Annotated in this window: 43 protein-coding genes, 1 tRNA gene and 2 pseudogenes (1 of these 46 only partly in view); 41 read left to right on the top strand and 5 right to left on the bottom strand. The window is 44.0% G+C overall.

All coding sequences use genetic code 11. From position 1 onward, the window contains the following. The 18 genes from ilvD to GPK81_RS17355 all read left to right on the top strand — a co-directional run. Positions 1–57, top strand: partial view of a dihydroxy-acid dehydratase gene (gene ilvD, locus GPK81_RS17270; protein WP_021976422.1) — the final stretch only. The gene continues 1617 nt to the left of window position 1, outside the view; 57 of the gene's 1674 nt are visible here — the last part of the coding sequence; its start codon lies beyond the left edge, outside the window; it ends in the stop codon at positions 55–57. 15 nt (positions 58–72) lie between these two features. Continuing rightward, on the top strand, positions 73–1755 hold the full coding sequence (ilvB, locus tag GPK81_RS17275) for a biosynthetic-type acetolactate synthase large subunit (protein ID WP_021976421.1): 1683 nt from the start codon (positions 73–75) through the stop codon (positions 1753–1755). Beyond that, on the top strand, positions 1748–2830 hold the full coding sequence (gene serC / locus GPK81_RS17280) for a 3-phosphoserine/phosphohydroxythreonine transaminase (RefSeq protein ID WP_015527147.1): 1083 nt from the start codon (positions 1748–1750) through the stop codon (positions 2828–2830). Before ilvB ends, serC begins: the two co-directional genes overlap by 8 nt. After that, on the top strand, positions 2830–3993 hold the full coding sequence (locus GPK81_RS17285) for a phosphoglycerate dehydrogenase (protein ID WP_215707402.1): 1164 nt from the start codon (positions 2830–2832) through the stop codon (positions 3991–3993). Before serC ends, GPK81_RS17285 begins: the two co-directional genes overlap by 1 nt. Positions 3994–4858: 865 nt before the next feature. Continuing rightward, positions 4859–6298, top strand: a complete 1440-nt coding sequence (proS, locus tag GPK81_RS17290; protein ID WP_021976419.1) for a proline--tRNA ligase — start codon at positions 4859–4861, stop codon at positions 6296–6298. 250 nt (positions 6299–6548) lie between these two features. Continuing rightward, a complete protein-coding gene (locus tag GPK81_RS17295; RefSeq protein ID WP_174087939.1) occupies positions 6549–7889 on the top strand; it encodes a CCA tRNA nucleotidyltransferase in 1341 nt (446 codons plus the stop codon). 59 nt (positions 7890–7948) lie between these two features. Continuing rightward, positions 7949–8923 carry a hypothetical protein gene (locus GPK81_RS17300; RefSeq protein ID WP_021976417.1) on the top strand — a complete coding sequence of 325 codons (975 nt, stop codon included), beginning with the start codon at positions 7949–7951 and terminating at the stop codon, positions 8921–8923. A 98-nt stretch (positions 8924–9021) separates the two neighbouring features. Beyond that, positions 9022–10755, top strand: a complete 1734-nt coding sequence (locus GPK81_RS17305) for a phospho-sugar mutase (RefSeq protein WP_021976416.1) — start codon at positions 9022–9024, stop codon at positions 10753–10755. A 66-nt stretch (positions 10756–10821) separates the two neighbouring features. Next, entirely contained in the window at positions 10822–11151 is a 330-nt protein-coding gene (locus GPK81_RS17310; protein WP_278278404.1) for an HU family DNA-binding protein, read from the top strand. A gap of 90 nt (positions 11152–11241) precedes the next feature. Further along, entirely contained in the window at positions 11242–11481 is a 240-nt protein-coding gene (locus GPK81_RS17315; protein WP_118062154.1) for an RNA-binding S4 domain-containing protein, read from the top strand. 81 nt (positions 11482–11562) lie between these two features. Next, positions 11563–11844, top strand: a complete 282-nt coding sequence (gene yabP, locus GPK81_RS17320; protein ID WP_021976414.1) for a sporulation protein YabP — start codon at positions 11563–11565, stop codon at positions 11842–11844. Between the two features lie 114 nt (positions 11845–11958). Then, a complete protein-coding gene (locus tag GPK81_RS17325) occupies positions 11959–12273 on the top strand; it encodes an FtsB family cell division protein (protein WP_021976413.1) in 315 nt (104 codons plus the stop codon). A 124-nt stretch (positions 12274–12397) separates the two neighbouring features. Further along, the gene (locus GPK81_RS17330) at positions 12398–13891 is read left to right on the top strand and encodes a SpoIIE family protein phosphatase (RefSeq protein WP_021976412.1); all 1494 of its coding nucleotides are present in this window, start codon (positions 12398–12400) and stop codon (positions 13889–13891) included. Positions 13892–13960: 69 nt separating this feature from the next. Next, the gene (tilS, locus tag GPK81_RS17335; RefSeq protein WP_215707403.1) at positions 13961–15406 is read left to right on the top strand and encodes a tRNA lysidine(34) synthetase TilS; all 1446 of its coding nucleotides are present in this window, start codon (positions 13961–13963) and stop codon (positions 15404–15406) included. Further along, positions 15403–15930 (top strand): hypoxanthine phosphoribosyltransferase, encoded by a 528-nt coding sequence (gene hpt, locus GPK81_RS17340; protein ID WP_021976410.1) that lies wholly within the window; start codon positions 15403–15405, stop codon positions 15928–15930. The genes tilS and hpt overlap by 4 nt, the downstream gene beginning before the upstream one ends. Before the next feature lie 16 nt (positions 15931–15946). Further along, positions 15947–17794, top strand: coding sequence for an ATP-dependent zinc metalloprotease FtsH (ftsH, locus tag GPK81_RS17345; RefSeq protein ID WP_215707404.1), 1848 nt, complete (start codon positions 15947–15949; stop codon positions 17792–17794). Between the two features lie 287 nt (positions 17795–18081). Continuing rightward, complete coding sequence (locus GPK81_RS17350) at positions 18082–20199, top strand: glycoside hydrolase family 13 protein (protein ID WP_215707405.1); 2118 nt, start codon at positions 18082–18084, stop codon at positions 20197–20199. Between the two features lie 64 nt (positions 20200–20263). Further along, the gene (locus GPK81_RS17355; RefSeq protein ID WP_021976407.1) at positions 20264–20623 is read left to right on the top strand and encodes an Hpt domain-containing protein; all 360 of its coding nucleotides are present in this window, start codon (positions 20264–20266) and stop codon (positions 20621–20623) included. Positions 20624–20713: 90 nt separating this feature from the next. On the opposite strand, the gene GPK81_RS17360 is transcribed toward GPK81_RS17355, so the two are convergent. Together GPK81_RS17360 and GPK81_RS17365 are read right to left on the bottom strand one after the other, a co-directional pair. Further along, positions 20714–21025: an ArsR/SmtB family transcription factor gene (locus GPK81_RS17360; protein ID WP_021976406.1), complete on the bottom strand. Its 312-nt coding sequence runs from the start codon at positions 21023–21025 to the stop codon at positions 20714–20716. Positions 21026–21087: 62 nt separating this feature from the next. After that, complete coding sequence (locus GPK81_RS17365) at positions 21088–23667, bottom strand: heavy metal translocating P-type ATPase (protein WP_442860751.1); 2580 nt, start codon at positions 23665–23667, stop codon at positions 21088–21090. A gap of 788 nt (positions 23668–24455) precedes the next feature. Here GPK81_RS17365 and GPK81_RS17370 point away from each other — a divergent pair. The 5 genes and pseudogenes from GPK81_RS17370 (at position 24456) to GPK81_RS17390 (ending at position 30789) form a co-directional block, all read left to right on the top strand. Beyond that, positions 24456–25211, top strand: coding sequence for a LamB/YcsF family protein (locus GPK81_RS17370; RefSeq protein WP_021976404.1), 756 nt, complete (start codon positions 24456–24458; stop codon positions 25209–25211). Between the two features lie 153 nt (positions 25212–25364). Further along, positions 25365–26699, top strand: coding sequence for a dicarboxylate/amino acid:cation symporter (locus tag GPK81_RS17375; RefSeq protein ID WP_021976403.1), 1335 nt, complete (start codon positions 25365–25367; stop codon positions 26697–26699). Between the two features lie 174 nt (positions 26700–26873). Continuing rightward, a complete protein-coding gene (locus tag GPK81_RS17380; RefSeq protein ID WP_021976402.1) occupies positions 26874–28055 on the top strand; it encodes a pyridoxal phosphate-dependent aminotransferase in 1182 nt (393 codons plus the stop codon). A gap of 945 nt (positions 28056–29000) precedes the next feature. Then, a pseudogene (locus GPK81_RS17385) lies at positions 29001–29969 on the top strand (Rrf2 family transcriptional regulator); the annotation flags it as partial. Further along, positions 29947–30789, top strand: coding sequence for a helix-turn-helix domain-containing protein (locus GPK81_RS17390; protein ID WP_215707406.1), 843 nt, complete (start codon positions 29947–29949; stop codon positions 30787–30789). The pseudogene GPK81_RS17385 and the gene GPK81_RS17390, both read left to right, overlap by 23 nt. Positions 30790–30861: 72 nt before the next feature. Here GPK81_RS17390 and GPK81_RS17395 read toward each other — a convergent pair whose 3' ends face one another. After that, positions 30862–31725: an AraC family transcriptional regulator gene (locus GPK81_RS17395; protein WP_119247972.1), complete on the bottom strand. Its 864-nt coding sequence runs from the start codon at positions 31723–31725 to the stop codon at positions 30862–30864. 199 nt (positions 31726–31924) lie between these two features. On the opposite strand from GPK81_RS17395, the gene GPK81_RS17400 reads away from it, so the two are divergent. The 6 genes and pseudogenes from GPK81_RS17400 to GPK81_RS18745 all read left to right on the top strand — a co-directional run bounded on the left by GPK81_RS17400 (position 31925) and on the right by GPK81_RS18745 (position 38707). Continuing rightward, complete coding sequence (locus GPK81_RS17400) at positions 31925–34963, top strand: glycoside hydrolase family 2 TIM barrel-domain containing protein (protein ID WP_215707407.1); 3039 nt, start codon at positions 31925–31927, stop codon at positions 34961–34963. Between the two features lie 166 nt (positions 34964–35129). Further along, on the top strand, positions 35130–36527 hold the full coding sequence (locus GPK81_RS17405) for an MFS transporter (protein WP_215707408.1): 1398 nt from the start codon (positions 35130–35132) through the stop codon (positions 36525–36527). 351 nt (positions 36528–36878) lie between these two features. Then, a complete protein-coding gene (locus tag GPK81_RS17410; protein WP_119247974.1) occupies positions 36879–37679 on the top strand; it encodes a helix-turn-helix transcriptional regulator in 801 nt (266 codons plus the stop codon). 161 nt (positions 37680–37840) lie between these two features. Continuing rightward, positions 37841–38115, top strand: a pseudogene (locus GPK81_RS17415) (TIGR01457 family HAD-type hydrolase); the annotation flags it as partial. 255 nt (positions 38116–38370) lie between these two features. After that, a complete protein-coding gene (locus tag GPK81_RS18740; RefSeq protein WP_442860752.1) occupies positions 38371–38571 on the top strand; it encodes a transposase in 201 nt (66 codons plus the stop codon). A gap of 16 nt (positions 38572–38587) precedes the next feature. Further along, positions 38588–38707 (top strand): hypothetical protein, encoded by a 120-nt coding sequence (locus tag GPK81_RS18745; RefSeq protein WP_353963840.1) that lies wholly within the window; start codon positions 38588–38590, stop codon positions 38705–38707. A 274-nt stretch (positions 38708–38981) separates the two neighbouring features. On the opposite strand, the gene GPK81_RS17430 is transcribed toward GPK81_RS18745, so the two are convergent. Further along, positions 38982–39905, bottom strand: coding sequence for a LysR family transcriptional regulator (locus tag GPK81_RS17430; RefSeq protein ID WP_118062160.1), 924 nt, complete (start codon positions 39903–39905; stop codon positions 38982–38984). A gap of 166 nt (positions 39906–40071) precedes the next feature. Between GPK81_RS17430 and GPK81_RS17435 the strand changes: the two genes are divergently transcribed. The 4 genes from GPK81_RS17435 (at position 40072) to GPK81_RS17450 (ending at position 43603) form a co-directional block, all read left to right on the top strand. Then, positions 40072–40755 carry an RraA family protein gene (locus GPK81_RS17435; RefSeq protein WP_021976156.1) on the top strand — a complete coding sequence of 228 codons (684 nt, stop codon included), beginning with the start codon at positions 40072–40074 and terminating at the stop codon, positions 40753–40755. 82 nt (positions 40756–40837) lie between these two features. Further along, positions 40838–41566: a 5-oxoprolinase subunit PxpB gene (pxpB, locus tag GPK81_RS17440; protein ID WP_021976157.1), complete on the top strand. Its 729-nt coding sequence runs from the start codon at positions 40838–40840 to the stop codon at positions 41564–41566. Between the two features lie 16 nt (positions 41567–41582). Then, positions 41583–42533, top strand: coding sequence for a biotin-dependent carboxyltransferase family protein (locus tag GPK81_RS17445; protein WP_215707410.1), 951 nt, complete (start codon positions 41583–41585; stop codon positions 42531–42533). Positions 42534–42637: 104 nt separating this feature from the next. Then, positions 42638–43603, top strand: a complete 966-nt coding sequence (locus GPK81_RS17450; protein WP_215707411.1) for a D-2-hydroxyacid dehydrogenase — start codon at positions 42638–42640, stop codon at positions 43601–43603. A 426-nt stretch (positions 43604–44029) separates the two neighbouring features. On the opposite strand, the gene GPK81_RS17455 is transcribed toward GPK81_RS17450, so the two are convergent. After that, positions 44030–44111: transfer RNA gene (locus GPK81_RS17455), tRNA-Tyr, on the bottom strand. Positions 44112–44306: 195 nt separating this feature from the next. Between GPK81_RS17455 and fba the strand changes: the two genes are divergently transcribed. The 8 genes from fba (at position 44307) to GPK81_RS17495 (ending at position 53999) form a co-directional block, all read left to right on the top strand. Continuing rightward, a complete protein-coding gene (gene fba / locus GPK81_RS17460) occupies positions 44307–45170 on the top strand; it encodes a class II fructose-1,6-bisphosphate aldolase (RefSeq protein ID WP_118071041.1) in 864 nt (287 codons plus the stop codon). Positions 45171–45446: 276 nt separating this feature from the next. Then, positions 45447–46775: an ABC transporter substrate-binding protein gene (locus GPK81_RS17465; RefSeq protein ID WP_215707412.1), complete on the top strand. Its 1329-nt coding sequence runs from the start codon at positions 45447–45449 to the stop codon at positions 46773–46775. A 118-nt stretch (positions 46776–46893) separates the two neighbouring features. Continuing rightward, positions 46894–47742 carry a carbohydrate ABC transporter permease gene (locus GPK81_RS17470; RefSeq protein ID WP_243004399.1) on the top strand — a complete coding sequence of 283 codons (849 nt, stop codon included), beginning with the start codon at positions 46894–46896 and terminating at the stop codon, positions 47740–47742. Continuing rightward, positions 47742–48578 (top strand): carbohydrate ABC transporter permease, encoded by an 837-nt coding sequence (locus GPK81_RS17475; RefSeq protein ID WP_021650827.1) that lies wholly within the window; start codon positions 47742–47744, stop codon positions 48576–48578. The genes GPK81_RS17470 and GPK81_RS17475 overlap by 1 nt, the downstream gene beginning before the upstream one ends. 89 nt (positions 48579–48667) lie before the next feature. Beyond that, the gene (locus tag GPK81_RS17480; protein ID WP_021976160.1) at positions 48668–50206 is read left to right on the top strand and encodes a response regulator transcription factor; all 1539 of its coding nucleotides are present in this window, start codon (positions 48668–48670) and stop codon (positions 50204–50206) included. Beyond that, positions 50175–51884: a sensor histidine kinase gene (locus tag GPK81_RS17485; protein ID WP_243004398.1), complete on the top strand. Its 1710-nt coding sequence runs from the start codon at positions 50175–50177 to the stop codon at positions 51882–51884. Before GPK81_RS17480 ends, GPK81_RS17485 begins: the two co-directional genes overlap by 32 nt. Continuing rightward, entirely contained in the window at positions 51874–53577 is a 1704-nt protein-coding gene (locus GPK81_RS17490) for an extracellular solute-binding protein (protein ID WP_215707413.1), read from the top strand. The genes GPK81_RS17485 and GPK81_RS17490 overlap by 11 nt, the downstream gene beginning before the upstream one ends. Positions 53578–53723: 146 nt before the next feature. Next, positions 53724–53999 (top strand): metal-sensing transcriptional repressor, encoded by a 276-nt coding sequence (locus GPK81_RS17495; RefSeq protein WP_021976163.1) that lies wholly within the window; start codon positions 53724–53726, stop codon positions 53997–53999. Positions 54000–54671: the final 672 nt, after the last annotated feature.

Here is a 54671-nt window from a genome sequence, read left to right on the forward strand (position 1 = left end):
TCCATGGTAACATCCGGAAACCGTGGTGCGATCCTGGAAGTACCGAAAGCAAAATAAGGAGGAACGAAAGACATGCAGCTTACAGGTGCAGAGATCATCGTAGAATGTCTGAAGGAACAGGGCGTTGATACCGTATTTGGATATCCGGGCGGCGCGATCCTGAATGTTTACGATGCCTTATATGAATACAAAGATGAGATCACACATGTACTGACCTCCCACGAGCAGGGTGCATCCCATGCTGCTGACGGTTATGCGAGAGCTACCGGAAAAGTGGGCGTCTGCCTGGCAACATCCGGTCCTGGAGCCACCAACCTGGTAACAGGAATCGCGACTGCATACATGGATTCCGTACCGATGGTAGCCATTACTGCAAACGTAGGAAGACCACTCCTGGGAAGAGATTCTTTCCAGGAGGTTGATATCGCAGGTATCGTAATGCCTGTGACAAAATACAGCTTTATTGTAAAGAATATCGAAGATCTTGCAGATACGTTAAGAAGAGCATTTTATATTGCAAAAAGCGGAAGACCTGGCCCGGTTCTTGTGGATGTTCCGAAGGATATCACAGGAATGAAATATGAATACGAGCCATGCCATCCGGCTACCGTTAACCGTGAGATCAAAAACATCCGCAAAGAAGATATGGACCAGGCGCTGGAAATGATCAGAGAGGCAAAGAAACCTTTTATTTTTGTAGGCGGCGGCTGTGTGATCTCCGGTGCTGACCAGGAAGTCCGCGAACTGGCTCACAGGATCCAGGCTCCGGTCTGCGATACACTGATGGGTAAAGGTACTTTCCCAGGTGAGGATCCGCTTTATACCGGTATGGTAGGTATGCACGGAACCAAGACTTCCGATCTTGGTGTTACGGAATGTGATCTTCTCATTGTTCTTGGAGCACGTTTCAGTGACCGTGTAACAGGAAATACCAAGACTTTTGCACATAATGCAAAAATCCTTCAGATCGATGTAGATGCTGCGGAGATCAACAAAAATATCAAAGTGGATGCAAGCGTGATCGGAGATGTGAAAGAAGTGCTGAAACGTCTTCTGGAGGAAGTTCCGGAAAAAGAACATCCGGAGTGGATCGCACATATCCAGGAACTGAAAGCAAAATATCCGCTGAATTATGATCATACACAGCTGACAGGTCCGTATATTATAGAGAAACTTTATGAACTGACCAATGGTGATGCCATCATCTCCACAGATGTTGGACAGCATCAGATGTGGGCGGCACAGTATTATAAATACAAAGAGCCGAGAACTCTTCTTACTTCCGGCGGCCTTGGAACGATGGGCTATGGCCTTGGCGCTGCAATTGGCGCAAAGATGGGCAGACCGGAAAAAACAGTTGTTAATATAGCAGGTGACGGATGCTTCCGTATGAATATGAATGAGTTGGCAACAGCTGCACGCTGTGGCAGACAGCTGATCCAGATTGTTATGAACAATCATGTACTGGGAATGGTGCGTCAGTGGCAGACTCTCTTCTATGGAAAGAGATACTCTTCCACAGTACTGGATGACGCCGTTGATTTTGTGAAATTATCAGAGGCGCTGGGTGCAAAAGCCATTCGTGTGACAAAGATGGAAGATGTGGAGCCTGCACTTAAGATGGCGCTGGCAGCAGAGGGACCTGTCGTTCTGGATTGCTGGATCGATCAGGATCTGAGTGTGTTCCCGATGGTACCGGCTGGTGCGAACCTTGATGATGTATTTGACGAGGAGGATATGAAGAAACATGAGTAGAGTGTATAATTTTTCTGCCGGACCGGCAGTGCTTCCAGAGGAAGTACTCAAAGAAGTAGCGGATGAGATGATGGATTATAACGGCACAGGAATGTCTGTTATGGAAATGAGCCACAGAAGTGCAGCTTTTCAGGAGATCATTGATACTGCAGAGAAAGATCTCCGCGAGCTTATGAACATCCCAGATAACTACAAGGTACTTTTCCTTCAGGGAGGAGCATCCCAGCAGTTTGCCATGATCCCGATGAACCTTATGAAAAATAAGGTCGCAGATTATATCGTAACAGGTCAGTGGGCAAAGAAAGCTTATCAGGAAGCTCAGAAATACGGAAAAGCAAATAAGATCGCATCTTCTGAGGACAAAACTTTCAGCTATATCCCGGACTGCAGTGATCTGCCGATCAGCCCGGATGCAGACTATGTATACATCTGTGAGAACAACACCATTTACGGCACAAAATTCAAAAAACTTCCAAACACAAAAGGCAAGACTCTGGTAGCAGATGTATCCTCCTGCTTCCTGTCTGAGCCTGTAGATGTAAGCAAATATGGTATTATCTATGGCGGTGTTCAGAAGAACATCGGACCTGCAGGTATGGTTATCGTAATCATCCGTGAGGATCTGATCACAGAGGATGTTCTTCCGGGAACACCAACCATGCTTACCTATAAGACACATGCAGACGCAGGTTCTCTTTACAACACACCGAACGCTTACTGCATCTATGTATGCGGAAAAGTATTCAAATGGCTGAAGAAGATGGGCGGTCTGGAAGTGATGAAGCAGCGCAATGAGGAAAAGGCAAAGATCCTCTATGATTATCTGGATTCCAGCAAGCTGTTCAAGGGAACTGTAGTTCCAGAAGACAGATCTCTTATGAATGTTCCGTTTGTAACAGGTGACAAGGAAATGGATGCCAAGTTTGTGAAAGAGGCAACAGAGGCAGGACTTGTAAACCTGAAAGGACACCGTACTGTTGGCGGAATGCGTGCAAGTATCTACAATGCCATGCCGAAGGCTGGTGTAGAGGCTCTGGTTGCATTCATGAAGAAATTTGAGGAGGAGAATGCATAATGTTCCAGTATCATTGCCTGAACCCCATCGCAGAAAAAGGACTTAAACTTTTCGGCGATAATTACAAAAAATCAGAGACTGTAGATCAGTGTGACGCGATCCTTGTGAGAAGTGCGAAAATGCATGACATGGAGCTTCCCAAAAGTGTTTGTGCAGTTGCACGTGCAGGAGCAGGTGTCAACAATATTCCTGTTAAAGAATATGCAGAGAAGGGTGTTGTTGTATTTAACACACCTGGAGCAAATGCAAACGGCGTAAAAGAGCTTGTACTTGCAGGTATGCTTCTTGCATCCAGAGATATCGTTGGCGGTATCGAGTGGGTTGCACAGGAGAAAGATAAAGAGCACATCGGCAAGCTTGCCGAGAAGCAGAAAAAACAGTTCGCAGGATGCGAGATCAGCGGCAAAAAGCTTGGTATCATCGGACTTGGTGCCATCGGTGCCATGGTGGCAAACGCAGCATGCGGACTTGGAATGGAAGTTTATGGTTATGATCCGTATCTTTCCATTGATGCGGCATGGAATCTTTCCAGAACCATCAAGCACAGCAAGAGCCTGGATGAGATCTACAGCCAGTGCGATTACATCACCATTCATGTGCCCCTTCTTGACAGCACAAAGAAGATGATCAACAAAGAAGCTTTCGAGAAAATGAAAGATGGCGTGGTTCTTCTGAATTTTGCAAGAGATCTTCTTGTTGATGAGGAGGCACTGATCGAGGCTGTTGAGAGTGGTAAGGTTAAAAAATATGTAACAGACTTTGCCAACGAGACAGTTGCAGGACGCGAGGGCATTCTGGTAACCCCACATCTTGGTGCTTCTACAGAGGAATCTGAGGAGAACTGTGCGGAGATGGCTGTAAAAGAGATCCGTGATTACCTTGAGAATGGTAATATCAAGAACTCTGTTAATTATCCAAACTGTGATATGGGTACCTGTGTGGCTGTGGGGAGAATTTCTCTTGCACACAGTAATACACCGAATATGATCAGTCAGGTAACCAAGATCCTTGGATCTGAGGGGCTGAATATTGCGGATATGACCAATAAGAGTAAAGGGGTGTTTGCTTATACTCTTATCGATCTTGAGAGTGCGGCTTCTGCCAAGGCACTTGACGAGCTCAAGGAGATTGAGGGAATGTATAGGGTGCGTGTTGTTAAATAGAGTAACAAGATCTTAGAAAAACTCTTTGAAAAAATGCTGTGTTTCGTTCCTGGCGAACGGGGCGCAGTATTTTTTTGTAAAAGTGAAAACCGCAAAGGGGCCGCAAAGCCGCGCCCCCTCTGCACACCCCTTGGGCTTTTTTGAGTAGTGCTTCGGTTGAGAAATGTGTGAGGTTGTTAACTTGTGCCTGTATGCTTCTGTATTGGCTGTGTCAGGTTGAGCCGATGTGTGGATGGAGGGACGGGAAGGCGGGCCGTTGGCCCTGTTCCCTGGAAATGGATTTTGTTCTGAGGGAATGATTCTTTTGGATGGATTATGGGCCTTGTTCCCTGGAAAATGATTTTGTTCTTGTGTCAAGAAAATGATTTTTGAGGACGGATTATGGGCTCTGTTCCCTGGAAATTAATTCCTGGGAATGGATTCTTTCCTGGTTTTCTGGGTTGAAAATGTGAGTTTTGGGGTTGACATTGCAGGGGTTTTCGCCTAAAATGTATCGAAGATACGGCGATGATGAGAATAGTACACAGGGAATTATCTCAGAGAGGGGCCTGTTTTGGTGGAAGGGTCCTGTGCGTGAACTGTGGAACCGGCCTCGGAGCTCTGCGTGATTGAAGCGTGGCGTGTGTTTCCGGCGTTAACGGGTGTTGAGAGAGCAGCGGGTGCGCTGTTAACTGGGGTGGTACCGCCGAAGTCATTCGGTCCCTTGTGAGGGATTCGGAGGGCTTATTTTTTTGTTCGTAAAACGGGACTGTAAATGCAGTGTACGATTTATGGGACAGAAGAGTGAGCCGGAGGGATTCCGGATTGCCGTGGCTGCCTGGCGGCTGGCAATATGTAACAGATCACAAGAAAAAGGAGATTTATCATGGCAAAAGAAAAGAAATTAGTACAGGCCATTACGTCTATGGATGAGGATTTTGCTCAGTGGTATACAGACGTTGTTAAGAAGGCTGAGCTTTGTGGCTATACAAGTGTTAAGGGCTGTATGGCGATCAAACCTGCAGGTTATGCGATCTGGGAGAATATCCAGCATGAGCTTGACCGCAGATTTAAAGAGACCGGTGTAGAGAATGTTTATATGCCGATCTTTATCCCGGAGTCTCTTCTTGATAAAGAGAAAGATCATGTAGAAGGTTTTGCCCCGGAGGTTGCATGGGTGACTCATGGCGGTCTTGATCCGCTTCAGGAGAGACTTTGCGTGCGTCCGACTTCCGAGACTCTGTTCTGTGATTTCTACCAGAAAGAGATCCAGTCCCACAGAGACCTTCCGAAAGTATACAATCAGTGGTGCTCTGTTGTCCGCTGGGAGAAAACAACCCGTCCATTCCTTCGTTCCAGAGAGTTCCTGTGGCAGGAGGGCCATACAGCTCACGCAACAGCTGAAGAGGCTGAGGCACGTACCATTCAGATGCTGAATGTTTATGCAGATTTCTGCGAAGAGGTTCTGGCAATTCCGGTTGTAAAAGGTCAGAAGACAGACAAAGAGAAATTTGCAGGTGCTGAGGCTACTTACACCATCGAGTCCCTGATGCATGACGGTAAAGCACTTCAGTCCGGTACAAGCCATAATTTCGGAGACGGATTTGCGAAAGCATTCGGAATCCAGTACACAGATAAAGATAATACACTGAAATATGTTCATCAGACATCCTGGGGAATGACAACCCGTATGATCGGTGCCATCATCATGGTTCACGGTGATAACAGCGGCCTTGTTCTTCCTCCGAGAATCGCTCCGGTACAGACTGTGATCATTCCGATCCAGCAGCGTAAAGAGGGTGTTATGGAGAAAGCTGATGAGCTTCTCGCAGCACTGAAGGCAGCCGGTATCCGTGCAAAAGTTGATGCTACAGATAAGAGCCCGGGATTCAAATTTGCTGAGCAGGAGATGCGTGGTATTCCGCTTCGTGTTGAGTGTGGTCCGAAGGATATCGAGAATGGACAGGCAGTTCTCTGCAGAAGAGATACCCGTGAGAAATATACTGTATCCTTCGATGAGCTTGCAGATAAGGTAAAAGAGCTTCTGGATACTATTCAGCATGATATGCTGGAGCGCGCACGTGCACACAGAGAGGCTCATACCTATGTAGCCAGAAATTATGAGGAATTTGGTGAGATCGTAAATAACAAACCTGGATTCATCAAAGCTATGTGGTGCGGTGACCGTGCATGTGAAGACAAGATCAAAGAAGATTTCCAGGCAACTTCCAGATGCATGCCATTTGAGCAGGAGCAGCTGAGCGACGTTTGTGTATGCTGTGGAAAACCTGCCAAGAAGATGGTTTACTGGGGACGTGCATACTAAAATGCATAAGCCCTGTGTGGGGCAGAGGCAGTTTTGCAAAAATCATAGTTACCGGTCACCAGGTGAACAGTAACAGATTATACAGGAAACAAGGCAGCGGGGCGAAATAAGCTCCGCTGTTTTTGTGAATTTATGCTATAATATCGTTACTGAAACCATATCAGAATATCATCCGGCTGCTGAGCGCAGATAATACAGTGAAATGTGAATGCTTGATCTGGACAGCAGCAATCAGTAAGAGGAGTTATTTATGAAGATAAACATACCACAAAAAGCAGCGCAGATCCTGAAGACTTTAAATGCTGCCGGTTATGAGGCCTACGTTGTGGGCGGATGCGTCCGGGATTCCATCCTGGGCCGGGAGCCGGGAGACTGGGATATCACCACGTCAGCACTTCCGGAGCAGGTGAAGGAACTTTTTCGAAGAACCGTAGATACGGGAATCCAGCATGGAACAGTAACGGTAATGATGGATAAAGAGGGTTTTGAGGTGACCACCTATCGTGTGGACGGAGAGTATCATGATGGACGTCATCCGGATGCTGTGACCTTTACCAGAAGCCTTGAGGAAGATCTGAAGCGAAGAGACTTTACCATCAATGCCATGGCCTATCATCCGGAACATGGACTGGTGGATCTGTTTGGCGGAATGGAAGATATCGGGAAGAGAATCATCCGGTGCGTCGGCAATCCGGTGGAACGTTTTACAGAGGATGCCCTTCGTATGCTCCGCGCGGTGCGTTTTTCCGCACAGCTTGGATTTACCGTGGAAGAAAATACAAAGGCGGCACTGGCACGAATGTCAGGAAATCTGGAACATGTCAGTGCAGAGCGTATCCAGACCGAGCTTGTGAAGCTTCTGGTATCTGATCATCCGGATTATCTCCGTACTGCATGGGAAACCGGGCTTACAAGAGAATTTCTTCCGGAATTTGATGCCTGCATGGAGACAGAGCAGAATACCCCACACCACTGCTATACTGTGGGCGAGCATATTCTGAAAAGTCTTACAGAGATTGAGAATGACAGGCTTCTCCGCATCACAATGCTTCTTCACGACATTGCGAAACCAGTCGTGAAAAAGACGGACGGGAACGGCAGAGACCACTTCAAGACTCACGGCCCGGCAGGTGAGAAACTGGCAGGAAAGATCCTGCGCCGCCTGAAATTTGACAATGCAACGATCCGAAATACCTGTCGTCTGATCCGGTATCATGATCTTCGACCTGCACCGGCAGCTGAGGATGTAAGACGGTCTGTGAATCTCATAGGAGAAGATCTTTTTCCACTGTATCTGAAAGTGCAGAAGGCAGACCTTTTAGCTCAGAGTACTTACAAAAGAGAAGATAAGCTGGCACGCTTAAGCGGCGTGACGGAAACTTATCAGGGAATCCTTAAAAGAGGAGAATGTACATCTCTGAAAATGCTGGCAGTTTCCGGAAAAGATCTTATAAATGCCGGACACCCGGCCGGACCGGAACTGGGAGATCTTCTTGAAAGACTTCTTGACTGTGTGCTGAAAGATCCGTCCCTTAATACAAAAGAAAAACTTCTTGAAATAGCGGAAAAAGATGGCATAAAAACCGAATAGAATAACAAAAATCCCCCCTGCATAAGATAGAACGTAAAATAAGGCAGGGGGGAACTTGTTTGTATGATTATGGTCTGAGTGTGCTGGAGCAGTATGGGCTTAATGCGTTATCTTCCGGCAGAGTGAGAGGCGCACTTCTTTGCAGGACAGAAAGAGGTCCTGTCATACTTCGGGAATTTCACGGATCGGAAAAAAAGCTTTCCATGCAGCAGAAACTTCTGCAAAAACTTAAGGAGCAGGGATGCCATGTAGATGTCTATCTGGAAAACCGGGAAGGTGCTCTGGTGAGTAAAGACAAAGATTCCATTCCCTATACGGCACAGGTATGGTTTGAAGGGCGGGAGTGTGACACAAAATCCGAAACCGACATTTTGAAAAGTGTGCGGATGCTGGCGGAGATCCACGGGAGAATGCAGCTTCCTCTGGAAAAAGACTACACGGCAAGGAATCTTAAAGAAGAATATATCCGGCACAATCAGGAAATGCGGAAGATCCGACGTTTTATCCGGAAAAAAGGAGTGTCAAGCCCTTTTGAAAAAGATTATCTTAAAAGTGTGGAATGGTTTCTGGAAAAAGGAGAAAAGGCGGTTTCCATGCTGGATGAAACGGATTATCAGACACTGCGGCAGCAATCTCTTGAAAAAGGTACTGTCTGTCATGGAGAGTATAATCAGCATAATGTGCTGATCCTTGGAAAAAATGCGGCAGTGACCAATTTCAGCCACTGGAACTTTGATGTGCAGATGGCAGATCTGTATCGATTTATGAGGAAAATTCTGGAAAAATACTGCTGGGATCCATATATTGCAGAAAAAATGCTTTCCACATATGATTCCATCCGCCCTATTTCCATGTCAGAATGGCAGAACCTGAAAGTACGATTTGTATATCCGGAAAAATACTGGAAACTTGCCAACCATTATTACACCCACAATAAAGCAGTCATATCCGGGAAAAATGTGGAAAAGCTGCATACGATGATCCGGCAGAAAAAGCAGTGGGAAGAATTTCCGAAAAGATGCCTGCGGCAGTAATGCGTCTGAATAAGGCAAAAACAAAACTTCCCTTTTTCAGAAAATTGTTATATAATGTTAATTATCTTATATAAAGAAACAGGGAGGTATTTTGGAACATGGATTATAAAGAAATCTATAATCAGTGGCTTGAAAACCCATACTTCGACGAGGCAACAAAAGAAGAACTGAAAGCGATCAAAGACGACGAGAATGAGATCAAAGAGCGTTTTTATATGGATCTTGAATTTGGTACGGCTGGCCTGCGTGGTATCATTGGCGCAGGTACCAACCGCATGAATATTTATGTAGTAAGAAGAGCAACACAGGGTCTTGCCAACTATATTGCAAAAGTAGACAAGAAATCCCAGGGCGTTGCTATCGCATATGATTCCCGTCATATGTCACCGGAGTTTGCCCAGGAAGCAGCGCTTTGCCTGGCAGCTAACGGAATTAAGGCGTATATCTTTGAGACACTTCGTCCGACACCGGAGCTTTCTTTTGCAGTACGTCATCTGGGATGTGTGGCAGGTATCAACGTAACGGCCAGTCACAACCCGCCGGAATACAACGGATACAAGGTTTACTGGGAAGATGGCGCACAGATCACACCACCTCATGATACAGGGATCATGGGCGAGGTAAAGGCAATCTCCGACTGGAATACCGTAAAGACCATGGACAAGGAAGAAGCAGTGAAGGCAGGTCTTTTCGAAGTGATTGGACAGGCTGTTGATGATGCTTATATGGCAGAGCTTAAGAAACAGATCATCCATATGGATGCTATCCAGGCAGAGGGCAAGAACCTCAAGATCGTTTACACACCGCTTCACGGAACCGGTAATATCCCGGCCAGAAGAATCCTTAAAGAGCTTGGATTTGAGAACGTATACGTAGTACCGGAACAGGAACTTCCGGATGGAGATTTCCCGACAGTCAGCTATCCGAACCCGGAGGCAGCAGAGGCATTTGAACTTGGCCTGAAGCTTGCCAGAGAAGTAGATGCAGACATCGTACTTGCGACAGACCCGGATGCAGACCGTCTTGGCGTTCGTGTAAAAGACAGGAACGGCGAGTATCATGACCTTACCGGAAACATGTCCGGATGCCTTCTCGCAAACTATGAGCTGAGCCAGAGAAAGGCTGTAAACGGAAGCCTTCCGGAGGATGGAGCTCTTGTAAAGACTATTGTTACAACAAACCTGGCAGATGCGATCGCCAAGGGATACGGTGTAAACCTCATCGAAGTACTTACCGGATTTAAATACATCGGACAGCAGATCCTTGGATTTGAAAACAGTGGCAAGGGTACATATCTTTTCGGATTTGAGGAGAGCTACGGCTGCCTGATCGGAACCTATGCAAGAGATAAAGATGCTATCGTTGCAACTATGGCACTTTGTGAGGCAGCAGCTTACTACAAGACACAGGGCAAGACTCTCTGGGATGCAATGATCGACATGTATGAGGAGTTTGGATATTATAAAGATGCGATCCAGGCAGTTACCATGAAAGGCATTGAGGGACTCCAGAAGATCCAGGAGATTATGACAACACTCCGTCAGAATCCGCCGGCAGAGTTTGCAGGACATAAAGTAACTGCTGTCCGTGACTACAAGCTGGATGAGATCACAGATCTTGCTACAGGAGAGAAGAAACCGACAGGCCTTCCGAATTCCAATGTTCTTTACTATGAGCTTACAGACGATGCATGGGTATGCGTAAGACCGTCCGGTACAGAGCCGAAAGTGAAATTCTACTATGGAGTAAAAGGAACCTCTCTTGCAGATGCAGACGAGAAATCCGACGCAATGGGCAAGGCAGTTCTTGAAATGGTTGATTCCATGAAATAAATGGGGCATCCTTCCGCCTGTAATATGCGAAAAACCTTGACATTATAAGCCAAAAGGTTTATATATATAAGGCAAAGCCAAAAAAATAAGAGAACATCAATTATAGGAGGAAACACCATGAATAAAACAGAGTTAGTAGCAGCAATGGCGAAAGACACCAATCTTTCCAAGAAAGATGTAGAAGCTGTTCTGAAATCTTTTATCGATGTTGTAACTGATGAACTGAAAAAAGGCGAGAAGATTCAGCTTGTTGGATTTGGAACTTTCGAAGTAAGCACAAGAGCTGCAAGAGAGGGAAGAAATCCTCAGACTGGTGAGACCATGACAATCGAGGCTTCCAAGTCTCCGAAGTTCAAAGCAGGAAAAGCTTTAAAGGACGTTGTTAACGGTAAATAATCTGTTGATTCAGTGATAACGGCAGGAGGAACCAGAAACCGGTTTCTCCTGCTTTTTTACTATGAAAGTTTTGTTAAAGGAGGGAAAAATATGCGTCTTGACAAATATCTGAAAGTATCCAGACTGATCAAACGCCGTACAGTAGCCAATGAGGCATGTGATGCGGGAAGAGTTCTGGTAAATGACAAGCCGGCGAAGGCATCCGTGCAGGTAAAGACCGGCGATACCGTGGAAATCCAGTTTGGAAGCCGTAACGTAAAGGTGGAAGTCCTGGAAGTGAAAGACACCGTAAAAAAAGATGAAGTGGAGAGTATGTTCCGCTATATCTGATACTACAGCATCCGGGAAGAGGTCTATTTCCCAAGCTTTTTTCATAAATTAAAAGAGAAATCGCTTCAGGAGAATCTGGCTTTGGAGGAAAAAAAATCCGCAGCGATCCACAAACTGATGTTGGAACGGCAGAAAGGCGGCACGATCACAGGAATCCGAGATGTGATCTCTTTCGACGAAAAAGAGATCCTGCTGCATACAGAAGATGGAAAACTATCCATAAAAGGCGAAACTCTTCATGTGAAACATCTGGATCTGGAACATGGAGAACTGAGCCTGGAAGGCAGAATTGACAGCCTTGCGTATCTGGGCAGAAAGAAAGAGAAACAGGAAGAATCCCTTATAAAAAGACTGTTTCATTAAAGACAAAAAAAGACAGTAAACTGGTTGATATTTTTTTGCAGAAGTTGTAAAATCTGGATGTATAAGCTCATAACAGGAAAAGAAAACCAAAAAAGGTAAAAAGGAGCAGACAGATTGAAGAAGCCAGGAAAGGGAAAAGAAAAAAAGAAAATCGGATACAATTACCTTGGCATGGCAGGCATTGCTGTGATCGCACTGGTTCTGCTTGGAAGCCTTATGGTGCAGAGCAAGACTTTGCAGCAACGTCTGGATTACTACGATTCCAAGGCTGTGGCACTGGAGAAATCCATTGACAGTGAGAAAGAACGCACCAAGGAGATCGAAGCCGAAAAAGAATATATGAAAACCGATGAATACGTGGAAGAAGCAGCACGTGAGAAGCTTGGACTTGTGAAGGATAACGAGATCGTGTTCCAGGAAGAAAACTAGCACAGCGAATGCAGAAGCATTTTGGCGAAAAGTTTTCTATAAGTTTCGTGTTACTTTGACAGATATTTCAGAATACCTCCTTTATAATAATCAGTCAGTGAAGGTTATAAGGGGAGGGGAAAATATGCAGGAATGGATCATTGCCATGCTCGTAGTCAGCATTCTGCTGATACTCCGGGACATGGCAAAAACTGTCTTTTCGGGAAGAACACAGGCAAAAGAAGAGATGATGCCGCTCAGTGAAAGCCATCCCCAGAAGGAGAAGGTGGAACGATATGCAGCATCCTTTCGGAAACTTGCGGATACATTCTATGGAATGCCTTACAGAAAGGAATTTTTGAGTGGAGGACAGCTGAACCGGATCATTTCGGATACTAGCGCCTGTGTGTGCTCCAGATGTTATCAGAGAGAGATCTGCTGGGGCGAGCGTGCAGGAGAAACCATGCGGAACAGCGAGCATATGCTAAGAGTCATGGAGGAGGGGGATGAAGAGGCTGTTCGTCAGGTTCGCAGTGAATGGATGAGTGCCTGTGGGCGTTCTGCCCAGTATTTTCAGGTTTTGAACGAAGGATTCCGGGAAGAACGGCAGAATCTTGTGTGGGACAACCGGATGATCGAAAGCCGGCTTGCTGTGGCTCAGCAGCTGACAGAGATTTCCAGGATCATGGATCATATGGCAGAAGAGCTTTATGATATTATGCCGGCAGATCCCAGGTTTCAGGAAGAACTTCGAAAAGCCTTCCGCAGGAAACACGTACTCATAAAAAATGTCTGGGTGATGGATAAGATTGAGGGAAGACGGCAGATATTTCTGAGTTTACGTGCCAGAAGCGGGCAGTGTGTTTCCATGACAGAAATCGCACAGATTTTATCCAGAATATGTGGCAGCCCCATGACGCCGGAACAGGGAAGCAGGAGTATTGTAAATGGAGATTTCCATACGGTACATTTTGTGGAAGATGTCAGCTATCAGATGCTTTACGGGGTAGCCAGGCTTACAAGAGAAGCAGAAAAGGTTTCCGGGGATAATTATATCTGCCGTCAGGAAGAGGATGGCAGGTTTTTTCTCTGCCTGTCCGATGGAATGGGATCCGGAATGGAAGCTTTCCGGGAAAGTGAGATCGTAGTGGAACTTCTGGAACAGTTTATGGAATCCGGACTTTCCCAGGAGACAGCGGCCAGAATGGTGAATTCCGCCCTGATTCTGAAAGGACGGGAAGGGATGTTTTCTACGGTGGATATCTGTGCGGTAGATCTTTATACGGGAATCTGTAATTTCCTGAAAGCGGGAGCATCTTCCACTTTTATAAAAAGAGATCACTGGGTAGAGTCCATTGCTTCCGAAAGTCTGGCAGCGGGCCTAATCCAGCAGCTGGATTTTGATACGGCTTCCAGAAAACTGTATCATGGAGATTATCTGATCATGATGACGGATGGCGTCCTGGATGCACTGCCAGCAGAACATGAGGAAGAGACCATGAAAGAGATCATCATGGATGTCCATGAAAAAGAACCAAAAGAGATCGGTCGTGGAATTCTGGAGAGGGTTCTGGGATACAGTGACTATCGTGCACGGGATGATATGACCGTCGTTGTGGCTGGTTTATGGAAAAAATAGGATTAGTCAAGTGGATATTCGCAATTGAAGCAGGGGACTTACTTGATTTGGTTAAACACAGGAGAAAAAATGATCGAACGTGTAAAGAAATATATCAGAGAAAATCAGATGCTGAAAGCAGGAGACATTGTTGCGGCAGGAGTTTCCGGAGGGGCAGATTCCATTGCCATGCTTCATATCCTGAAAAGTATCCAGGAAGAATTTGGATTTTTCCTGGAGGCAGTCCATGTTCATCATGGAATCCGGGGAGATGAGGCGGACAGAGATGAGAACCTTGTAAAAAAAATCTGCCAGGAGTGGAAGATTCCTTTTCAGTCCTATCATTATCCGGTTCCGGAACTTTCCAGAAAATGGAGGCTGGGAGAAGAAGAAACCGGACGGATCGTCCGAAAACAGGCTTTTGCGAAGGAAAAACAGCGCATTGCCTTTTCGGAATTTCCGGAAGAAAATGAGCGTCGGTTCTGCGTTGCGCTGGCTCATAACCGTAATGATCTGGCAGAAACCATGCTGCATCATCTGGCAAGGGGAACCGGACTTCGGGGACTTTCCGGGATACATCCCTGCAGTGACGGGATCATCCGTCCGGTTTTATGTTTAGAACGCAGGGAAATTGTCTATTATCTGGAAGAGAACGAGATTTCCTATATTACGGACAGCAGTAATCTTTCTGATGGATATACCAGAAACCGGATCCGGCATCATGTGCTTCCTGCCATGGAAAAGGAAATTAACGGAAAAACGGTAGAACATATGGCGGAAACAGCCAGAATACTGAGAGAAGCAGACGGATACCTTCGCAGAAAGGGCGCAGAACTTCTGGAACAATGCAGACAGAAAACCGGATACCTGCTGGATGGTGCATTTTTTGAGAAACCGGATATTGTCCGGGAGTATGCGGTTATGGAAGCTTTTGAGCGGCTGTCGGGAAAACGAAAGGATTTTACGTCTCTTCATGTAAGGCAGGTTTTTTCCCTCCAAAAAAAAGAAACCGGACGCTATATAAAGCTTCCGGGGAATATTCAGGCTGTCCGGAGTTATGGAGGCGTTCGCCTGGAAAAGACAGTTTTCGGACCGGGGACCACAGAAGGTGTGTCAGCAGAAAAAAAAGGTTCCGGGAATCCGGCGGAAATGTTTTTTGAAATTCCGCTGTCCGGGATCCTGGAATGTCCGTTTGGAATTTTTGAGACAAAAATTTTCCACTATAAGAATCAGAAGATTGAAGAAAAAAAGTATACGAAATGGATGGATTATGATAAAATAAAAGGTAGTCCATGCGTTCGTACCAGAAAACAGGGGGATTATCTTGTTGTAAACAGCGCCGGAGGTAGAAAGAAACTGAACCGGATCTTTATTGATGAGAAGATCCCGGCAGGGTTAAGAGATCAAATTCCGGTTGTTGCCGCAGGATCGGAGATCCTCTGGATACCGGGAGGACGAATGAACGAACAGTATAAGATCACTTCCACTACAGGGAGAGTGTTAGAATTACATTACCAAGGAGGAGTATTAACATGAGCGAAAAAATCAGGGTTTTACTCAGTGAAGAAGAGGTAGATGCCCGTATTCAGGAAGTTGCAGATGTGATCAACAAAGACTACGAAGGAAAAGATGTACACATGATCTGTGTTCTGAAAGGCGGCGTTTTCTTTATGTGCGAGCTTGCCAAGAGGATCACACGTCCGGTAACACTGGATTTCATGTCTGTGTCCAGCTATGGCGATGACACAAAATCAAGCGGTGTTGTAAAGATCGTCAAGGATCTGGATCAGCCTCTGGAAGGAAAAGATGTTCTGATCGTGGAGGATATCATTGATTCAGGAAGAACATTAAGCTATCTGCTGCGTATCCTGAAAGGCAGACATCCGGCCAGCGTCAGACTCTGTACACTTCTTGATAAACCGGAAAGACGTGTGACAGATGTAGCGGTAGATTACTGCTGCTTCAACATTCCGGATGAGTTTGTGGTAGGATATGGACTTGATTATGCCCAGAAATACAGAAACCTTCCTTACATCGGAGTAGTGGAGATGGAGGACTGAAAGGAGATTTAACCAAGTGAGCAAGCATTCAGGTAAGATAGGCCTGTACCTTCTGCTTATTGTGGCACTGATCGCAGGATATCTGTATCTCAATGACCAGGTATCTACCCAGGGCAGTTACACAATGGGCCAGCTGGAAAAGGCTCTGGAAGAAGACAAAGTAACGGATGCAGTGATTCATCAGAACAGAGAAGTGCCCACCGGTTATGTAACGGCAAACATTGTTTCAGACGGTCAGAGGACGGTCTACGTAACCGATGTAAAAGAGGCAGAAGAGCTTCTTGAAAAATATGACATTGATCCGACGATCCGCAATGTACCCAAAGACAGTTCCATGATCGGAACAGTACTTCCGGTGGTACTTACCGGTGCGATCCTTATCTTTTTCTTTATGATGATGAACCGGCAGATGTCCGGAGGCGGCGGAAGCAATGCGAAGATGATGAACTTCGGAAAAAGCAGAGCCAGAATGTCTACCCCTGATGATAAGAAAGTAACATTCAAAGATGTTGCAGGTCTTCAGGAGGAGAAAGAGGATCTGGAGGAAGTGGTTGACTTCCTGAAATCCCCGCAGAAGTATACCAAGGTAGGCGCCAGAATTCCGAAAGGAGTGATCCTTGTGGGCCCTCCGGGAACTGGTAAAACCCTTCTTGCGAAGGCAGTTGCAGGAGAAGCCGGTGTTCCGTTTTTCTCCATTTCAGGATCGGATTTCGTGGAGATGTTCGTAGGTGTCGGTGCTTCCCGTGTACGAGATCTTTTTGAAGAGGGCAAGCGCCATGCACCGTGTATCATCTTTATTGATGAGATCGATGCGGTAGCCCGTCAGAGAGGAACCGGAATGGGCGGCGGCCATGATGAGAGAGAGCAGACACTGAACCAGCTTCTTGTAGAGATGGATGGTTTTGGGGTAAATGAGGGTATCATCGTAATGGCAGCGACCAACCGTGTGGATATTCTGGATCCGGCAATCCTCCGTCCGGGACGATTTGACCGAAAAGTCGGTGTGGGACGTCCGGATGTCAAGGGCAGAGAAGAAATCCTGATGGTCCACGCCAAGGACAAACCGCTGGGAGACGATGTGGACCTTCATCAGATCGCCCAGACAACGGCTGGATTTACCGGTGCGGATCTTGAGAACCTTCTCAACGAGGCTGCCATTGACGCAGCAAAAGAAAGCCGTCCTTACATCATGCAGAAAGATATCAAAAAAGCATTCATTAAAGTTGGGATCGGTGCGGAGAAGAAGAGCAAGGTCATCTCTGACAAAGAGAAGAAGATCACAGCTTATCATGAGGCTGGCCATGCGATCCTGTTTCATGTACTTCCGCATATGGATCCGGTATACACCATTTCCATTATTCCTACAGGTATGGGAGCTGCCGGTTACACCATGCCGCTTCCGGATAACGATGAGATGTTCAATACAAAAAACAAGATGCTGGAGGACATCACAACGCTTCTGGGAGGCCGTGTGGCTGAGGAGATCATTTTCGGAGATATTACAACAGGTGCATCCAATGATATCAAACGTGCCACAGAGACTGCACGCTCTATGGTAATGAAATACGGTATGTCTGAAAAGATCGGTCTGATCGCTTACGGCAACGATGACGATGAGGTGTTTATCGGCCGTGATCTGGCACATACCAGAGGCTACAGTGAGGAAGTGGCAAGAGAGATTGATGGGGAGATTTCCCGTATCATCAGCGAATGTCATGAGAAAGCAGAGAGCATTATCCGGGAGCATATTGGCGTTCTTCACAGCTGTGCAGCCCTTCTTCTTGAGAAGGAAAAAGTACATCGTGAAGAGTTTGAAGCACTTTTTACAACAGAAAATGAAGAGGTTGCAGAAACAAACGAATAAAGTGCACAAAAAAACATATTGAATTTTGTGAACTTTGTGCACACTTTTTGGTGGACACATGGTACTATATATACCGTAAAAACCCCCCAATACATTATATAGTTTTTGCTACACCCCATAAGAAGAAATACCTTCTCCAAAAAAGGCAGCCTAACCAGCTGCCTTTTTTACTGCGCAAAAATAAAAGAGGAAATATGGAGAAAACCGGTAGATAAGCTTGCGGTATGGAAAAAATTAAGATAATATATTTAAGAGAATGGTACTAAAAACGGAATGAGGAAAATAGAATGTTATATGAAAGCATGGAGACAGCAAAGAAGATGCAGTATATACTCAATATGAGTCCGGTATTAAATAAAGAGGCAATGTTCAGTGACGGAACGGAATATTACCGAACACCGGTAGAACCACGGGAAGGCGATACCGTGACCATTCGTTTTCGTACCCAGAGAAATAATGTGGACAACGTCTGTCTTGTGCATGACGGAGAATATCTGGAAATGAAACGGGAGAGGACTTCCGGAAGTTTTGATTACTATACTGCACAGATCATAATGGGAAAGGACATTGTACACTATTATTTTGAAATCCATTCAGGGCTTGTTACCTGCTATTATGATACAGATGGTGTTAGCACCAGGCATGAGGAACGGACAGAATTTGAGATCTATCCGGATTATCATGTGCCGGAATGGCTGAAGGGTGCTGTCATGTACCAGATTTATGTGGACCGCTTTTATAACGGAGACCCTTCCAACGATGTGGAAACCGGAGAATACTCCTATATCGGGGATATTTCCGTGAAAGTGGATGACTGGGGAAAGATTCCGGCAGTCATGGGGGTACGGGAATTTTATGGCGGTGATCTTCAGGGAGTTATGGATAAACTGGATTATCTCCAGGAACTTGGGGTGGATGTGATCTATCTGAATCCGGTGTTTGTTTCCCCAAGCAACCACAAATATGACTGCCAGGACTATGATCATATCGATCCTCATATCGGAAAGATCGTGGAGGACTGTGACGGCCTTTTGAGCCCCGGAGACCGGGATAACAGCCATGCGCTTAAGTATATCCGCCGTGTGACCGATAAACGGAATCTTAAGGCCAGCAACGAGCTTTTCCGGGAGCTTGTGGAAGAGATCCACAGGAGAGGAATGAAAGTGATCCTGGACGGGGTATTTAACCACTGTGGATCTTTTAATAAATGGATGGACAGAGAACGGATCTATGAAAATCAGGAAGGATACGAAAAAGGAGCCTATATTTCTGCGGACAGCCCTTATCGTTCTTTCTTCTGCTTCCAGGATCAGAATCGCTGGCCATATAATCCCACCTATGACGGCTGGTGGACCCATGATACTTTGCCGAAGCTGAATTACGAAGGATCTGAGGAACTTTGCCGGACAATCCTTGATGTTGGCAGGAAATGGGTTTCTCCACCATATAACGTAGATGGATGGAGACTGGATGTGGCTGCAGATCTGGGACACAGCAATGATTTTAACCACCATTTCTGGAAAGAGTTCCGAAAAGCGGTAAAAGAGGCTAATCCTGATGCGGTGATCCTTGCAGAACACTACGGAAATCCGGAGAGCTGGCTTCTGGGTGATGAGTGGGATACGGTTATGAACTATGACGCTTTTATGGAGCCTGTGACCTGGTTTCTGACAGGAATGGAGAAACACAGCGATGAGTACAGGGAAGACCTCTACGGTAACAGTGAGGCCTTTATCGGTGCCATGAAGCATCATATGCGGTCACTGCACATGGGAGCTCTTTACGGGGCCATGAATGAGCTTTCCAACCATGATCATTCCAGATTCCTGACAAGAACCAACCACAGAGTAGGAAGGCTTTCCTATGCAGGTGCAGAGGCGGCATCCGCAGGCATTAATCCTGGGATCATGAGAGAGGCGGTTGTGATCCAGATGACGTGGCCAGGTGCACCTACGGTATATTACGGGGACGAGGCCGGTGTGTGTGGCTTTACAGATCCGGATAACCGCAGAACTTATCCCTGGGGAAAAGAAGATCTTGAGATGCTGGATTTTCATAAACGGATGATCTGTATACACAAGGCATATCCGCTCCTTGCAAAAGGTTCCCTGGAGTTTCTGTGGAACGATCATCAGGGCTTAAGTTATGGCCGCTTTTCTGATTCTGAGCAGATCATTGTGATCATCAATAATCAGGATTATGAGAGAGATGTGAGGGTAACAGCCTGGAAAACAGGTGTAAGCCGGAAAGAAGCGACAGCTTTTCAGCGCCTGATGCTTTCTTCCAGAGATGGCTACACAGAAAAGGCAGAGGAATATATTGCGGATTCGGGAATCCTTCATGTGAGAATGCCTGCATACGGAGCGATGGTACTTCACCACAGAGCGAGAGAGAAATATAAATAATGTACAGGCCAGGAAACAGACCGTGAAAATACGGAGGATGCCCGATGGAAAGGAGAAATATACAATGACAATTGAACAGTGCTATAGTGCGATTGAAAGTAATTACGAAGAGGTGCTTGGACGTTTTGCGGGAAACAAAATGCTGGTAGAAAAATTTGCCAGAAAATTCCTTGATGATCCAAGTTATCAGACACTTGTCGATACCATGGATAAAGCGGATTATGAGGAAGCTTTCCGTGCTGCCCATACATTAAAGGGTGTTTGTGCAAATCTGGGATTCACACAGCTGTTTAAAGTTTCCAGTGATCTGACAGAAGAACTCAGGGGCGGTGCTCCGGATGAGGCAAAGCTGCCGGAACTTCTTGAAAAAGTGTCTTCTGAGTATAAAAAGACGGTTGATGCTATTAATTGTGTAAATGAATAAAAAAAGCCGGAACTGAACGTTATTTATAAAAAAGCCGATCTGCTATTTCCATTGCTGGAAAGCGGATCGGCTTTTGGTGCTTTTTATGTTTTATTCTTCTGTTACGTGTTCCAGACCCTGATTCATGATGGTTGCCACGTGGCTGTCTGCCAGGGAGTAGAAGATTGTTTTTCCATCTCTTCGAAATTTGACCAGTGACATCTGCTTCAGCACACGAAGCTGATGAGAAATCGCACTCTGTGTCATGGAAAGCCGGTCGGCAATATCCTGCACACAAAGTTCTTCTACAGAAAGCGCATACAGGATACGGATCCTGGTAGGATCACCAAAGACCTTGAACAGGTCGGCAAGCCGGTAAAGCGTATCATCATTGATCGGGTAATCGATATGTGGTTTCTTCATTTGCGCATCCTCCAAACTATTAACTTCTATTGTAGCTGAAAAAAACGCACCGGTCAAATTTTTTATTTTTTATACAGGATACGAATGGAATTCAGCACGCAGATCATGGCAACGCCAGTGTCTGCAAATACGGCCATCCACATGTTGGCATGTCCGGCAAGACCAAGGATCATAACGGCGATCTTGATCACAAGGGCGAATATTACGTTCTGCCATGCGATGCGGTTTGTGTTTCGTGCAATGGCGATAGACTGAGGAATCGCATCTACGTTGGAGTTCATAAATACGGCATCTGCAGCCTCGATAGCCGCATCTGCACCACTTCCCATGGCCGCGCCTACATCTGCACCTGCAAGTACAGGAGCATCGTTGATTCCGTCACCGACAAACATAACCGTTCCGTGTGCCTCACGGACCTTTTTCAGGGCGTTGAGTTTGTCTTCCGGAAGGAGCTTGGCATAAATTTCATCGATTCCCGCGTCTTTTCCTACGGCATTTGCACTGTCTTCGGAATCTCCGGTAAGCATAACTGTGTGAAGACCGAGTTTTTTCAGGGAAGCAATGGCTTCTTTTGCATCTGGTTTGATAGTATCGGAGATCAGCATATATCCTGCAAAAGTTCCGTTTACAGCCATAAATACTTCAGAGCCGTAAGAGGCTTCTTTTAATTCTCCGATGGTGACGCCGAATTTATCCATCAGCTTGCGGTTTCCACAGAGAACTTTTCCCTCCGGCATTTCTGCGACAATTCCATGTCCGGAAATTTCTTCCAGAGAGATCGGTTTTTCAAACTGGATTCCGCGTTCTTTTGCGGCAGCTACAATACTGTTTGCAATCGGATGTGTGGAGTTCTGCTCGCAGCCTGCACACATGGAAAGAAGTTCGTTTTCGTTATATTTACCGGCAGTTACAACTTTCTGAAGCTGGAAGTTACCTTCTGTGATGGTTCCGGTTTTATCCATAACTACAGCGCCAAGGTTGCTTAATCCCTCGATGGAAAGGCCGCCTTTGAACAGGATTCCTTTCTTGGAACCGGCACCGATGCCTGAGAAGAATGCAAGCGGGATACTAAGTACAAGAGCACATGGGCAGCTCATTACCAGGAAGGTGATGGCTGTGTAGATCCAGTAATGCCAGTTTCCGGTTACAAGGGATGGAATCAGTGCTGTTGCAACAGCGATTCCTACAACACAAGGAGTGTACACTTTTGCAAAACGTGTGATAAAACGGTCGATCTTCGGTTTACTTGCTGCTGCATTTTCTACAGAATCCAGGATACGTGTGACCATGGACTCTTCGAGAGGTTTTTCCACGCGGATCTTTAACTGACCGGAAGTGTTTACACATCCGGAAGTGATCTCATCACCTTCATTTACAGCAACCGGTACAGGCTCACCTGTGATTGGGGATGTGTCGATACGGCTGCTTCCTTCGATGATCACGCCGTCAAGAGGAATACGATCGCCAGGACGGACCAGGAGAACATCGCCAACCTGAGCTTCTTCAGATGGGATCACCTGAATATCATCGCCAACAACAAGGTTTACAACTTCCGGGCGAAGATCTACAGCGTCCATGATCTGTCCGCGGCTTCGCTCAACGGCTTTTTCCTCAAAAAGCTCGCCGATTCGGTAGAAGAGCATAACGCCTACGGCCTCAGCGGAATCATTGATGGCAAAAGCAGCGAGAGTTGCAACACTCATCAGGAAGTTTTCGTCGAATACCTGTCCGTGGGAGATGTTTTTGGCTGCCTTTACAACGATCACACCGCCAAGTGCCAGATATGCAATCACAAATAACGGAAGAGTGGCAGTATCTGCAAATCCTTTGTGTTCCATGATCTCACCGGCAACAAAGAGGATCGCGCCGATGATAATACAGATCGTGTCGATCTTTTCTTTGGAAAAAGATTTCTTTTTGCTGGATGGGTGAGTTTCGGATGTAGCTGTCTGTGATTTTGGCTTCGGATCTTTTTCTTTTACTACAACTTCGGATTCAATGGAAGTACAGATCTTGCGGATCTGATCAAGGTAGCGGTCCGGGTTCTTTGCGGTGACGCGGAGCTGTTTTGTTGCAAAAGTGATGGTAGCTTCGGAAATACCGTCGAGGTCTGCAATCTGTTTTTCCATTTTGGAAGCACAGTTAGCACAGCCTAAGTTTTCCAGAATATAAGTTTTTGTCTTTTCTCCGGAATTGTTGCTTCTTGGAACAACCTTGACCTCGGATTCAATGGAGGTACAGATCTTACGGATCTGATCAAGGTAGCGGTCCGGATCCTTTGCGGTTACACGAAGCTGTTTGGTAGCAAAAGTGATGGTGGCTTCGGAGATGCCGTCGAGGTCTGCAATCTGTTCTTCCATTTTGGAAGCACAGTGGGCGCAGCCCAGGTTCTCCAGAAGGTAGATCTTGGTTATTACGTCAGCAGAAGCGGCTGGCTTCGGGTTTCTCGGAACAACTTTGACTTCGGATTCAATGGAGGTGCAGATCTTGCGGATCTGCGGAAGCAGAGCATCTGGGTCAGCGGCGTTTAAGCGAAGCTGTTTGGTGGCGAAAGTGATGGTTGCACTTTCTACGCCGTCAAGATGCTGGATCTGTTCCTCCATCTTGGAAGCACAGTGGGCACAGCCCAGGTTCTCCAGGATGTAGACACGTTTTGCGGATGCTGTGCTGTGGGAGTGCTCGTGATGCTCGTGGTTGTGGTCGTGATCCCCGCAGCCGCAACCGCAGTGTTCGTCATCGTGATGATGGTGATGCTCATGCTCGTGATGTTCGTGGTCATGATCATGATGATGATGTTCATGCTCGTGGTGTTCGTGATCATGATCCTCGCAACCACAGCCGCAGTGGTCATCGTCGTGATGATGGTGATGATGTTCATGCTCGTGATGTTCGTGATCATGATCCTCGCAACCACAGCCGCAGTGGTCATCGTCGTGATGATGGTGATGATGTTCATGCTCGTGATGTTCGTGTTCATGATCCTCGCAGCCACAATCGCAGTGGTCATCATCGTGATCATGATGGTGATGTTCATGCTCATGATCTTCGCAGCCACATCCACAATGCTCATCATCGTGGTGATGGTGTTCTTCATGTGCATGTTCCTCATGCTCATGTTCCTCATGATGGTCGTGGCCGCAACCGCAGCCACAGGAATCCGTGGACTCCATGGAATTCTTTTTTAAGCTCTCTTCCATATGAAATCTCCTTGAAATTTATATGAATATATGATTGAATGTTCATATGACTATTTAAGCATATGTTTTATCTGATGTCAATATTTTTTTCTAAAAAGAATAAAAGAAATGTAAAATCTATTACAAAAGAAATATAGAAAACATTAATATATTCTGAAAAAATAATCTATTTTATTATTCTTATTTAACATGTTATACTTTTATCAAGTAAAGAAAGAAAGGAAGGTAGCAACATGTACAGTATTGACTTAAACAGTGACATGGGTGAGAGCTTTGGCGCATACAAGCTGGGCGGAGATGAAGAGATCATTAAATATGTCACAACAGCAAATGTAGCATGTGGCTGGCATGCAGGCGATCCAATGGTAATGGATAAGGTAGTCCGCATGGCAAAGGAACGTGGCGTTATGGTTGGAGCCCATCCTGGATATCCTGATCTTCTTGGCTTTGGACGAAGAAAGATGGTTCTCTCTCATGATGAAGTTAAGAATTACGTCAGATACCAGATCGGAGCACTGGCTGCATTCACAAAAAGCTATGGAATGAAGCTTCAGCATGTCGCTCCTCATGGAGCAATGGGAAATGCCTGCCAGTATGATGAGGACATTTCCACAGCAATCTGCGAGGCAATCTGTGAGTATGACAAAGATCTGATCGTTTACTACTGTGCAGGAGCAGTTCTCGGTGATATCGCTGAGAGCAAGGGACTCCGTACAGCATCCGAGATCTTTGCAGACCGTGCATACATGGATGATCTTTCTCTTGTACCGAGAAAGATGGAGGGATCCATGATCACAGATGAGAACATTGCCATCGAAAGATGCGTGAAGATGATCAAAGAAGGAAAAGTAACATCCATCAACGGAAAAGAGCTTGACATCAAGGGAGACACACTCTGTGTACACGGAGACGGACCGAAAGCACTCGCTTTTGTACAGAAGATCCGCGAAAAATTCACAGAAGAGGGTATTGAGATCAAACACTTATAAAAACTAAATAAAGTATATTACATTCACATGAGAGATAGAGTGCCGGATAAATCAAAGGAGATTTAGTACAAGGGATTACTGCGTTGATTTGTCCGGCTCTCTTTATATGGAAAAGTGCACTTTTTTAGGATAAGAAAGGAAAGGGTGGAAACTATGGCAAAAGAGAAAAAACAGAACAACATAGTAAGAAACATGATGATCGCTCTGGTCGGCGGTCTGGTCGTAGGACTTGGATTCATGCTTCTGAAACAGCAGATGTCAGAGGGGACATGGAACGTGATCAATGCACTTCTGTTCCAGGATATCACAGCAGATCAGGGATTTCATTCCATCGGTCTCTTCTACATCATCGGACAGCTGTTCATGAGAGGATTACAGATGGCGATCGTACCGCTGGTACTGGTATCCTTAAGCCTTGCAATGTGCAGTATCTCCAGTTCCTCCAAGCTTGGAAGAATTGCAGGACGTACATTACTTGGATTCTTCTGCTTCTATGTAGTTGGCGCACTTATCGCAGGTATTGTTGCATTCGCAATGAAAACAGCTGGATTTTTCAACGTAAAACTTCCGGCAGAGGCAGTTACAGAGGCTGCAACACTGGATCAGTTCAACCCGCTTGCAACAATCGTAACAGCAGTTCCGTCCAATATCGGAACCGCATTCAGCAGCAATAACAGCATCCTTGCAGTTGTAGTAGTAGCTATCGTTCTTGGTCTTTGCATGAACGCACTTGGCGACAAGATGAAACCGCTGAAAAGCGTACTTGAGAACTTAAGCGACATCATCAACCTGTATCTGACATTCCTGATCAACAAAGTTGGTCCTGTAGCAATCTTCTGCCTGATCTCCCGTACATTCGCAATCTACGGAGCTGAGTATCTGGCACCGGCAGCAGCTTACATCGTAGGCGCAATGCTGACACTGTTTGTACTTGTAGTAACGATTTACCCGATCGGTATCGGCCTTACAACAGGCTTAAGCCCGATGAAATTCCTTAAGAAGATCGCAAAAGTTGGTGTATTCGGATTCTCCACAAACTCTTCCGCAGCATGCCTTCCGCTGAACACCAGAACATGCCTTGATGAACTTGGATGCTCCCAGGAGATCACAAGCTTCGTTCTTCCTACAGGTATGACCATCAACATGAACGGTACAACTGTTATGCATATGTTTGCAGTAACATTTATCGCAACAGCATCCGGAATTGACATTACACCGGCAAACCTGATCACAGTCGCATTTCTTTCCATCTGTGCGGCAATGGGCTGCCCGGCTATCCCGATCGCCGGAACAACTCTGATCGTAACAATCCTTTCCGGTATGGGCTGGACATCTGACCTTTGTATGATCGCATATGCACTGGTTGTAGCGATCAACCGTCCGGTTGAGATGGCACTTCTTCCGCTTAACGTAATCGGTGATGCAACAGTCAACGTTATCGTTAACAAGAAAGAAAATGAGCTTGACGAAACAAAATATAACGCGTAAGTAAATATAAAAAATCTTAATATTATACATACAAATTATTAAATTGACTTAATATTACTACGATGATACCATTTAAGCGTATAGTTGAGACATCAGCTATACGCTTAAATATTAAATGCAGTAAAAACAGCGGAATATCCGCAGAAAAATAAAAGGGTTCAGGAGGAAATGAATATGGAGTACAAGACAGCGAAAAGAATGGAATGCCTTCCGTTTTCCGGTATCCGTGCAGTAATGGAAAAAGCAAACAAAATGCAGCAGGCAGGAGAGAAGATCATTCACCTGGAGATCGGACGTCCGGATTTTGATACACCGGAGAAGATCAAAAAAGCAGCAAATGAGAGCCTTGCAGCAGGACATGTATTTTACACATCCAACTATGGTATCCCGAAACTGAGAGAAGCCATTGCAAAATGGGAGAACGAGAACCATGGTACAGATTATGAAGCATCTGAAGTCCTTGTAACCGTAGGTGTTGGTGAAGCTACTTTTGCATCCATGGACGCTTTCCTGGATCCCGGAGATGAGATCCTTGTTCCGAACCCGGTATGGCTGAACTACATCCATGTTCCGTCAGCACTTGGCGCAGTTCCTGTAACATACAGCCTGAAAGAGGAGAATGATTATCAGATCGACTTTGAGGAGATGGAGTCCAAGATCACAGACAAAACAAAGATGATTGTAGTTGTTAACCCGAGTAACCCGACCGGTGGTGTATTCTCCAGAGAGACACTTGAGAAATTAAGTGAGATCGCCATCAAACATGATCTTCTTGTGATTGCAGATGAGATCTACAGCCAGCTTGTATATGATGGAACTGAGCACGTAAGCATCGCATCCCTTCCGGGAATGAAAGAGCGAACCATCACATTAGGAGGCTTCTCAAAAGCTTACTCCATGACAGGATGGAGACTTGGATATATGTGTGCACCGGTTGGAATTATCCAGGCTTGTGTACGTGTTCATCAGTATACCGTTACCTGTGCATCTTCTTTCGTACAGGAAGCAGCACTTACCGCATTAAGCGACTGTGCAGAAGATGTTGAGGCAATGAGAAAAGAGTATCAGAGAAGAAAAGATTATGTGGTAAAAGCACTGAACGAGATCGACGGAATCAGCTGCAACAATCCACATGGTGCGTTCTACATCTTCGTAAATATCAAGAGCCTTGGAATGACTTCCATGGAAGTTGCCGAGTACCTTCTTGACAATGCAAAAATCGCTCTGGTACCTGGTTCCGCATTCGGTTCCGAGGGAGAGGGATACTTAAGAATTTCCTACGCATGCAGCTATGAGGATCTTCAGGAAGCATGTGCAAGAATCAAAAAAGCAGTGGAAGAACTGAAAAACAAATGATCAGATAAAAAAATACCCACCGCTTTTTGTGGCGAAAAGCAATATATTTATACCGTGAAGTCTGGAAAGTGTTGATTTTAAGCCATTTCTGGATATGTGGGTTGATTCAGAGATATGGTTTTGTGACGTTTTTAGGACAAACGCCAGAAAATATGGAGAGCTCCGTGACGTTTTGAGTTGACTTTTTACCGGTAATAGCATATGATAATAACAGCTAAGGAATGTGGTGAGATTCCAAGTGGCAAAGTGAAAGCCCTCAGAGTTGCAGCTCTGGGGGCTTTCTTGCTCGTTACGGTGAGTTATTCCGTTTAGGCTGTTGCTGCCTATCGTCTACCGTCCAGCCGTTTGCATATGTAGTAGCTAACTACGCCTGCTACAACGGAGACAAGAAATGTGGTGAGAATTTCTTCCATCGTGGCCACCTCCTTTCTGCTGGAGGTTCGACAGCTCTTTTAGTATAGCATGGTTTAGAACAATTGGGAATATATAAAATTACCCGGTGCAAATTAATGTACCGGGAGGTTTTTACGAATTAAAAATAGTTCTTTTTTCTATTCCTGTAAAATTGATAATCATTCTCATAGTAAGAAGGAGAATGAGGCAATTCCTTTTCGTATTTTTCTAGAAAGTTAGGTGATAATTTGTAATCATAAAATTCCGCAAGTTTTATTAAAAATCCCTCTAGTATCTTTTCGGGTGAATAGCCTAGAATAATACTGGAATTGTGCTATTTTCAGAACTGAATAACAAAATGTAAATTAAAGAATAGAACTATAATCTGCCGGACGACGGCAAAAGAAAAAAAGCCGTCGCAGAGCAGAGGTATCTTCACGCGCCATTTCTAAATTACGGCGGCTTTGATTTTCAGAGCCGCCGCTTTCTTTTTGCCTATCGGCAAGTCTACGACGACCCGAACACTGTAAAAATACGGCGGCTAATGGCGGCTATATGCTGGAAAAACGACCGGAAGAAATTTCTCTTATGGATGTTATTAACTGTACAGAGTCAACAATGGCAATCAGCAGATGCCTGGAGAAGGACGGATACTGTTCCAGAAATTACTCGGATTGCTGTAAAGTACATAAAGTGTTACTGGATCTGCAGAACACTTATAATAACAGGCTGGAAAATGTGAAAATATCAGATATTATTCAGCCGGGTAAAGATGAATATTTTGGACGTTTTTATGTAGTTATAAAACTGAATTTGAAGGATCAAACATATGAGTGTATTTATTCCCATGTACATGAAGTCTATGATAAAGTAAGTGCTTCAGCTAGCTACGGTGAGTTTGTAAAGAAGTATACAGAACAATATGTATATGAACAGGATCGCCAGAAGTTACAGGAATTCTTGGCAAGTGAAAAGCTTACGGAACACTTGGTAGACGGCTGCATGGAAGAGGATATGGCCTATCGCAGAATATGTGATAATGAAGCAGATTCTTATATTTGGATGGAAGCAAAAAGATATGTAGATGAGACGGAAAATACTGCCATTCTCACATTCCATAATGCGAAGGTTATTCCCGATACGATTGTCAATATGGAACAGGAACTGCGGAAGAAAGAAAAGAATATCACGAAACAGTATTGGGATATGGTTTCTCTGCTTGTTGCTGTATTGAATCATAATAATCTGGTGGAAACAGAACATCAGGATGATATTAGTTTTTACACGGAGCAGGTTTATCGCCAACTGCAGAAGAATTATCCGGAATATGGAATTACCGAAGAAGAGATTGAAAATGTATCGCACCTTGCACCAATCCATGATATTGGTAAAATCCGGGTATCGATAGAAATATTGAATAAAAATGGGAAATTAACGATAGATGAGATGGAAGTCGTGAAACAGCATCCAATTTGCAGAAAAAAGAAAAAAACTTGGTATGACTCAAAAACAGCTTGCTGAGAAACTGGGTAAGAGTGATAAGTCAGTTTCCAAATGGGAACGTGGGATTTGTTTACCAGATGTGTCTGTGTATTTAGAATTATGTGAAATATTAGGCATCAGTCTAAATGAATTTTTGGCAGGTGAAGATATTGAGGTAACTAATGTAGAAAAAAAATCGGAAGATACACTGATACAGATATCAAAAGATAGTAGTCATAAACAGCGTTATTTAAAGAAGATTATTGCTGTACTTCTTATTGCTGTGGGAGTATTTGCTATTACTCTTGGAATCATGGTATGTAATAAATTGCGGCAACCACAAAATTATATAGAAGCAGTAGATCCGGATAGTGTAGAAATGAAAACGGCTGAATTGTTGTCCGGAATTGATGGAACCATGATGTTTCGATACAATTCAAAAGATACATTTCAAGCATTATACGTTTACTTGTCAGAATATCATTCTGGAAAACGAGTTTCTCATAAACGAGTTTTGGAACTTTCCTATGGGGACGTGAAATCTGCAAAAAATGGATTGATTGTCATCACTCCGGATTTTGATAATTTTACTGCAAAGCTTATTGCAGCAGATGAATATTCAAAATATATGACAGAAACGCCAATCTTGGAAGGTGTTGCAAACAGAGAATATTATGGAAGATCTGCGACCTCTATAGAGAACAAAAGCACGATAGAGTACGGAACAGAGCAAGGATTGGCAGCACTGATCTATGGCGAACAAGGAGTGAGTTCGTTGCCGATACAGGACATTACAGGAGAATACATAGATACAGATAATGAGTATATGTATTATTATTCGGCTGAGTTTGTAAAATAAGAATAGCAAAAGTGAGAAGAGGATATCACAAATCATTGTTTTGATAATTCGGTGGTATCCTCTTTGTGGATTTCAGAATTTGTTTCTCAGCTTTCGGTATTCTCTCGGCGAATATCCTTTCAACTTGTGAAAAAGCCGGCTGAAATAAAGCTGGTTATCATATCCGACAATCTTAGAAATCTCATTGATGGAATAAGTTGTTGTTTCTAGTAACATCTGAGCATTGTTGATGCGGATTCCCACAATGAATTGCATTGGTGTAGAACCGGTATATTTTTTGAAATTTCGGATAAACCAGCTGACACTCATGCCTCGTGAGGCAGCATAATCATCAATATTGATATTTTGATTGTAGTTTTCACTGAAAAAGGTAACAGCATTATCCATCTCATGATCAAGGTATTCATTTTTTAATATGTGCTCTCTTGTCAGTTCCCGGTGGAAACTGATCAGAAGATGACGTAGCAAAAGGACAAGCATTTCCTCATAATTGTCTTGACAGCGTTGCAGCTCGATAATGATACGCTTGAAAATTTGTTCATATTCATTAGATGTACCCACTTGAAAGACACGTTCTTTATCCGGAAATCCATATTGACGTAAGATATTTTTTACATTGCTTCCTGTGAAGTGAATCCAGTATACTTCTGTCTTATCTTCTCCGTAATATTCATATTTTTGGAGTTCTTTCGGTCTGTACAGTACAATGCTGCCGGCTGGAACAATCGTTTCATTATTTACATTATCAAAATGAAAATGCCCACAACCAGCAGTGATATATATAATCTGATAATCCAGACGACCCTTTGGACGGTAGGTCGGAAGTTTGGGATGTCTGGAAAGACGGTAAGTACCACAGCTACCGACAATCAGCGGACGACTTTTGTCTTTGAAATCCATATGTGAGTGGTTCAAATAACCGGTGTTCAAATACATAGGACAGCACCTCTTTTCGTACTTTTTATCATTGTATCATTTAGTGCATATTTTGTCTAATCCAATTCATAGACATATTTTGCGAATTAGGATAAGCTATATATAACATAACTAAGGAACGTAAACAAAAAGTAAAGTATAAGGTTTGCTTTAGGAAAACAAAGAACAAAAAAGTATATGTATTGGAGGAGAGTTATTTATGATCGTACCACGTTATTATGAAAATCTAAGCGTACTGCACGAAAACACAATGCCAGCCAGAGCCTATTATATTCCGGCATCCAGAAGAATGGATAACTTGGTGGAACACAGAGAAGAGTCAGATCGTATGCAGTTATTGAATGGAACTTGGAAATTCCAGTATTTTAACAGCATCTATGACATTCAGGATTCTTTCTTTGAGAAGAATTATGATACAGAAAATTTTGATGAGATTCAGGTTCCAAGTGTATGGCAGATGGCAGGATATGATACACACCAGTATACAAACATCCGGTATCCGTTTCCGTTTGATCCACCATATGTGCCACAGGACATTCCGTGTGGAGCCTATGTACATACTTTTGAGTACAGTAGAGATGAGAATGCGCCAAAATCTTTTTTGAACTTTGAAGGAGTAGACAGTTGCTTTTACGTATGGATCAATGGCTCTTACATAGGATACAGCCAGGTTTCGCATATGACCAGTGAGTTTGATGTTACCGATGTACTTCAGGATGGAACGAATACGGTGGCAGTGTTGGTAATGAAGTGGTGTGATGGTTCCTATTTGGAAGATCAGGACAAATTCCGTATGAGTGGTATTTTCCGGGATGTGTACATTTTGAAACGCCCAAAAGAGGCAATCAGTGATTATCATATTAAAACAAGAATTGAGGATATGCTTGCGAAAGTAGAAATTGAAATGAAATTCTACTCTCCGTTAAATGTAAAAATTTCGATTGAAGATAGAAACGGAGCAGTTGTAGCACTAGGAAGTATTGCTGAAGAAGGAACAGCTGTATTAGAAATCGCAAGTCCGGAACTTTGGAATACAGAAAATCCATATCTATATAAACTGATTCTTGAAACAGAGAATGAAGTAATTGTAGATCACATTGCATTAAGAAAGATAGAGATTAAAGACCAGGTTATTTATTTAAATGGACAGAAGATTAAATTCCGTGGTGTCAATCGACATGATTCTGATCCGGTTACTGGATTTACAATCAATCCGGAACAGATTACAACCGATCTTACGTTAATGAAGCAGCATAATTTTAATGCGATCCGTTCCAGCCACTATCCGAACGCACCATTTTTCTATGAAATGTGTGATAAGTATGGATTCATGGTAATAGATGAAGCAGATATTGAAGCTCATGGTCCATTTATGATCTACAGAAAAGAAGACACTGATTACAATCGGTTTAAACGATGGAATGAGAAGATTGCAGATGATCCGGTATGGGAAAAGGCAATCGTTGATCGCGTAAAACTCATGGTGGAACGTGACAAAAACCGTTTCTGTATTGTTATGTGGTCAATGGGAAATGAGAGTGCTTATGGCTGTAACTTTGAAAAAGCACTGGAATGGACAAAGAATTTTGATCCAGACCGTATCACACAATATGAGAGTGCAAGATACCGTAATTATGATGAAACATATGATTACAGCAATCTGGATGTGTACAGCCGGATGTACCCAGCGCTTTCCGAAATTCAGGAATATCTGGATAAAGATGGAAGCAAACCCTTCCTTTTGGTAGAGTACTGTCACAGCATGGGAAACGGACCTGGAGATTTTGAAGATTACTTCCAGATGATTCAGGATAATGATAAAATGTGCGGCGGCTTTGTCTGGGAATGGTGTGACCATGCGATTGCTCATGGAACTGCTGAGAATGGAAAGACTATATATGCTTATGGGGGCGACCATGGCGAAGAAATTCATGATGGCAACTTCTGTATGGATGGATTAGTATATCCGGACAGAACGGTACATACAGGACTTTTGGAATACAAGAATGTTTATCGCCCGGCAAGGGTTATTTCCTATGACAAAGAAAGCGGAGAACTGGTGCTTCATAACTACATGGATTTTGATGACTTGAAAGATTATGTGAAGATCAGTTATGAACTGACGCAGGACGGGCTTGTAATCAGCAAAGGTAAACTCCCAGAAGTTTCAGCAGCACCACACAGTGAAGGAAAAATAAACCTTAAAATCAATGTGCCAGAGAGTGGAAAATGTTATTTAAAATTTATTTACCATCTGAAAAAGGAATTGCCACTGTTGGATGAAGACCATATCCTTGGATTTGATGAGATCGAAGTAAGCCAGAAGGATGCCAAATGCCAGTTAGCAGAAAAATGGGTTGAAAAAACAGTGACGGATTCTGAATTACAGGTGAGTGAAGATGATACACAGATTCATATCAAAGGTCGTGAATTCACATATACAATCGACCGACGGACTGCACTTTTTACAGAGATGAAATTTGCAGGTCGGGAATATCTAAACCACCCGATGGAATTAAATATCTGGAGGGCACCAACAGATAATGATATGTACATCAAATCTGAATGGAAGAAAGCCCATTATGATAAAGCTTATACAAGAGCTTACACGACAGAGGTCGTGCAGGGAAAGCATGGTGTGAAAATTACAAGCCATGCATCCGTTGTGGCAGAGACAGTACAGAAGATTCTTGATGTGACGATTACATGGAAAATAGAAGCTGCTGGAAAGATTGATGCAGATATTGCAGTAACAAAAGACGATGAATTCCCGGATCTTCCGAGATTTGGTGTGAGGATGTTCCTGGATAAAAAACTTTCAGCTGTAAGATACTTTGGAATGGGACCACAGGAAAGTTATTGTGATAAACATCAGGCTGCGAGCCACGGTTTGTATCATGCAAATGTAGATGATTTACATGAGGATTATATTCGCCCACAGGAAAATGGAAGCCATTATGATTGTGAATATGTAGAGCTTAACAACAGCCGATATGGAATTGTGGTATCTGCGGAAAATGCCTTCTCATTCAATGCTTCTTATTATACGCAGGAAGAACTTGAGAAGAAAACGCATAATTATGAACTGACAGAATCAGATAGTGTAGTATTTTGCGTTGACTACGCATTAAATGGCATTGGTTCTAATAGTTGTGGTCCAGTTGTATTGGATCAGTACCGATTTGATGATGTATTATTCCGGTTCCAGTTTACGCTGATACCGTATGTAAAGGGATAATAAAGTTTCATGTAACTCGTAAACAAAGAAGGATAGTCTGATTGCAATGTAAAGTCCGGATATACAGAGCAATCAGACAAAAACAGAGAAAAAATATAATTAGACATCATACGGTTAGACATATTGAGATTCTAAGTGCGATGAAGATGAGGAGCAAAGAAATTCGATGGAAGAAAAAAAGTATTTGAAATGGTATAACAAAATTGGATATGGATCAGGTGATATTGCAGGTAATGTAGTCTATGCCTTCCTGACATCTTTCATGATGGTCTATCTGACGGACTCAGTAGGACTTGCTGCAGGTGTCGTAGGTACCCTGATTGCCGTATCAAAACTATTTGATGGTTTTACGGATATATTTTTTGGATCAATGATTGACAAAACACACAGTAAAATGGGAAAAGCGAAGCCATGGATGCTATACGGATACATTGGTTGTGCCATTACGCTGGTCTGCTGCTTTGCAGTACCAGTCAGCTTTGGAACAACGGCTAAATACGCATGGTTCTTTATCTCTTATACACTGTTAAATGGTGTGTTTTATACAGCAAACAATATTGCTTACTCAGCACTTACGTCACTGATTACAAAGAACAGCAAAGAGCGTGTGCAGATGGGATCTTACCGTTTTATTTTTGCGTTTTCAACAAGTCTTCTGATTCAGGCGATTACAGTTGGATTTGTAGATAAATGTGGTGGAGATGCTGCGGCATGGAGAACGGTTGCTATTATCTATGCAATCATTGGTCTTGTCATAAATACGATTTCAGCACTTTCTGTTAAGGAACTTCCTGAGGAAGAACTTAACGAAGGAGAAGTAAAGGATGATAATGAAAAGTACGGAATGGTACAGGCATTCAAGCTTCTTGTTAAAAACAAATATTACATGATGATTTGTGGAACATATATTTTACAGCAGTTATATAGTGCCATGATTGGAGCTGGCATTTATTACATGACATGGGTACTGAAAAATAAGAATTTGTTTGGACAATTTGCATGGGCAGTAAATATTCCACTGATCATTGCCCTGATTTTCACACCGACATTAGTTGGTAAGTGGAAAGGTATGTATAAACTGAACTTAAGAGGTTATGTCTTAGCAGTCATCGGTAGAGCACTTGTTGTTGTTGCCGGATATATGGGCAGTGTTCCGCTGATGATGGCATTTACAGCTCTTGCAGCCTTAGGTCAGGGACCATGGCAGGGAGATATGAATGCAGTTATCGCATCCTGCTCTGAGTACACTTATCTTACACAGGGAAAGAGAATTGACGGAACGATGTACTCTTGTACTTCTCTTGGCGTAAAAATCGGTGGAGGTATTGGAACCGCTGTTGTTGGATGGCTGCTTGAGTTCAGTGGATATATCGGAACAAAGGCAACTCAGCCGCAGTCTGCACTTGATATGATGCAGTTTATGTATCTTTGGCTTCCGTTAATCTTTGATGTATTGATTATGTTTGTACTTTCAAGAATGAATGTAGAAGATGCAAATAAAAAACTGAAAGCAGAAAAAGAAATTGCTGCAGATGAAGTAACAGATGCATCAGACATAAATTAGAATTGACAGGAGAAAGCGTTGTCTGGTCATTGCTCGATGAGACAGTGCTTTTTTCTATATATAAAGTGATTGAACTGTATTTTGAAAATAAAAAAGGACCACTTCATTTTTGTGAAATGGCCTTAAGAAAATATTCAGTTTTCACAAAATAGTCCTTTTAGTATTTATACATGGTAAGGATGCTCAAAATATTCAGTGTAGAATACTAAAAGGTCATTCAGATATTTTTTTAGGTTGCTCATTTGCAATTCCTCCTTTCCTTATTTACAAGTTGATTATAAGATAGGTGTAAAAGGATTGCTTGCCAAATCGAAAGAAGATATAGACAAATGTTGCAAAGGGGAGTATTTCATGCAGTTAAAATATGTCGACACAAAAGAGGAGATCATAGCAATAAATAGGAAGTCAAAACATATTGAACCACATCTTCATAATGCACTGGAGATCGTTTGTGTAACAAGTGGAGCATTAGAACTTGGTGTCGGACAGGAACTATACCATATGGAAAAAGGAGATATAGGCTTTGTATTTCCAGATGTTATTCATCACTATCAGGTACTGACACCCGGTGTAAATAAAGCGACTTATCTGATTGCATCGCCATTTACGATAGCCAAATTTGCAGATATCATGCAATCCATGGCTCCTGAATACCCAATCATCAAAGCGGAAAAGGTTGAACCGGAGGTATATAGGGTTATAAATGCAATTTTAGAGACAGAACAGTCGGATATTACTGTTGCACAGGCATATCTTCAAATTGTGTTGGCACGCTGCATAGGAAAATTAAATTTGGTAGAAAAGAGCAGTGTGGGGAGCAACGATCTTATTTACCAGACAGTTTCCTATATATCAGCAAATTTCAAGAAGAAGTTTTCGTTGGAAGAGATGGCAAAAGACCTGGGCGTGAGCAAATATGTTTTATCCAGACTCTTTTCCAAGACATTCCATAGAAACTTTAATCAATATCTTAACGATGCAAGGCTGAACTATGCATGCCATCGTTTGGAAAATACGAGTGATTCTATTACAAACATTTGTCTGGATAGTGGATTTGAAAGTCAGAGAACATTTAACCGAGTATTTAAAGAAAGATATAAAATATCACCGAGTGATTATCGGAGTATTTGTGTGAAAGAGATGTTGTCATAAAAGGTTCTGTTGATAGAAATATTTACTTTGATTTCACAGTACTATGTATTTGATTTTATGTGTGGATGATATAATATAAAAATATTTGTAGAAAATAGCGCTTTATTTTATTATGAAAAGAGTAAGGTGTATTCTAAAGAAACAAGAAAGGCAGGGCGCATATGAACATGATAAAATCCATAATCGATTTTAATGAAAAAAAGGATTCATCTGTGATATGGATGGTGTGATCTATCATGGCAATCAGATATTGCCAGGTGTTCCAGAATTCATCCAGTGGTTGCATGATGAAAAGAAAGAATATTTGTTTTTGACAAATAATAGTGGATATACACCACGAGAATTAAATCAGAAACTGGCTAGGATGGGACTTGATGTGCCAGAAGAACATTTTTATACCAGTGCATTGGCAACAGCCGCATTTTTAAAAGAACAGAAGCGTCCCCGATGTGCAGAGAAAACGCAGTCAATGGATAGAAACTATATCTGGTGCAAATGCAGAACATCAAATATATCTCGATGAAAGCGGTATTAATACAAACCTCACAAGACACTATGCACATGCAGTACATGGGAAACGTGCCATGGATGCTACTCCGATCAACACGCCTGCCGGAACAACTGTTTTGTCATCCATCCGGCTTAACGGCAGTCTGGTATATACTACGTACCAAGTTTAGACAAGGCAGGGATCTCCTATCTATATTTGCCACCATACAGTCCAGATTTGAACCCTATTGAAAAAATGTGGTCAAAAATGAAATCCTTTCTCAGAAAGAGGAAAGTCCGTGTTGCTGCTGAACTACCTGAGGCTGTAAAAGCGGCCCTAAAAACAATAAGTACGAACGATTGCAAAGGGTGGTTCCGCGCATCTGGAATTTGCGTTAATTAAGAGGATAGCTATAGATATCAAAGTTTTACAAATGATCATGGGACATAGTGACATAAGCATTACAATGAACATATACAATCACGTAGATGCTGCAAGAGTACAGAATGAAATGAAAAAGCTTGAAAATGTAATGTAATAATCAGAGCCATTCCCTTTATTGGGCGTGGCTCTTTTATGACAATTTTTGTGACAAATAAAAGAAAATAGACGCAATCAGACGAAATATTGTTTTGTATGGAAATGCTGAAAATCCTTGTAAACAAAGGGTTCTTGATATATGATGAAACAAGTCGAGGCCCGTTGTTGCTTTTTGTGGCGAAAAGCGGTGGATGAATCATCCTGGTATATAATATAAGAAGAAACGGTAAAGCAGAGAATGTTCCTGTGACAGGCTTGTGCTTGCCGTTTTTTTATTTCTGACGTTCCCATACCTGACCTATGGGGAAAGAAGGAGTGGATTCTGCGAGGAAGTCTTCCAGTGCATTTTCGAAGAATTCCACAGCCCGTTTACTGGTGGATTTTGGATATTTATGTTTGATTTTATAGCAGACACGGTTTGGCGGTGTGTTTTTCAGCTCACTGATAAAAAGAGGCCGGTAATGAGAAAGCTCCAGGATCACAGACTGTGGTGCGACCATCCAGTTTCCCGGTTTTTTCCAGAGACGGTCCAAAAGTGTGATGGTATCTGCTGCAATGTGAGGTCTGGATGCGGAGGAAAGCCAGCGGTCATGCCAGATCTGATAGTTGTCGTCCCAGCTTAAAAACAGCTCCAGAGATGGATCCAACTCATCGGTATGTATTGCCGGAGCAGAAATGGCTGGCTGATCTGATTGTATCAGATAAAGCTTTTCTTCAAAGATTTTCTCTGTTATGATATTCTTGTAATGTAATTTGTGGTAGACAAATCCGATATCAATGCTGTGTTCTCCAAGAAGTCCGTAGAGCTCTGATGAGTGGTGGGATTCAATGTTCAGGTCCAGCTTGGTCTGTTCATTTAAGATCCTGTCATACAGAGGTGCGAAGACAGCAACATTCAGACTGTCTGTACAGCCGATGGTAAGCAGCAGGGAATCCTGGTTGCGCTGCAGTTCCATGGTTTCTTTCCAGAGAGACATCCAGCGTTCCGCAAGGATGATAAAATCAGTTCCCTTGGCAGTAAGTTCCACCTGTTTATGGCCTTTCTGGCGGATCACAAGGGGAAAACCAAGTTCATTTTCGAGGGAAGTAAGCCGGTGGCTGACAGTAGGCTGCGAAAGAAAAAGAAGATCCGCTGTACGCGTGATGCTTTTTGTGTTAACAATGGTGAGAAATGTTTCAATTTCAGCAAGATTCATATGATCAGCTCCTTTTCTTATGTATATCTATGGAAATAAAGAGAATTTCAAAACAATATAAAAATTATTTATATTATACAGAGAAATTATTCGTTATTCAATAGTAAGCTTGTATGATATGATAAATACAACTTAAAAAGAAAATCAAAAGAAGAGAGGTTTTCATATGTCATTAGGATGTAGAATCAGACGAAACTTTGAAAGACCGTCAAAAGAATTAGTAGAAGCATTCCGTGGAATTCCGGTTGCAAATATTGATGATAACTGTGGAAGAATCGCTGCTGTAGATTCCAGCATTTATCCGCTGAACCCGAAGGCAAGACTTCTGGGAACCGCATTTACAGTAAACGCACCGGCAGGAGATAACCTTCTGTTCCACAAAGCTCTGGATATGGCTCAGCCAGGAGATGTTATCGTTCTTGCAAATAAGGGAAGCATGAGCAGAGCACTTTGTGGTGAGATCATGAGCAATTATGCAAAATCCAGAGGAATCGCAGGAATCATCATCGACGGATGTGTTCGTGACAGCTACACATTAAGCCAGATGGATTTCCCGGTATATGCAAAAGGCATCACACCAAACGGACCATACAAAAACGGCCCGGGAGAGATGAACTTCCCGGTATCCTTCGCAGGAATCGTGATCAATCCTGGTGATATCATCGTAGGAGACTCTGATGGACTTCTGGCAATCAAACCAGATGAGCATACAGCAGAGCTTGCTGAGATTGCAAGAAACTATCATGCAGGCGAAGAAAAACAGCTTGAGGGAATCCTGACACGTGGTGAGTGGCCGCGTCCATGGGTTGATGAAGCTCTTAAAAAAGTCGGATTTGAATTTGTAGACTAACCGAATAAAAGATACATGCAGGAAGGTCTGTCACCACGTATGACGGGCCTTTTTGTCAAATAAAGAACGGAGGTATATCTGAATGGATGTGAAGTTCCTGATCGCAGGAGACAGAGCAGTTTCCGTTGAATTCGGCAGCGTGATCAGTCTTGAGGTAAATGCCAAGGTACGTGCGCTGGATGAAAAATTAAAAGAATCTCCAATTGAAGGCATGGTGGAAACAGTTCCTACCTACTGTGCGCTGATCGTACATTACCGCCCGGAGGTGATCCGTTATTCCAAACTGGTGGAAGAACTGGAAAAGAGAATTGCGGACATGCATGAAGTTTCCACAACAACGAAGAAGGTAGTAAAAGAGATCCCGGTTTATTATGGCGGTGAGACCGGACCGGATCTGGAATATTGCGCAGAGCTTGAGAATACCACTACGGAGGAGATCATCCGCAAGCATTCCCAGCATGAGTACTATGTATATATGCTTGGTTTTGCACCGGGACATCCGTATATGGCCAGATTTGATGAGCCGTTCAGCTTTAAGAGAAGAACTTCTCCGCGAGTGAAGATCCCGGCGAGATCCATCGTAGTTCAGCTGGCACTGTCTGATTTTATTCCTTTTGAGCAGCCTTGTGGATGGAATATTATCGGAAGCACACCTCTTGATATCTGCAATTTTGCAAAGGAAGATCCGTTCCTTGTACGTGCCGGTGACTGGGTAAAACATGTTCCTGTCACAAAAGCAGAGTATGATCAGATCCGAAGAGACGTGGAAAACGGTACCTATAAAGTGAAAACCTATACGCCACAGGATTGAGAACGGAGGTCATGATATGGGAATTACAGTTGAAAACGGCGGGATCCTGACCACTGTTCAGGACGAGGGAAGATTCGGAAATCAGGCATTTGGTGTTTCCACATCCGGTGCCATGGACCCGCGTGCTTTCCACATTGCCAATCTGCTGGTAGGCAATAAAAAAACAGAGGGTGCTCTGGAGATGACTTTTATCGGACCAACCCTTACTTTTACCAGTGATAATATCATAGCGGTGACAGGTGGAGATCTGACACCGATGCTGGACGGACAGCCTTTCCCGATGTATAAGGCAGTTCTTGTAAAAAAAGGCCAGAAGCTGATGTTTGCAGGTGCCAGAAACGGCAGTCGTGGATATATCGCTTTTGCAGGCGGTCTGGATATTCCCCTTGTGATGGGAAGCAAGTCCACACTTCTTCGTAACCACATTGGTGGTGTTGAGGGAAGAAAGCTGGAAAAAGGTGACACCATCGAGTTTACCGCACCAAGGATAGAGCTTCCGAATATGGAACTTCGTCAGGTTCCGGCGGAAATTTATCCTTCTGATGAGGTGGTTCTCCGTGTGGTTCTGGGACCCCAGGAGAATGAGTTTACAGAAGAGGGCGTCCGCAAGTTTTTCTGGTACAGCGGTACTATTACCAATGAGTTTGACCGTATGGGATGCCGTATTGAGAGAGAGCCGGTAGAGCATGCCGGCGACGGTAATATCAATACAGATGGTATTTCCATGGGTTCAATTCAGGTTCCGTTAAACGGACAGCCGATCATTATGCTGGCTGACCGTCAGAGTACAGGCGGCTATCCGAAGATCGGTACTGTGATCACGGTGGATTTTGCAAAGATTGCCCAGGCCCGGCCTGGACAGAAGATCCGTTTTATTGAGGTGAGTCTGGATCTTGCCCAGGATCTGTATATCCGTGAGCTGAATGAGCTGAATGCTCTGGATGAAAGACTGAATTCAGATTGCTGATCAATCTGAATTCATGAGCAAGTAGCGAAAGCGGATTGCGAATATCCGCTTTACAGATTAATCATACATACCACAAAATTTTTTTAAGAAAGGTGAGTACGAATATGAAGATTGTTGTATTGGATGGCTACACAGAGAACCCTGGAGATTTAAGCTGGGACGCATTAAAAGAGCTTGGAGAGGTTACTGTTTATGACAGAACTTCCTATGAGGAATCCCCGCTGATCGCTGAGCGTATCGGAGACGCTGAGATCGTTATCATCAATAAAACTCCGATCTCCAAAGAGACAATTGACAAATGCCCGAATATCAAGCTGATCGCTGTTCTGGCTACCGGCTATAATGTAGTGGATTACAACTATGCAAAAGAAAAAGACATTCCGGTTGTAAATGTGCCTACCTACGGAACCCAGATCGTTGGTCAGTATGCTCTTGGCCTTCTTCTTGAGATCTGTTCTCATTATGGTCATCATGATGAGACTGTTAAGGCTGGTAAATGGGAAAATAATGCAGACTGGTGCTACTGGGATTATCCGATGATCGAGCTTTATGGAAAGACTGCCGGTATCATTGGCCTTGGTAGAATTGGACAGGCTACTGCCAAGCTTCTGAATGCGCTGGATATGAAGGTTCTTGCTTATGATGCTTATCAGAGTGAGGCTGGCGCAAAGCTTGCTGAGTATGTTTCTCTTGACGAGCTGTTTGCACAGTCTGATGTGATCTTCCTTCACTGCCCGCTTTTCCCGGAGACAGAGGGTATGATCAATAAAGAGAATATCGCGAAGATGAAGGATGGTGTTATCCTTATCAACAACAGCCGTGGTCAGCTGGTTGTTGAGCAGGATCTTGCGGATGCTCTGAATAGTGGCAAGGTTTATGCTGCTGGTCTTGATGTTGTTTCTACTGAGCCGATCAAAGGGGATAACCCGCTTCTTAAGGCTAAGAACTGCATCATCACTCCGCATATTTCCTGGGCTGCGCAGGCTTCCAGACAGAGAATTATGGATATTACGGTTGATAATATTAAGGCTTTTTTGGATGGTAATACGGTTAACAGAGTTAATAAATAAGTACTTTTCGATGTTTCGATTTCCTATGTATGATGTGTGAGGGAAAGGCGGCTGTCTCGGTTTGGGGTGGCCGTCTTTTTCTGTGCATGGAAGGAGTGTGCGCAGGGTGGAAGGAGCGTACGCTGGGATGGTGGAACGAACGTACGCGGACGTTTGCGTCCTGTCCTGAATTGTGAAAACGTGGCTGTATCGGCATAACGCCTCACATGCAACACCGAAGAATACAGCAACCAGTTCGGCACAGCGTCCCACGTCCAACACCGAAGCATACAGACAAAAGTCAACACCCTCCCGTCCTCCACAACCAAGAACTCCTTAAAAAAGGCCCAGGGGTGTGCAGAGGGGCGCGGCCTTGTGCCCCTTTGCGGTTTCCTTTTTCACAAAAAAATAGCCCCTACATCTCAAAGATGTAAGAGCTAAATTCGCTGGATGGAGAAGGATTCGAACCTTCGAAGGCGGTGCCAACAGATTTACAGTCTGCCCCCTTTGGCCACTCGGGAATCCATCCGTGAACAACAAGTGTATTATATATAACATTTTTTAAAATTGCAAGCTTTTTCTCAAAAAAAATAAAATTCTCACAACACCAGCATTTTTGGCAAAACACTGGACTTACCAAAAGAAATCTGCTATTATGAGTACGGTTGGATATAAAGGACACGGTTCTTTTCCGTATCCTAATACAGGTTAGGAGGATTTTATCATGTTAGTAAACGCAACAGAAATGCTGAAAAAAGCAAAAGCAGGCCATTATGCAGTTGGTCAGTTCAACATCAACAACCTTGAGTGGACAAAAGCTATCCTTCAGACAGCTCAGGAGCTCAACTCTCCGGTTATCCTTGGTGTTTCCGAGGGTGCTGGTAAATATATGACAGGTTATAAGACTGTTGTAGGTATGGTTAACGGTATGATGGAGGAGCTGAACATCACTGTTCCGGTTGCTCTTCATCTTGACCACGGCAGCTACGAAGGATGCCTGAAATGTGTTGAGGCTGGTTTCTCTTCCATTATGTTCGATGGATCTCATTATCCGATCGATGAGAACGTAGCTAAGACTAAAGAGCTGGTTAAGATCGTTGCTGAGCACAACATGTCTCTTGAGGCAGAGGTTGGTTCCATCGGCGGCGAGGAAGACGGTGTTATTGGTATGGGCGAGTGTGCTGATCCTAAGGAGTGCAAGATGGTTGCAGATCTTGGAATCAACTTCCTTGCAGCTGGTATCGGTAACATCCACGGAAAATATCCGGCTAACTGGAAAGGCTTAAGCTTTGAGACTCTGGATGCTATTCAGCAGCTGACAGGAGATATGCCGCTTGTTCTTCACGGTGGTACAGGTATCCCGGCAGACATGATCAAGAAAGCAATCAGCCTTGGTGTTTCCAAGATCAATGTTAATACAGAGTGCCAGCTTGCATTTGCAGAGGCTACACGTAAATACATTGAAGAGGGTAAAGACCTGCAGGGTAAAGGATATGACCCACGTAAGCTTCTTGCACCTGGCGCAGAAGCAATCAAAGCTACTGTTAAAGAGAAAATGGAGCTTTTCGGATCTGTCAATAAAGCATGATGAATCGAAAATAATATATGAAAGAAGCCGGAATGGGAGCAAGCCTGTTCCGGCTTCTTTTTTCATGATAAAATGTCAATATTTTCACTATATAAAAAAATCAACATGTTTCTTGGTTTTTTTATATAGTGAAAATGACCTCTTCGATTTACAATAACATCAAGTTAATCGAGAAGCTGATTTGAAGCTTATCGGTCAGAGATATGCAAAAGGGACGTTTTAAGCATATCTTCAGAACAAGTTGAATATCATTTAAGGTAAAGGAGAGGTACGATTATGAGAATGAAAAAAGCAACAGCATTTGGTCTTGCAGCATTAATGGCAGCTACCATGATCCCGGCAGTTCCGGCTATGGCAAAGGGGGATGACAGTGAAGGTTCTGTTTACTATCTGAACTTTAAACCGGAGCAGGCAGATCAGTGGTCAGACCTGGCAAAGAAATACACCGATGAGACTGGTGTACCGGTTACCGTTGTTACAGCTGCTTCCGGAACTTATGAGTCTACTCTGAAATCAGAGATGGCCAAGGATGAGGTTCCGACACTGTTCCAGGTTAACGGACCGGTTGGACTTGCATCCTGGAAGGATTATTGCTATGACCTGAAGGACAGCGATGTTTACAAAAATGTAGAAAGCGATGATTTTGTACTGAAGGATGACAGCGGTGCAGTTGACGGTATCGCATATGTAATTGAAACATATGGAATCATTTACAACAAAGCGCTTCTTAAGAAATATTGTGAGATGGATGGCGCTGTGATCAAGTCTGCAGATGAGATCAACAATTTTGAGACATTAAAGAAGGTTGCAGATGATATCCAGGCTAAGAAAGATGACCTTGGAGTTGACGGTGCATTTACTTCCGCAGGCTTTGATTCTTCCAGTGACTGGCGATTCAAAACACATCTTGCAAACCTTCCGATCTATTATGAGTACAAAGAAGACGGAATCACATCCACAGATGCGATCAAAGGAACCTATCTTGACAACTTCAAGAACCTGTTTGACCTTTATATCACAGATTCTACCTGTGAGCCAAGCCTTCTTTCCAGCAAGACGATCGATGATGCAAATGCTGAATTTGGTCTTGGAGAGGCTGTGTTCTATCAGAATGGAACCTGGGCTTATGATAACATCAAAGATAACGAAGTAGCAGATGAGGATATGGGAATGCTTCCAATCTACATTGGTGTTGATGGTGAAGAGGACCAGGGACTTTGCACAGGTAGTGAGAACTACTGGTGCGTAAACAAAAAAGCAGATGAGAAGGATATCCAGGCAACTCTTGATTTCCTCAGCTGGGTTATCACAAGTGATGAAGGAAGAGAATCTATAAGCCAGGAAATGGGATTTACAACACCATTCAAGACATTTGATGAGAATTATGAGTCTACAAATCCGCTTGTAAAAGCAGCCAATGAATATGTAAAAGCTGGTAAAACTCCGGTTTCATGGAATTTCACAACCATGCCTTCCGAAGAGTGGAAAAACCAGGTCGGCAGTGCAATGCTTGAGTATGCACAGGGTACCGGCGAGTGGGATGCTGTGAAAACTGCATTTGTTGACGGATGGGCAAAAGAGTACAAAGCAGCAAATGAAGGCTGATAAGGTATAACTGAAACGTGATCACGAAGGGGTGGGCGGTTTCCGCCTGCCTCTTTCAATGAAGGGAGGATGCGTAAAGTAGGGAAGGATGCATCCTCAGGAGAAAGGAAGAGAAAACATGCAGAATAAGATGATGAAAAAGTATTTTCCGGTTTTTGTCCTGCCTACCCTGCTGGCATTTACCATTGGATTTATCGTTCCCTTTATCATGGGCGTATATCTTTCCTTCTGTAAATTTACCACAGTAACGGATGCAAAATTCGTGGGATTACAGAACTATGTGAAGATTTTTACTGAGGATGGAACCTTTGGACATGCATTATGGTACACCACCGCATTTACGGTTGTATCAGTAGTTCTGATCAATGTGATCGGTTTTGCAGTTGCGTTGCTTCTGACCAAGAAGATCAAAGGAACCAATATATTCCGTACCGTATTTTTTATGCCAAACCTGATCGGTGGTATCATCCTTGGTTATGTATGGCAGCTTCTGTTAAACGGTCTGCTTCTTCAGATCAATAAAACACTTACATATTCTTCTGTTTACGGATTCTGGGGCCTTGTGATCCTGATGTGCTGGCAGCAGATCGGATATATGATGATCATTTACATTGCAGGTATCCAGAATATCCCGGGTGAGCTGATCGAGGCTGCACAGATCGATGGTGCAAACAAAGGACAGCTTCTGAAAAATGTGATCATTCCTATGGTCATGCCGTCCATCACCATCTGTACTTTCCTGACACTTACCAACTCCTTCAAGCTTTTTGACCAAAACCTTGCTCTTACAAATGGTGAGCCTTCCAATATGTCAGAAATGCTTGCACTGAATATTTACAATACCTTCTATGGACGTACCGGATGGGAAGGTGTAGGACAGGCGAAGGCCGTGATCTTCTTTATCCTGGTTGGAGCAATTGCCATGATCCAGAATCGTCTCACAAGAAGTAAGGAGGTACAGCAGTAATGAATAAAAAAGTAAAATTCAGCGGTCTGTGGACTGCGATCCTGAGTGTGGTATCTGTTGCTTATATTTTCCCGATCCTTCTGGTTTTGATTAATTCTTTTAAGAAAAAAGCATACATCAGTCGTTATCCCTTTGCGATCCCAACGGATAAAATGTTCGTAGGTCTGGAAAACTATGTAAATGGTCTCACAAAAACCGGATTTTTCCAGGCATTTGGATGGACATTATTTATCACAGTATTTTCTGTTGCGGTAATTCTGCTCTGTACCTCCATGTGTGCCTGGTACATCAACCGTGTTACCAACACGCTGACAAAAACCATGTACATGCTGTGCCTGTTTTCCATGGTCGTACCATTCCAGATGGTAATGTTTACTCTTTCCAAGATCGCAAACATCCTGAAACTGAATACTCCGTGGGGACTGATCATCATTTATCTTGGATATGGAGCAGGACTTGCGGTATTTATGTTCAGCGGTTTTGTAAAATCCATTCCGATCGAGATCGAGGAAGCTGCCATGATCGATGGCTGTACCCCGATCCAGACATTTTTTAAAGTAGTTCTTCCGGTTATGAAACCGACCTGTGTAACGGTTGCGATCCTGGAAACCATGTGGATCTGGAACGATTATCTTCTTCCGTATCTGGTACTTGATATCAAGAAATACAAGACTATTTCCATTGCCATCCAGTACCTGAAAGGTGGTTACGGAACCATTGATATGGGAGCAATGATGGGTGTTCTGGTACTTTCCATCATTCCGATCATTGCCTTCTATCTTGCATGCCAGAAATACATCATTGAAGGTGTGGTTGCAGGAGCGGTTAAGGGCTGACAAATCAGTTGAATAATGTTAAAATGAAAGAAAAACGGCCTGATCTGCGTGTCTTTACGTGGATCAGGCCATATTTGGCGAGGTGGGGAATGTACAGAGTTTTGGTGGTAGATGACGAAAAACTGGAACGGGAGGGAATCCGATTTCTTCTGTCCATGGAAGAAGGTGAATGGGAAATTTATGAGGCAGCCAATGGCAAGCTGGCATTAAATGAATTGAGAAAGCATCCTGTAGATCTGATGCTGACAGATATCAAGATGCCCCATATGGATGGTCTGGAGCTTTCAAAAAAAGCAAGGGAGGAATATCCGGATCTGGAAATTATCATTTTCAGCGGTTATGGAGATTTTGCTTTTGCCCAGGAGGCGATCCGTTATGGTGTGACCGATTACGTGCTGAAACCGGTGGATCCGGACCGCTTTCATGACACCATACAGAAAATTCAGAAAGAGATCGCATCACGGAAAAATAAAGAGCAGCAGTCCATAAAAGAAAAAAGTTTTCTTCAACAGTATTTTCTTCAGAGTTATCTTTATTCTGGTGACCGGGAACGTCTGAAAGAAGCGGAAGGGATTGTGGATTTTGCCATCTGGGAGCAGTGGCACTGTGCAATCCTTATTGAATCCGATGAATCTTTTTTTGATTCTGCCAGTGATGAGGTGCCTCTTGAGATCCAGGCAGAACTTCGCCGGTCTTTTTTCTATCTGAATCTCAATGGCCGTCAGTCTCTGCTTCTTTTTAAAGATGTGTACTGCGATTATACCCTTGTGGCAAAAAATGTCTACAGTCTTCTGAAACGCCTTCATCCTGCCCGTTTTCACCTGGCTGTAAGCCGGCGTTTTGACGGATACCGGGAACTGCCGGGGATCATGGAACAGCTGGAGCAGCAGATGGAAGAGAAATTTTATCATCCGGACATCCATATTTACACCAGCGAGGAAGAAGAGGAAAAAAATACCGGAGAGGAAGAACAGGATTCCAGACTGATGGAAAAAATTTCAGAAGATATTTCCAGAAAAGATGTGAAACAGCTGTGGAGCCATTTTCACAGCCTGGCATCCAAATATCAGTCCAACACCCAGTTTTCTGCCATGTATGTGAAATTTGTTTTTTCCAATGTAATACGGGAACTGTTTCAGGAGAACCGTTTTGCGGGAGAGCACAGGCTGGATCTGGAAGTGGATCATCTGTATGGCTGTTCGACCATTCAGGAGATCATTGAAGTTACGGAGAAAAATATCCGCCAGTACGAAGCGTTTCTGGAGCGTTCCATGAGCGAATCAAGAGATGAGGTGGCAGCAGTGAAAAATTATATCTACAATCACTATGCGGAAGATCTCAATCTGGAAACCCTGGCGGAAAAAGTATATCTTTCTTCGGGCTATCTCAGCTTTATTTTCAAAAAAGAAACCGGAATGAACCTGAACCGTTTTATCCGTGTGTTCCGCATGGAAAAAGCCAAGGAACTTCTCTGCACTACCAATATGAAGGTAGCCATGGTCAGCGAGAAGGTAGGATTTGCCAATTCTTCGTATTTCTGCCGGAGCTTCCGGGAATATTACGGAAGCAGCCCGGAATCCTACAGGAAAGGAAACAATGAGGATGAAGAGGCTTCTGAAGAAGTATAACGATATGAAATACCGGTACAAGCTGACCATTCTTCTTGTAGTGGTTTCTCTGGTACCGATGACTGTTCTTGCGCTTTACAGCCACAGCCGTATGAGCAGTCTTGTCCGGAAGAATGAGATGGAAGATATGTATTCCATTCTGGAACAGACCCGGGAAAATATTGACGGGCAGATTGAGATTTATGCCAGTCTTCTGAATTATCTTACTTATTCCCCGGAGATCCAGGAGGTGATCCAGAATAAAGACATGGACCGTTATACTGCCTATGAACAGTATACGGAAGTGGTGGATCCGCTGCTTACAGTGCCAAAATCCTATCACGAAGCGATTCTTGGGATTCAGCTTTTTGCGGAAAGCATTCCCGTGCGTCATGAATATACCCTGGCTCCGCTCTCGGAAGTAGAGGGGGAATGGTGGAGTGACAAACTGGATGACAGTGTGACAGTTCAGTGGATCGTGGACCGGGACAACCGCCAGATCGCAGCAGTCCGGGAAATTTACGATGGGAAGACGCGGGAAGCTGTTCTCTGTATTACGCTGGATTATGGAAAAGTATTCCGTCCTCTTGCCAATATTATTGAACGGAATTCCGGCGGCCTTGTGGTAGATAACCGCCAAAATATCGTTTATCATGGAGAAAACCTTGCAGCCAGTGATATTTCCGCACAGAAAGAAACCGGAAAAATGCTGGACCGTCTGCGGGAAGAATATACCTATGTCAGCAGCAGCGGCCATGAGACAAGGTGGACATATTATTTTTACAAGCCGCCAGCAGTGATCGAGAGTTCGGTTTCCAAAGTGCTGATCAGTGAGATTCCGCTGATCGGATTTTGTGTTGTGATCATTATCGTACTGGGAATGACGTTTTCCACATTGTTCACCAGAAAGATCGAGCAGCTTACCAGAAATATGGAACAGGTGAATCAGGGAAGCCGTGAAGTTACAGTTTACAGTGATTCCAGAGATGAAGTGGGACAGCTGGTAAGAAGTTTCCGGCATATGATGGATGAGATCAATCGTCTGATCGAAGAGGTTTATGAAAACAAGATTGCTTTGAAAGAATTTGAGCTGAAAGCCCTGACTGCTCAGATCAATCCGCATTTTCTTTATAATTCTCTTTCTATTATAAACTGGATGGCAATTAAAAGCCGACAAAAGGAGATCAGCCGTGTGACCCTGGCATTGTCTACGTTTTATCGGACTGCATTGAGTAAAGGGGCGGATATGGTGACTGTGGAAAACTGTATCCGGAATATCGAGGCGTATCTGGAAATCCAGCTGATCATGCATGACAATGATTTTAAAGTGGAGTGGAGTGTTGATCCGTCTGTGCAGCAGGAACTGGTTCCGAAGCTTGCCTTGCAGCCTATCGTTGAGAATGCGCTGGAACATGGGCTGGACGTGAAGGAAGAAGGAGAAAAGATCCTGAGGCTTTCTTTCTTTGAAGAAGCGGGCGATGTGGTGATCCGTGTGGAAGATAACGGAATGGGCATGGAACAGGAGCAGGCAGAGAAACTGATCACCTATCAGGCAAAAGGCTATGGTCTTAAAAATGTCAATGACCGTATGTGTATTTTATATGGAGAGGATTATGCCATCCGGATCCTGAGCAAAGTAGGGCAGGGAACAAGAGTGGATATGAGGATTCCGAAAGAGGTGAAAAAAGATGAGACGTAGTCCGAGAAAAACGTTGCTGTTTTTTAGTGCGATACTGATCTTGACACTTCTGGCGGGGTGTTCTTTTGGGACCGGGGGAATGAAAAAAACAGACGGAGATGTTTCATCTGTAAAAGACCGTGAGAATTGGGATATAGCGGAAACTTCGCCTCTGGGGAAATATCCGGAGCTTGTAACCTATACACTGGGACAGATGAAGGGAACCAATAATTCCAATCTCCCGGAAGGGCAGACTTATGAGGACAATGCATATACCCGGTATCTGAAAAAGACACTGAATATTCAGAATAAGAATGTTTTCATGGAGAGTGAGGAGCGGTATGACGAAGCCCTGAATATCCTGGTCAAAGACCGGAATCTTCCGGATATTTTTCTGGTATCGGACAGGGAGACTCTGGAAGAACTGGTTGAAAATGATCTAATCGAAGATCTGACGGAAGTATACAAAAGCTGTGCTTCCGATAAGATACAGGAGATGTATGAAAGTTATGGAAAAGAGCTTCTGGCATCTGGAACATTTGACGGGAAGCTGTTTGCGCTTCCGGAGACTGCGATTGATGACGGATCGCAGCTTTTGTGGCTGAGGCGTGACTGGATGGAACAATTGGGAGTGAAAGAGCCGAAGACCCTGGACGAGGCGCTTTCTGTGATCCGTGCGTTTCAGGAGAACCGGATGGGGGCAGAAGAGGGCGAAGATCCTGTGGGCCTTGTCTGTGATCCGGGTCTTGTGGGTACGGTCAGTACCAGTTATTCGGTGGACTCTGTGTTTGAAATGTTCGGTGCGTATCCCCAGCAGTGGATCAAAAATGCAGATGGAGAAATTGTCTATGGATCACTGACGGAGGAGACAAAAGAGGCTCTGGGGTATTTAAGGGAGCTTTATAAGCAGGGGATCCTGGATCCGGATTTTGCACTGCGTGCACAGAATAACATCCGGGATCTTGTGGTGAATGGAAAGTGCGGGGCGTTTTTTGGCCTCTGGTGGACTCCCAATAATCCGCTTATGGATGAGTATAGGAAGAATAAAGAGACTGACTGGGAACCGTATTATCTGACTGCAGATGCAAAACGGACGGTGGAAGTGTATTCTACGTTCTGGGACAGTAAGTATGTGGTTGTACGTAAGGGATATGAACATCCGGAAATCGTGATGAAGATCCTGAGCGTGCTGTTTGATTATTCCAGGTATGAAGCGGAGGATGCGGATGAGGTGAACAGTTATTTTGCCCTGAACGTGGATCCTACAGCGCGTCCGCTGATGATCAATGTGGATTATAATGAGGCTACTTATATGGTGACGAGGCATATCCGGGAGGCGCTTTACAGTCCTGGTGATGCAAAGACGAGAGAGGATCTCAGTGCCATTGAGGTTTCTTATTTTGATGCCTGCAGGGAGTATCTTGGTGCAGAGGTGCCTTCGGTGGAGGCCTGGGCTGCGTATAAGTCCAGGATTTCAGCGGTTGGGCTTCTGGTGGATGCGAATTATCATGCTCCGGAGAAAAAGTATCTTGGGGATGGTGACGGGGAGATTCCTCAGACGTTGCGTTCATTGGAGAAGAAGGCTTTTATTCAGATTATTATGGGGAAAAAGCCGGTGAGTTCTTTTGATTCTTTTGTGGAGGAATGGTATCGTAAGGGTGGGGACAGTCTTACGGAACGGGTGAGGAAAGGAATTATGATTTGTGAGAAATGAGATGGTGTACAGATGCTTTTTGTGAGGTGTGGTGAAAAACTTGACAAGGTGTTGCGGGGTCTTTAATATAAAAGTGACAGGGACAGTCAGTGGTGTGGATGCGCGGATGTCTGTTGACTGTGACTTTTGATATTGGAGGTAATAATATGAAGCAGTGTATGGACTCGGAAAATATTCACAGGAGACTTAAGAAGATTGTTGGTCAGGTTCAGGCAATTGATCGAATGGTGGATGAGGATATTCCGTGTGAGGATATTTTATCTCAGATCAATGCGGCGAAGTCGGCTTTGCATAAGGTTGGACAGGTTGTGCTTGAGGGGCATATCCAGCATTGTGTGAGAGATGGTATTGAGCATGGGGATGCGGATAAGACGATTGAGAATTTTACTAAGGCTGTGGAGAGGTTTGCGAATATGAAGTAGGGGATTTTTTTGCTGGGGTGTAGGGATTTTGGTTGTGTGAGAGTTTGCAGGGAGTGTGCGGAGCTTCCTGCTTTTTTTGTGGCTGGAGGGACGCTGTCGGGGGAACTGCTAAGGTTCCGGAAGGTGGAGAGAAAGGCGGACGCCAGAGGGAGAGGATATCGGCCCGGGCAAGGACTCCGTCGGGGGATACAACTAAGGTTCCGTGAGATGGCTAAAACCATTGCGGCAGGGCCAGAACTCGCCGCTGGCTCAAACAGCTGACCCTGCCGCAATAACGCCCTCTCCCGGGACCTAAGTTGTATCACAGGAAAAAAGATAAAACCCGGGCAGGGGACGGAAGCGGACGCGGGGCGTCCTGTCCTGGGATTGTGAAAGGGCAGCTGTATCGGCGTAGCGTCTCAGCGCAGATACCGAAGAGACCAGAAGAAGGATTGGAATAACGACTCATTATAAATATTGAAGAGTTTGGAAACCAGATTAGTATAACGTTCCACTGTAAATATTGAAGAATTCGGAAACCAGCTCAGTATACCATTCCACTATAAGTGCCGAAGAACCCAGGAACCCAGATCGGCACAGCGTCCCACTCTGAATACCGCAGCATACAGACAAAAGTCAACCGTGTTACACATCGAAGATGTAACACTCTTTCCGTGCCCAACGGGGTGGGAG

Origin of the sequence: Blautia sp. MCC283 (assembly GCF_018785565.1) — a bacterium.
Classification (GTDB): Bacteria; Bacillota; Clostridia; order Lachnospirales; family Lachnospiraceae; genus Blautia_A.

What these genes read in the sequence shown, in the direction of transcription:
- ilvB (WP_021976421.1), top strand. Translation starts at nt 73, where the DNA reads ATGCAGCTTACAGGTGCAGAGATCATCGTAGAATGTCTGAAGGAACAG.
- serC (WP_015527147.1), top strand. Translation starts at nt 1,748, where the DNA reads ATGAGTAGAGTGTATAATTTTTCTGCCGGACCGGCAGTGCTTCCAGAG.
- GPK81_RS17285 (WP_215707402.1), top strand. Translation starts at nt 2,830, where the DNA reads ATGTTCCAGTATCATTGCCTGAACCCCATCGCAGAAAAAGGACTTAAA.
- proS (WP_021976419.1), top strand. Translation starts at nt 4,859, where the DNA reads ATGGCAAAAGAAAAGAAATTAGTACAGGCCATTACGTCTATGGATGAG.
- GPK81_RS17295 (WP_174087939.1), top strand. Translation starts at nt 6,549, where the DNA reads ATGAAGATAAACATACCACAAAAAGCAGCGCAGATCCTGAAGACTTTA.
- GPK81_RS17305 (WP_021976416.1), top strand. Translation starts at nt 9,022, where the DNA reads ATGGATTATAAAGAAATCTATAATCAGTGGCTTGAAAACCCATACTTC.
- GPK81_RS17315 (WP_118062154.1), top strand. Translation starts at nt 11,242, where the DNA reads ATGCGTCTTGACAAATATCTGAAAGTATCCAGACTGATCAAACGCCGT.
- GPK81_RS17330 (WP_021976412.1), top strand. Translation starts at nt 12,398, where the DNA reads ATGCAGGAATGGATCATTGCCATGCTCGTAGTCAGCATTCTGCTGATA.
- tilS (WP_215707403.1), top strand. Translation starts at nt 13,961, where the DNA reads ATGATCGAACGTGTAAAGAAATATATCAGAGAAAATCAGATGCTGAAA.
- hpt (WP_021976410.1), top strand. Translation starts at nt 15,403, where the DNA reads ATGAGCGAAAAAATCAGGGTTTTACTCAGTGAAGAAGAGGTAGATGCC.
- GPK81_RS17350 (WP_215707405.1), top strand. Translation starts at nt 18,082, where the DNA reads ATGTTATATGAAAGCATGGAGACAGCAAAGAAGATGCAGTATATACTC.
- GPK81_RS17355 (WP_021976407.1), top strand. Translation starts at nt 20,264, where the DNA reads ATGACAATTGAACAGTGCTATAGTGCGATTGAAAGTAATTACGAAGAG.
- GPK81_RS17360 (WP_021976406.1), bottom strand. Translation starts at nt 21,025, where the DNA reads ATGAAGAAACCACATATCGATTACCCGATCAATGATGATACGCTTTAC.
- GPK81_RS17370 (WP_021976404.1), top strand. Translation starts at nt 24,456, where the DNA reads ATGTACAGTATTGACTTAAACAGTGACATGGGTGAGAGCTTTGGCGCA.
- GPK81_RS17375 (WP_021976403.1), top strand. Translation starts at nt 25,365, where the DNA reads ATGGCAAAAGAGAAAAAACAGAACAACATAGTAAGAAACATGATGATC.
- GPK81_RS17380 (WP_021976402.1), top strand. Translation starts at nt 26,874, where the DNA reads ATGGAGTACAAGACAGCGAAAAGAATGGAATGCCTTCCGTTTTCCGGT.
- GPK81_RS17390 (WP_215707406.1), top strand. Translation starts at nt 29,947, where the DNA reads ATGACTCAAAAACAGCTTGCTGAGAAACTGGGTAAGAGTGATAAGTCA.
- GPK81_RS17395 (WP_119247972.1), bottom strand. Translation starts at nt 31,725, where the DNA reads ATGTATTTGAACACCGGTTATTTGAACCACTCACATATGGATTTCAAA.
- GPK81_RS17400 (WP_215707407.1), top strand. Translation starts at nt 31,925, where the DNA reads ATGATCGTACCACGTTATTATGAAAATCTAAGCGTACTGCACGAAAAC.
- GPK81_RS17405 (WP_215707408.1), top strand. Translation starts at nt 35,130, where the DNA reads ATGGAAGAAAAAAAGTATTTGAAATGGTATAACAAAATTGGATATGGA.
- GPK81_RS17410 (WP_119247974.1), top strand. Translation starts at nt 36,879, where the DNA reads ATGCAGTTAAAATATGTCGACACAAAAGAGGAGATCATAGCAATAAAT.
- GPK81_RS17430 (WP_118062160.1), bottom strand. Translation starts at nt 39,905, where the DNA reads ATGAATCTTGCTGAAATTGAAACATTTCTCACCATTGTTAACACAAAA.
- GPK81_RS17435 (WP_021976156.1), top strand. Translation starts at nt 40,072, where the DNA reads ATGTCATTAGGATGTAGAATCAGACGAAACTTTGAAAGACCGTCAAAA.
- pxpB (WP_021976157.1), top strand. Translation starts at nt 40,838, where the DNA reads ATGGATGTGAAGTTCCTGATCGCAGGAGACAGAGCAGTTTCCGTTGAA.
- GPK81_RS17445 (WP_215707410.1), top strand. Translation starts at nt 41,583, where the DNA reads ATGGGAATTACAGTTGAAAACGGCGGGATCCTGACCACTGTTCAGGAC.
- GPK81_RS17450 (WP_215707411.1), top strand. Translation starts at nt 42,638, where the DNA reads ATGAAGATTGTTGTATTGGATGGCTACACAGAGAACCCTGGAGATTTA.
- fba (WP_118071041.1), top strand. Translation starts at nt 44,307, where the DNA reads ATGTTAGTAAACGCAACAGAAATGCTGAAAAAAGCAAAAGCAGGCCAT.
- GPK81_RS17465 (WP_215707412.1), top strand. Translation starts at nt 45,447, where the DNA reads ATGAGAATGAAAAAAGCAACAGCATTTGGTCTTGCAGCATTAATGGCA.
- GPK81_RS17470 (WP_243004399.1), top strand. Translation starts at nt 46,894, where the DNA reads ATGCAGAATAAGATGATGAAAAAGTATTTTCCGGTTTTTGTCCTGCCT.
- GPK81_RS17475 (WP_021650827.1), top strand. Translation starts at nt 47,742, where the DNA reads ATGAATAAAAAAGTAAAATTCAGCGGTCTGTGGACTGCGATCCTGAGT.
- GPK81_RS17480 (WP_021976160.1), top strand. Translation starts at nt 48,668, where the DNA reads ATGTACAGAGTTTTGGTGGTAGATGACGAAAAACTGGAACGGGAGGGA.
- GPK81_RS17485 (WP_243004398.1), top strand. Translation starts at nt 50,175, where the DNA reads ATGAGGATGAAGAGGCTTCTGAAGAAGTATAACGATATGAAATACCGG.
- GPK81_RS17490 (WP_215707413.1), top strand. Translation starts at nt 51,874, where the DNA reads ATGAGACGTAGTCCGAGAAAAACGTTGCTGTTTTTTAGTGCGATACTG.
- GPK81_RS17495 (WP_021976163.1), top strand. Translation starts at nt 53,724, where the DNA reads ATGAAGCAGTGTATGGACTCGGAAAATATTCACAGGAGACTTAAGAAG.